This is a genomic window from Corynebacterium sp. HMSC06C06, assembly GCF_001807295.1.
Classification (GTDB): Bacteria; Actinomycetota; Actinomycetes; order Mycobacteriales; family Mycobacteriaceae; genus Corynebacterium; species Corynebacterium striatum.
This window is the reverse complement of sequence record NZ_KV788489.1, coordinates 1-57,162: the sequence shown is the minus strand read 5'-3', so window position 1 is coordinate 57,162 and position 57,162 is coordinate 1. Positions and strand designations below refer to the sequence as shown.

The 57,162-nt window shown below is 58.2% G+C and carries 53 protein-coding genes and 2 tRNA genes (1 of these 55 only partly in view); 18 read left to right on the top strand and 37 right to left on the bottom strand.

Annotated elements, in window-relative coordinates; genetic code table 11:
* From coaBC to pyrR, 10 genes are all read right to left on the bottom strand, one after another.
* Positions 1–1,190 carry the 5' portion of a bifunctional phosphopantothenoylcysteine decarboxylase/phosphopantothenate--cysteine ligase CoaBC gene (gene coaBC, locus HMPREF3153_RS05370; protein WP_070420312.1) on the bottom strand. 85 nt of this gene lie to the left of the window's left edge, so 1,190 of the gene's 1,275 nt are visible here — the first part of the coding sequence; the start codon lies at positions 1,188–1,190; the stop codon falls past the left edge of the window.
* 110 nt (positions 1,191–1,300) lie between these two features.
* Positions 1,301–1,603 carry a DNA-directed RNA polymerase subunit omega gene (gene rpoZ, locus HMPREF3153_RS05365; RefSeq protein ID WP_070420245.1) on the bottom strand — a complete coding sequence of 101 codons (303 nt, stop codon included), beginning with the start codon at positions 1,601–1,603 and terminating at the stop codon, positions 1,301–1,303.
* 40 nt (positions 1,604–1,643) lie between these two features.
* Positions 1,644–2,213, bottom strand: a complete 570-nt coding sequence (gene gmk / locus HMPREF3153_RS05360; RefSeq protein WP_005531650.1) for a guanylate kinase — start codon at positions 2,211–2,213, stop codon at positions 1,644–1,646.
* 8 nt (positions 2,214–2,221) lie between these two features.
* The gene (gene mihF / locus HMPREF3153_RS05355) at positions 2,222–2,542 is read right to left on the bottom strand and encodes an integration host factor, actinobacterial type (protein ID WP_005531652.1); all 321 of its coding nucleotides are present in this window, start codon (positions 2,540–2,542) and stop codon (positions 2,222–2,224) included.
* Between the two features lie 294 nt (positions 2,543–2,836).
* Entirely contained in the window at positions 2,837–3,676 is an 840-nt protein-coding gene (gene pyrF, locus HMPREF3153_RS05350; protein WP_070420244.1) for an orotidine-5'-phosphate decarboxylase, read from the bottom strand.
* Positions 3,660–7,001 (bottom strand): carbamoyl-phosphate synthase large subunit, encoded by a 3,342-nt coding sequence (gene carB / locus HMPREF3153_RS05345; RefSeq protein ID WP_070420243.1) that lies wholly within the window; start codon positions 6,999–7,001, stop codon positions 3,660–3,662. Before carB ends, pyrF begins: the two co-directional genes overlap by 17 nt.
* A gap of 25 nt (positions 7,002–7,026) precedes the next feature.
* Positions 7,027–8,196, bottom strand: a complete 1,170-nt coding sequence (gene carA, locus HMPREF3153_RS05340) for a glutamine-hydrolyzing carbamoyl-phosphate synthase small subunit (RefSeq protein ID WP_049062358.1) — start codon at positions 8,194–8,196, stop codon at positions 7,027–7,029.
* A gap of 44 nt (positions 8,197–8,240) precedes the next feature.
* Complete coding sequence (locus HMPREF3153_RS05335) at positions 8,241–9,590, bottom strand: dihydroorotase (RefSeq protein ID WP_049145867.1); 1,350 nt, start codon at positions 9,588–9,590, stop codon at positions 8,241–8,243.
* 16 nt (positions 9,591–9,606) lie between these two features.
* The gene (locus tag HMPREF3153_RS05330) at positions 9,607–10,560 is read right to left on the bottom strand and encodes an aspartate carbamoyltransferase catalytic subunit (RefSeq protein ID WP_049151711.1); all 954 of its coding nucleotides are present in this window, start codon (positions 10,558–10,560) and stop codon (positions 9,607–9,609) included.
* Entirely contained in the window at positions 10,561–11,139 is a 579-nt protein-coding gene (gene pyrR, locus HMPREF3153_RS05325) for a bifunctional pyr operon transcriptional regulator/uracil phosphoribosyltransferase PyrR (protein ID WP_046645928.1), read from the bottom strand.
* Positions 11,140–11,442: 303 nt separating this feature from the next.
* Between pyrR and HMPREF3153_RS05320 the strand changes: the two genes are divergently transcribed.
* The 5 genes from HMPREF3153_RS05320 to HMPREF3153_RS05300 all read left to right on the top strand — a co-directional run bounded on the left by HMPREF3153_RS05320 (position 11,443) and on the right by HMPREF3153_RS05300 (position 15,197).
* Positions 11,443–12,858 carry a TIGR01777 family oxidoreductase gene (locus HMPREF3153_RS05320; protein WP_070420242.1) on the top strand — a complete coding sequence of 472 codons (1,416 nt, stop codon included), beginning with the start codon at positions 11,443–11,445 and terminating at the stop codon, positions 12,856–12,858.
* Between the two features lie 83 nt (positions 12,859–12,941).
* Positions 12,942–13,445 (top strand): YbjN domain-containing protein, encoded by a 504-nt coding sequence (locus tag HMPREF3153_RS05315; RefSeq protein WP_005531666.1) that lies wholly within the window; start codon positions 12,942–12,944, stop codon positions 13,443–13,445.
* Positions 13,438–13,914: a YbjN domain-containing protein gene (locus HMPREF3153_RS05310; protein ID WP_070420241.1), complete on the top strand. Its 477-nt coding sequence runs from the start codon at positions 13,438–13,440 to the stop codon at positions 13,912–13,914. Before HMPREF3153_RS05315 ends, HMPREF3153_RS05310 begins: the two co-directional genes overlap by 8 nt.
* Positions 13,915–14,022: 108 nt before the next feature.
* Positions 14,023–14,691, top strand: a complete 669-nt coding sequence (locus HMPREF3153_RS05305; protein ID WP_246817170.1) for a hypothetical protein — start codon at positions 14,023–14,025, stop codon at positions 14,689–14,691.
* Positions 14,691–15,197, top strand: a complete 507-nt coding sequence (locus HMPREF3153_RS05300) for a hypothetical protein (RefSeq protein WP_052953175.1) — start codon at positions 14,691–14,693, stop codon at positions 15,195–15,197. Before HMPREF3153_RS05305 ends, HMPREF3153_RS05300 begins: the two co-directional genes overlap by 1 nt.
* 92 nt (positions 15,198–15,289) lie before the next feature.
* Here the strand turns inward: HMPREF3153_RS05300 and HMPREF3153_RS05295 are convergent, their stop codons facing one another.
* The 8 genes from HMPREF3153_RS05295 to HMPREF3153_RS05260 all read right to left on the bottom strand — a co-directional run bounded on the left by HMPREF3153_RS05295 (position 15,290) and on the right by HMPREF3153_RS05260 (position 22,548).
* Positions 15,290–16,030, bottom strand: a complete 741-nt coding sequence (locus HMPREF3153_RS05295) for a sulfite exporter TauE/SafE family protein (RefSeq protein WP_070420310.1) — start codon at positions 16,028–16,030, stop codon at positions 15,290–15,292.
* Positions 16,030–16,506: a pantetheine-phosphate adenylyltransferase gene (gene coaD / locus HMPREF3153_RS05290; RefSeq protein WP_070420240.1), complete on the bottom strand. Its 477-nt coding sequence runs from the start codon at positions 16,504–16,506 to the stop codon at positions 16,030–16,032. The genes HMPREF3153_RS05295 and coaD overlap by 1 nt, the downstream gene beginning before the upstream one ends.
* 3 nt (positions 16,507–16,509) lie before the next feature.
* The gene (gene rsmD / locus HMPREF3153_RS05285) at positions 16,510–17,112 is read right to left on the bottom strand and encodes a 16S rRNA (guanine(966)-N(2))-methyltransferase RsmD (protein ID WP_070420239.1); all 603 of its coding nucleotides are present in this window, start codon (positions 17,110–17,112) and stop codon (positions 16,510–16,512) included.
* Positions 17,109–17,324: an acyl-CoA carboxylase biotin carboxyl carrier protein subunit gene (locus tag HMPREF3153_RS05280; protein ID WP_070420238.1), complete on the bottom strand. Its 216-nt coding sequence runs from the start codon at positions 17,322–17,324 to the stop codon at positions 17,109–17,111. The genes rsmD and HMPREF3153_RS05280 overlap by 4 nt, the downstream gene beginning before the upstream one ends.
* 63 nt (positions 17,325–17,387) lie before the next feature.
* Entirely contained in the window at positions 17,388–19,502 is a 2,115-nt protein-coding gene (locus HMPREF3153_RS05275) for an ATP-dependent DNA helicase RecG (protein ID WP_070420237.1), read from the bottom strand.
* A 2-nt stretch (positions 19,503–19,504) separates the two neighbouring features.
* Positions 19,505–20,851 carry a DAK2 domain-containing protein gene (locus HMPREF3153_RS05270; RefSeq protein ID WP_070420236.1) on the bottom strand — a complete coding sequence of 449 codons (1,347 nt, stop codon included), beginning with the start codon at positions 20,849–20,851 and terminating at the stop codon, positions 19,505–19,507.
* Between the two features lie 10 nt (positions 20,852–20,861).
* A complete protein-coding gene (locus HMPREF3153_RS05265) occupies positions 20,862–21,527 on the bottom strand; it encodes a uracil-DNA glycosylase (protein WP_049145879.1) in 666 nt (221 codons plus the stop codon).
* Between the two features lie 49 nt (positions 21,528–21,576).
* Positions 21,577–22,548: a thiamine-phosphate kinase gene (locus HMPREF3153_RS05260; protein WP_070420235.1), complete on the bottom strand. Its 972-nt coding sequence runs from the start codon at positions 22,546–22,548 to the stop codon at positions 21,577–21,579.
* A gap of 44 nt (positions 22,549–22,592) precedes the next feature.
* On the opposite strand from HMPREF3153_RS05260, the gene HMPREF3153_RS05255 reads away from it, so the two are divergent.
* Positions 22,593–23,495 carry a DUF3515 domain-containing protein gene (locus HMPREF3153_RS05255; protein WP_070420234.1) on the top strand — a complete coding sequence of 301 codons (903 nt, stop codon included), beginning with the start codon at positions 22,593–22,595 and terminating at the stop codon, positions 23,493–23,495.
* Positions 23,496–23,514: 19 nt separating this feature from the next.
* On the opposite strand, the gene HMPREF3153_RS05250 is transcribed toward HMPREF3153_RS05255, so the two are convergent.
* Together HMPREF3153_RS05250 and HMPREF3153_RS05245 are read right to left on the bottom strand one after the other, a co-directional pair.
* Entirely contained in the window at positions 23,515–24,579 is a 1,065-nt protein-coding gene (locus HMPREF3153_RS05250; RefSeq protein ID WP_049063543.1) for a D-alanine--D-alanine ligase family protein, read from the bottom strand.
* Between the two features lie 23 nt (positions 24,580–24,602).
* Positions 24,603–25,601, bottom strand: coding sequence for an NAD(P)H-dependent glycerol-3-phosphate dehydrogenase (locus HMPREF3153_RS05245; protein ID WP_070420233.1), 999 nt, complete (start codon positions 25,599–25,601; stop codon positions 24,603–24,605).
* A gap of 208 nt (positions 25,602–25,809) precedes the next feature.
* On the opposite strand from HMPREF3153_RS05245, the gene HMPREF3153_RS05240 reads away from it, so the two are divergent.
* Positions 25,810–26,808, top strand: coding sequence for an NUDIX hydrolase (locus tag HMPREF3153_RS05240; RefSeq protein ID WP_070420232.1), 999 nt, complete (start codon positions 25,810–25,812; stop codon positions 26,806–26,808).
* Between the two features lie 126 nt (positions 26,809–26,934).
* On the opposite strand, the gene HMPREF3153_RS05235 is transcribed toward HMPREF3153_RS05240, so the two are convergent.
* The 3 genes from HMPREF3153_RS05235 to leuC all read right to left on the bottom strand — a co-directional run bounded on the left by HMPREF3153_RS05235 (position 26,935) and on the right by leuC (position 30,170).
* The gene (locus HMPREF3153_RS05235) at positions 26,935–27,942 is read right to left on the bottom strand and encodes a hypothetical protein (RefSeq protein ID WP_070420231.1); all 1,008 of its coding nucleotides are present in this window, start codon (positions 27,940–27,942) and stop codon (positions 26,935–26,937) included.
* A gap of 177 nt (positions 27,943–28,119) precedes the next feature.
* Positions 28,120–28,704: a 3-isopropylmalate dehydratase small subunit gene (gene leuD / locus HMPREF3153_RS05230; RefSeq protein WP_005531696.1), complete on the bottom strand. Its 585-nt coding sequence runs from the start codon at positions 28,702–28,704 to the stop codon at positions 28,120–28,122.
* Positions 28,705–28,751: 47 nt separating this feature from the next.
* Positions 28,752–30,170, bottom strand: coding sequence for a 3-isopropylmalate dehydratase large subunit (gene leuC, locus HMPREF3153_RS05225; protein ID WP_070420230.1), 1,419 nt, complete (start codon positions 30,168–30,170; stop codon positions 28,752–28,754).
* 50 nt (positions 30,171–30,220) lie between these two features.
* Between leuC and HMPREF3153_RS05220 the strand changes: the two genes are divergently transcribed.
* Positions 30,221–30,904 carry an IclR family transcriptional regulator gene (locus tag HMPREF3153_RS05220; protein ID WP_049063547.1) on the top strand — a complete coding sequence of 228 codons (684 nt, stop codon included), beginning with the start codon at positions 30,221–30,223 and terminating at the stop codon, positions 30,902–30,904.
* A gap of 61 nt (positions 30,905–30,965) precedes the next feature.
* On the opposite strand, the gene HMPREF3153_RS05215 is transcribed toward HMPREF3153_RS05220, so the two are convergent.
* A complete protein-coding gene (locus HMPREF3153_RS05215; protein WP_070420229.1) occupies positions 30,966–31,556 on the bottom strand; it encodes an HD domain-containing protein in 591 nt (196 codons plus the stop codon).
* A 41-nt stretch (positions 31,557–31,597) separates the two neighbouring features.
* A complete protein-coding gene (locus HMPREF3153_RS05210) occupies positions 31,598–32,404 on the bottom strand; it encodes a hypothetical protein (protein WP_223197353.1) in 807 nt (268 codons plus the stop codon).
* Between the two features lie 273 nt (positions 32,405–32,677).
* Here HMPREF3153_RS05210 and HMPREF3153_RS13015 point away from each other — a divergent pair, with 273 nt between their 5' ends.
* Positions 32,678–32,971 (top strand): hypothetical protein, encoded by a 294-nt coding sequence (locus tag HMPREF3153_RS13015; RefSeq protein WP_005531701.1) that lies wholly within the window; start codon positions 32,678–32,680, stop codon positions 32,969–32,971.
* A 105-nt stretch (positions 32,972–33,076) separates the two neighbouring features.
* A complete protein-coding gene (locus HMPREF3153_RS05200; protein WP_070420227.1) occupies positions 33,077–33,709 on the top strand; it encodes a hypothetical protein in 633 nt (210 codons plus the stop codon).
* 106 nt (positions 33,710–33,815) lie between these two features.
* Here the strand turns inward: HMPREF3153_RS05200 and HMPREF3153_RS05195 are convergent.
* From HMPREF3153_RS05195 to gltX, 3 genes are all read right to left on the bottom strand, one after another.
* Positions 33,816–33,888, bottom strand: a tRNA-Glu gene (locus HMPREF3153_RS05195).
* Positions 33,889–33,923: 35 nt separating this feature from the next.
* Positions 33,924–33,995, bottom strand: a tRNA-Gln gene (locus HMPREF3153_RS05190).
* 280 nt (positions 33,996–34,275) lie between these two features.
* A complete protein-coding gene (gene gltX, locus HMPREF3153_RS05185) occupies positions 34,276–35,784 on the bottom strand; it encodes a glutamate--tRNA ligase (protein WP_210385552.1) in 1,509 nt (502 codons plus the stop codon).
* Positions 35,785–36,002: 218 nt separating this feature from the next.
* Here gltX and HMPREF3153_RS05180 point away from each other — a divergent pair, with 218 nt between their 5' ends.
* From HMPREF3153_RS05180 to HMPREF3153_RS05150, 7 genes are read left to right on the top strand one after another with little or no spacing between them, the layout of a single operon-like run.
* On the top strand, positions 36,003–38,417 hold the full coding sequence (locus tag HMPREF3153_RS05180) for a choice-of-anchor M domain-containing protein (RefSeq protein ID WP_070420308.1): 2,415 nt from the start codon (positions 36,003–36,005) through the stop codon (positions 38,415–38,417).
* 56 nt (positions 38,418–38,473) lie between these two features.
* Positions 38,474–39,568 (top strand): choice-of-anchor M domain-containing protein, encoded by a 1,095-nt coding sequence (locus HMPREF3153_RS05175; protein ID WP_070420226.1) that lies wholly within the window; start codon positions 38,474–38,476, stop codon positions 39,566–39,568.
* A complete protein-coding gene (locus HMPREF3153_RS05170; RefSeq protein WP_083280956.1) occupies positions 39,568–41,088 on the top strand; it encodes an anchored repeat ABC transporter, substrate-binding protein in 1,521 nt (506 codons plus the stop codon). Before HMPREF3153_RS05175 ends, HMPREF3153_RS05170 begins: the two co-directional genes overlap by 1 nt.
* 57 nt (positions 41,089–41,145) lie before the next feature.
* Positions 41,146–42,078 (top strand): choice-of-anchor M domain-containing protein, encoded by a 933-nt coding sequence (locus HMPREF3153_RS05165; protein WP_246817169.1) that lies wholly within the window; start codon positions 41,146–41,148, stop codon positions 42,076–42,078.
* A complete protein-coding gene (locus HMPREF3153_RS05160; protein ID WP_070420224.1) occupies positions 42,065–42,796 on the top strand; it encodes an anchored repeat-type ABC transporter ATP-binding subunit in 732 nt (243 codons plus the stop codon). Before HMPREF3153_RS05165 ends, HMPREF3153_RS05160 begins: the two co-directional genes overlap by 14 nt.
* Positions 42,793–43,758, top strand: coding sequence for an anchored repeat-type ABC transporter permease subunit (locus HMPREF3153_RS05155; protein WP_049062896.1), 966 nt, complete (start codon positions 42,793–42,795; stop codon positions 43,756–43,758). The genes HMPREF3153_RS05160 and HMPREF3153_RS05155 overlap by 4 nt, the downstream gene beginning before the upstream one ends.
* Positions 43,755–45,161 (top strand): choice-of-anchor M domain-containing protein, encoded by a 1,407-nt coding sequence (locus tag HMPREF3153_RS05150; protein WP_049062898.1) that lies wholly within the window; start codon positions 43,755–43,757, stop codon positions 45,159–45,161. The genes HMPREF3153_RS05155 and HMPREF3153_RS05150 overlap by 4 nt, the downstream gene beginning before the upstream one ends.
* 47 nt (positions 45,162–45,208) lie before the next feature.
* Here HMPREF3153_RS05150 and HMPREF3153_RS05145 read toward each other — a convergent pair whose 3' ends face one another.
* Entirely contained in the window at positions 45,209–45,808 is a 600-nt protein-coding gene (locus HMPREF3153_RS05145) for a CE1 family esterase (RefSeq protein ID WP_080972053.1), read from the bottom strand.
* A 220-nt stretch (positions 45,809–46,028) separates the two neighbouring features.
* On the opposite strand from HMPREF3153_RS05145, the gene HMPREF3153_RS05140 reads away from it, so the two are divergent.
* On the top strand, positions 46,029–47,132 hold the full coding sequence (locus HMPREF3153_RS05140; RefSeq protein ID WP_049062899.1) for an isochorismate synthase: 1,104 nt from the start codon (positions 46,029–46,031) through the stop codon (positions 47,130–47,132).
* Positions 47,133–47,159: 27 nt separating this feature from the next.
* On the opposite strand, the gene HMPREF3153_RS05135 is transcribed toward HMPREF3153_RS05140, so the two are convergent.
* The 8 genes from HMPREF3153_RS05135 to HMPREF3153_RS05100 all read right to left on the bottom strand — a co-directional run bounded on the left by HMPREF3153_RS05135 (position 47,160) and on the right by HMPREF3153_RS05100 (position 56,741).
* The gene (locus tag HMPREF3153_RS05135) at positions 47,160–47,642 is read right to left on the bottom strand and encodes a class I SAM-dependent methyltransferase (protein WP_246817168.1); all 483 of its coding nucleotides are present in this window, start codon (positions 47,640–47,642) and stop codon (positions 47,160–47,162) included.
* 157 nt (positions 47,643–47,799) lie between these two features.
* Complete coding sequence (locus tag HMPREF3153_RS05130) at positions 47,800–48,609, bottom strand: fumarylacetoacetate hydrolase family protein (protein WP_172954267.1); 810 nt, start codon at positions 48,607–48,609, stop codon at positions 47,800–47,802.
* Positions 48,610–48,735: 126 nt separating this feature from the next.
* On the bottom strand, positions 48,736–49,380 hold the full coding sequence (locus HMPREF3153_RS05125; RefSeq protein WP_049062903.1) for a 3'-5' exonuclease: 645 nt from the start codon (positions 49,378–49,380) through the stop codon (positions 48,736–48,738).
* Complete coding sequence (locus HMPREF3153_RS05120; RefSeq protein ID WP_070420223.1) at positions 49,381–51,234, bottom strand: DUF294 nucleotidyltransferase-like domain-containing protein; 1,854 nt, start codon at positions 51,232–51,234, stop codon at positions 49,381–49,383.
* Positions 51,235–51,255: 21 nt separating this feature from the next.
* Positions 51,256–52,272 carry a 3-isopropylmalate dehydrogenase gene (locus HMPREF3153_RS05115; RefSeq protein ID WP_070420222.1) on the bottom strand — a complete coding sequence of 339 codons (1,017 nt, stop codon included), beginning with the start codon at positions 52,270–52,272 and terminating at the stop codon, positions 51,256–51,258.
* 119 nt (positions 52,273–52,391) lie between these two features.
* Positions 52,392–53,978, bottom strand: coding sequence for a phosphoglycerate dehydrogenase (gene serA, locus HMPREF3153_RS05110; protein WP_070420221.1), 1,587 nt, complete (start codon positions 53,976–53,978; stop codon positions 52,392–52,394).
* 65 nt (positions 53,979–54,043) lie between these two features.
* Positions 54,044–54,916: a hypothetical protein gene (locus HMPREF3153_RS05105; RefSeq protein WP_235429948.1), complete on the bottom strand. Its 873-nt coding sequence runs from the start codon at positions 54,914–54,916 to the stop codon at positions 54,044–54,046.
* A gap of 31 nt (positions 54,917–54,947) precedes the next feature.
* Complete coding sequence (locus tag HMPREF3153_RS05100; protein ID WP_070420220.1) at positions 54,948–56,741, bottom strand: GmrSD restriction endonuclease domain-containing protein; 1,794 nt, start codon at positions 56,739–56,741, stop codon at positions 54,948–54,950.
* Positions 56,742–57,162: the final 421 nt, after the last annotated feature.

Genomic DNA, 57,162 nt, shown 5'->3' with positions numbered 1-57,162 from the left:
TCCCGGCGTAGAATCCACCCTTCGCTGGTGGTCTGGCCGAAGACCTTGCCCTCGCCCACTTCGTTAGCCATGAGTACATCGCAACCCTTGCGTTCAAACTTCGCTTGCGCGAACTCCAAAGCCGTATGGGTGGAATCGCCAGTCTCGGCTGCAAAGCCGACGATGACGACGCCTTCTTTGAGCTCTCCTGCTGCACGCTGGGCCACCAGCCCCTTGAGGACATCGGGATTTTCCACGAGCTGGAGTGAGGAGAGGGCGTCGTCAGCCGTGCCCTTTTTCATCTTTGAGTCGGCGACAAGCGCTGGCCGGTAGTCAGCGACGGCTGCGGCCATGATGATGACGTCGGCGTCCTTCGATTCCTCAGCCATTGCAGCCTCTAGGTCTGCGGTAGAGACCACGTTTCGGATTTTGGCTCCGGATGGCACAGGAAGCTCAGCGGTATTTCCGGCCACGATGACTACCTCTGCCCCGCGCTGCGCTGCAATCTCGGCTAACGCAAAGCCTTGGCGCCCAGAAGAGCGGTTGCCGAGGTAGCGCACTGGGTCTAGGTTCTCCTGGGTGCCTCCCGCGGAGATGACGACCTTCTTGCTTGTCCAATCATGCGGGATACGGTAGCCGTCTAGCTCAGTGCGCACGAGCTCCGCGATCTGCGCAGGGTCAGGTAGACGGCCGGGGCCAGAATCCTTACCAGTAAGCCGTCCATGGGCAGGCTCCATGACTGTGATACCACGGCGACGCAGCGTAGCAACGTTTTCAACGGTGGCCGGATTGAGCCACATCTCGGTGTGCATGGCCGGTACTACGATGACCGGGCACGTGGCCACAAGCACGGTTGCTGTCAGCAGATCATCTGCGCGGCCTGCAGCGATTCGGGCGATGACATCTGCAGTAGCCGGCGCGATAACAACGGCATCAGCATGCTGGCCAATATTGACGTGCTGCACCTCATCGACGGCATCGAATACAGTTGTGGAGACGGGATTGCCGGAGAGCGCTTCGAAGGTTGCAGCGCCAACGAAGTTTAGCGCAGCGGGCGTTGGAACAACGCGGACTTCATCGCCGTGCTCTTTAAGGTCACGGACCAAGTGGCAAGCCTTGTAGGCAGCGATTCCGCCAGCCACGCCAACGACGATGCTACGCGGCTGCTTCGCCGGCTCCTGGCTGCTAGTAGGAGCCGCTAGATTCTCAATTGCGTCAGTCACCCGCCCGAGTCTACAGGGTGGTACTCCACGCACTTGAACATGCCGAAGGCCCCCAATCACATCGGGTGATGCGAGCGGGGGCCTTAACGGGAGAAAGCTTACTTGCCTTCCTCGTGGTCGAGGAGGCCAGCTTCAATCTCACGAAGAGCGATGGAAAGCGGCTTCTCGCCGACCTCAGGAGTTACCAGAGGTCCAACGAACTCGAAGACGCCCTCATCCTGCTCTTGGTAGTAGCTGTTGATCTGGCGCGCGCGCTTTGCGGCAAAGATCACCAGTGCGTACTTGGAGGAGACCTTGTCGAGGAGCTCATCGATCGGAGGGGCGGTAATGCCCGTTGGCGGATCGAATACTGGCTCTGGCTTCTGGGCCTCAGTATTAGCAGGGGTGGTCACGTTAGTCACATGCACCTTTACTTCACTTGGAAATGGTCAAAATCTAGTTCTATCCCTGCAGGATATCACTAATTGCTGCCACGGCGTCATCAAGATTTTCATTGACAACCACGTGGTCGAACTCGTCTTGAGCGGCAAGTTCCGCGTGTGCGGTTTCTAGCCTGCGGTCGATGACATCCTGTGGCTCCGTTCCACGACCGGTCAAGCGCTCAACGAGCACTTCCCAGGATGGTGGCGCCAAGAACACGGTTTTTGCCTCAGGCAAAGCCGCCTTGACGTTGCGAGCCCCTTCCAGATCTACCTCGACAAGCACGGGGCGACCAGCTGCCATTGCCTCTTGTACGGGACGGGCAGGAGTGCCGGAGCGCTGCAGGCCGCCGTGGATTTCTGCCCATTCGAGCATCTCCCCGGCGTCGATACGCTGTTGGAAGGTTTCAGGAGTAACGAAGAAATAGTCAACCCCGTCCTGCTCACCAGGTCGGGGTTGACGCGTCGTCATTGAGACGCTGAAGTACAGCTTGTCGACGTCATTGCGCAGGCGCGAAACTACAGTGGACTTACCCACCGCGGAAGGCCCAGCCAGAACGACTAGGCGACCGCGTGTAGTTGCGTCAGACATCGCGACTCTTATTCGCCGTAGCCGAAGCGCTCGAGCAGAGCACGGCGCTGGCGATCACCGAGGCCGCGGAGACGACGGGTCTGAGCAATCTCGAGATCTTCCATGATTTCCTTAGCCTTGACCTTGCCAACCTTCGGCAGAGCCTCGAGGAGCGCGGAGACCTTGGTCTTGCCGATGATCTCATCGGTCTCAGCCTTGTCCAGAACGTCCTTCAGGTTGGTCTCGCCGCGCTTCAGTGCAGCCTTGAGCTCAGCGCGAGCCTTGCGAGCCTCAGCAGCCTTTGCGAGAGCTTCCTTGCGCTGCTCATCAGTCAACTTTGGAAGGGCCACGGGTTTCCTCCGATTTCATTAGATTGATAATTTACGTCCAGTAAGTCTTACCAGATTCCGGTCGCAATAACGGGAGCGAATCCCTTGATGCCATGAGAACTCCCCAAGCTACAACCCATGAGTAGAGCTCGGTTTTGTCACCTGGCGCGAACCGACTTCTGGCAATCCTAGCACTGGTGTTTACGCGATGACATTACTTGGGTCCAGTTTGGATGGAATTCCCGCACGTCATCGCGGTGCGTTTTACAAACTACCAGGTAAATGGCGGGCCTGTTAATCGGCCACACCACTTCCCTAAAAAGCAGTCTCTGCCAGTGCTTCCTTTACGGCTTCCTGCAGGTCACGCACCTGAGGACCGCGCGAGAGCACAGAGCGGGAAACATTTGCAAAACCAAGTTCCGGCGCTGCGATGGTGATTGCTTTCACGTCCTGTGCCGTGGCCCCTTGTGCTCCAACGCCAGGAAGCAGAACTGGACCCGCAAGCTGGTCAAGGACCGGTGGATGCTTTAATGTTGCACCAACGACTACTCCGACATTGCCAGCACGGCCTTCTGCCGCGTAAGACGCATTAATCGCAGCACATTGATTGACCACTCCCTGTGCCACTGTCACACCGTCAGCGTCCTTGATGGACTGGGAACTCACCGCTTCAGGGTTGGAGGTCGCAGCGAGAACGAACACACCGCGTCCAGTCTCTTCCGCCAAGTCGAAGACTGGTTTAAGAGAGCCAACCCCCAAATACGGCGATACCGTGACCGCATCCGAAAGCAACGGTGAGGTCTCCCCTAACCAAGCATCAGCGTAGCCAGCCATGGTGGAACCGATATCACCGCGCTTTGCATCAGCAAGCGTCAGACATCCGGCCTCGCGTAGGCCCTGGAGTGTTTCTTCCAGTACTGCAAAGCCGGCGGAGCCGAAACGCTCAAAGAAGGCCACCTGCGGCTTAACCACGGCAACAGTGTCAGCAAATGCTTCCACACAGGTGCGAGCAAACGTCCGCAGACCGTCAACATCGTTGTTCAGGCCCCAGGCCTGCAGAAGGTGCGCGTGTGGGTCAATGCCTACGCACAGACGTCCGCGCTCAACCCCTGCAGCGACCAGCCGCTCACCAAAGGTCTTACTTGGTTGGACCATGCTCGAGCTCCTGGAGTGCACGGACCTCGAGGTCGCCAACACGAAGCGCCTCAATCCCCTGGACCGCTGCGGTTACGCCCTGCACAGTGGTGATAAGTGGCACGCCTACAGATACCGCAGCCGCGCGGATGTCGTAGCCATCGTGGCGTGCGGTACCAGAACCAGCTGGGGTATTGAGGATGAGGTCAATCTTGCCACTAAGAATTTGGTCCACGATGGATTCCTGGCCCTCTGCAGCCTCGGATACTTTGACTGCTACTTCACAGTCAATGCCGTTGCGGCGCAGCATCTGCGCAGTTCCCGAGGTAGCGATGATGTTGTATCCCATGTAGGCCAGACGCTGGATCGGGAAGATGAGGGTGCGCTTGTCGCGGTTAGCCACGGAAACAAACACGTTGCCCTCAGTTGGCAGCGGGCCGAAGGCTGCCATCTCGCCCTTGGCATAAGCAGCACCGAAGTTGCTGGCAAGGCCCATGACCTCACCGGTGGACTTCATCTCCGGCGAAAGCAGGGTGTCAAGCAACTTGCCGTCTTCGCGGCGGAAGCGGTTGAACGGCAGAACAGCTTCCTTAACGGCGATCGGGTGCTCAATTGGCAGCGAGCCACCATCGTAGTCAGTTGGAATCATGCCCTCAGCCTGCAGGCTGGCGATAGAATCGCCCAACATCACACGTGCGGCAGCCTTAGCTAGCAGGACGCCTGTTGCCTTAGAAACGAAAGGCACGGTACGCGATGCGCGCGGGTTAGCCTCGATGACGTAGAGGATGTCATCCTTTAGTGCGTACTGAACGTTCATCAAGCCCTTCACGCCGATACCGTGTGCAAGGGCGCGAGTGGACTGACGGACCTTTTCAATGTCCTCAGGGCCCAGGGTCATAGGAGGCAGTGCGCAGGAGGAGTCACCGGAGTGAATACCGGCTTCCTCGATGTGCTCCATAACGCCGCCCAGGTAGACATCCTCGCCGTCGCAGAGCGCATCGACGTCAATTTCGATTGCATTATCCAAGAAGCGGTCAACTAACACTGGGTGGTCGGCGGTGATTTCGGTGGCGCGCTCAATGTAATCGCGCAAGGAGGTCTCGTCGTACACGATCTCCATACCGCGGCCGCCCAAGACGTAGGACGGGCGGACCAAGACGGGGTATCCAATACTGAGGGCAACAGAACGTGCCTCTTCAAAGGAGGTGGCGGTACCAAAGTCTGGTGCTGGCAGCTTTGCTTCGGCAAGTACCTTGCCGAACTCGCCGCGGTCCTCGGCCAGGTCGATCGCTGCTGCGGAAGTACCAACGACTGGAACACCAGCTTGAGTCAGGCGCTCAGCAAGGCCCAGTGGAGTTTGTCCACCAAGCTGGACAATGACGCCAGCTACCGGGCCGGACTCGGATTCCGCGTGGAATACCTCCATCACGTCTTCAAAGGTTAACGGTTCAAAGTAAAGGCGGTCAGCAGTGTCGTAGTCCGTGGACACGGTCTCAGGGTTGCAGTTAACCATGACGGTCTCGTAGCCCTGTGCGGACAGCTCGAGCGCTGCGTGAACACAGGAGTAGTCAAATTCGATGCCCTGGCCAATTCGGTTCGGGCCGGAGCCCAGGATGATGACTTTTCCTTTGCTGTCGTCCGGCGCCAGCCGGACCTCGGACTCAGCGTCTGGGTCGAGCTCGTAAGAGCTGTAGTGGTACGGAGTCTGTGCCTCGAACTCACCTGCACAGGTGTCGACGGTCTTGTACACCGGGCGAATGCCCAGGGACCAACGCAGGGAACGAACGCCATCCTCGCCCGCGAACTCAGGACGAAGCGCGGCAATCTGGGCGTCGGAAAGCCCGAAGACCTTTGCCTCACGCAGAAGCTCAGCATCGAGAACCGGCGCATTAACGAGTTCTGCACGGAAATCAACGAGTGCCTTGAGCTCAGCAAGGAACCATGGGTCAATCTTGGAGTGCTCGTGGAGTTGCTCAACGGTAGCGCCCAAGCGGAAAGCTAGTTCGACGTCGTACATGCGGCCCTCAGTCGGGCGCTCGAGGTCCTTGAGGACTGCGTCCAGATCCTGAGCACAATCGCCTGCAAAGAACTCGTCAGGCTTGGTCCAGAACCCGTTAGGCTTGCTCTCGAGCGAACGCATCACCTTGTTGAGACCAGAGATGTAGTTGCGGCCGATGCCCATGGCCTCACCCACCGACTTCATGGTGGTGGTCAGGGTGTCATCTGCACCTGGGAACTTCTCGAAAGCAAAGCGAGGAGCCTTGACGATGACGTAGTCCAAGGTCGGTTCAAAGGCGGCCGGGGTAACACCCGTGATGTCGTTCTGGACCTCATCCAGCGTGTATCCAATGGCCAACTTTGCAGCCAACTTGGCGATGGGGAAGCCCGTTGCCTTGGAGGCAAGAGCGGAGGAACGAGACACACGCGGGTTCATCTCGATGACGATGATGCGGCCATCAACCGGGTTGACGGCGAACTGGATGTTGCAGCCGCCGGTGTCAACGCCGACCTCGCGAATAATCGCAATGCCGAGGTCACGCATCTTCTGGTACTCGCGGTCAGTCAGGGTCAGGGCTGGTGCCACGGTTACAGAGTCACCAGTGTGCACGCCCAATGCATCGACGTTTTCGATAGAAGCGATGACCACGACGTTATCGTCGCCGTCGCGCATCAGCTCGAGCTCAAATTCCTTCCAACCAAGGATGGATTCCTCAATGAGAACGTTGGCCTCGGGCGAAGCAGCCAGGCCGCCGCCTGCGATGCGGTCGAGATCTTCCTGGTTATAAGCCAGGCCAGAACCCAAACCACCCATGGTGAAGGAAGGACGCACGACTACCGGCAGGCCAAGCTCTGCAACGGTCTCGTGGACCTCGTCCATGTTGTGGCACACGCGGGAGCGCGCAGACTCGCCACCGATGGAGGCCACGATGTCCTTGAACTTCTGACGGTCCTCGCCGCGCTCGATAGCGTCAATGTCTGCACCAATGAGCTCGATACCGTACTTATCAAGAATGCCAGCGCGGTCGAGCTGCACGGCAGCGTTCAGCGCGGTTTGGCCGCCCAGGGTAGCCAGGACAGCATCAATCTTGTGGCCCTCTTCGAGCTCCTTGACGATGATCTTCTCAATGAAGACAGGGTCGATTGGCTCGACATAGGTGTGGTCGGCAAATTCCGGGTCGGTCATGATGGTGGCCGGGTTGGAGTTGACCAGGGTGACGCGCAGTCCTTCTTCTTTCAGGATGCGGCAGGCCTGGGTGCCCGAGTAGTCAAACTCACAAGCCTGACCAATGACGATCGGGCCGGAGCCGATAACCAGGACGTGGTTTACATCGTTGCGCTTTGGCATAAGTTTCTAATCCTCTTCCTGGTTCTTACTTGTTCGGGGTGTGCTCGGTCATCAGCTCAATGAACTGATTGAACAGCGGGTTGGCATCGTGAGGGCCGGCTGCCGATTCAGGGTGGTACTGCACGGAATAAGCCATACCGTCCTTGAGCGCCACGCCTTCAATGGTGTTGTCGTTAAGGCAGGTGTGGGTCACGATGCCGCGACCGAAATCGGTGTCGAATTCCTCGCCAGCCGGATTCTCTTTGCCGGATGGGCTGGCGATAGCAAAACCGTGGTTCTGAGAGGTGATATCAATCTTGCCGGTCAGGTGATTCCGGACCGGAACGTTGATGCCACGGTGGCCGAACTTCATCTTGAAGGTGTCTAGGCCCAGGGCACGACCCAGAATCTGGTTACCGAAGCAGATTCCGAAGAAAGGCACGCGGGCGTCCAGAACATCGCGCACAACGACGACCATCTTGTCAGCGGTTGCTGGGTCACCAGGGCCGTTGGAAACGAAGACCCCGTCCGGGTTGTACTGTTTGATCTCCTCGTAAGGGGTGTTCGCCGGCACGACGATGGTCTCAATTCCGCGCTTAGCAAAGTTGGCCGGAGTCGCTGTCTTGACGCCCATATCGTAGGCAACAACGGTGAACTTCTTCTCCCCCTCTGCCGGAACGGTATAAGGCTCGTTAGTCGAGACCTCTGCCGAAAGGTCAAGACCTTCCATCGACGGCTGTCCCTTGACCTCAGCAAGCAACTCCTCGACAGGGCGCTCGGCTGCCTCGCCGCTGAACACGCCGGCGGCAATGGAACCGTAGTTGCGCAGGTGGCGAACTAGGGTGCGGGTGTCGATGCCGCGGATGCCGATAATGCCCTGGTTTTCCATCTCTTCGGAAAGTGAGCGCTCGGCACGCCAGTTAGACACGCGCTGTGCAAGGTCGCGGATAACCAAGCCCGCGACCCAGATCTTGTTGCCGTGGGACTCGTTGTCCTCGTCATTCCAGCCAGTGTTACCGATCTGTGGTGCGGCTGCAACCACAATCTGGCGGTGGTAGGACGGGTCCGTCAAGGTCTCCTGGTAACCGGTCATGGCGGTGGTAAACACTGCCTCGCCGAGTGTGGTGCCGGTGGCGCCGAACCCGTATCCACGGAAGGTACGACCGTCAGCCAGCACGAGAATTGCCGGGATCCTTGCCGGTTTGTTGTCAGTCACAATGTGGCCTTTCTCTGGCTCAAAAGATTTCCTAGGTTGCAAGATTACTTGCCTTCAGCTTCGTCTGCGCCGAGTTCATAAGTTACGGTGCCGCGCAGAATGGTGTGGGTGACGCGGGCGCCAAACTCCTCACCTTCATAAGGATTGTTTTCAGACTTCGAGGCAAGCTGCGTGGAATCAGATACCCACGGGTGCTCCGGGTCAACAATGGTCAGGTTCGCAGGCTCGCCAACCTCAATCGGACGACCATGACCTGGTAGCTTGGTGATCTCAGCTGGGCGCTCAGACATCACGCGGGCGACGAAACGCCAATCAGCGAGCCCAGTGGCAACGAAGATTTTCGCAATGACCGCCAGTGAAGACTCTAGGCCCAACATGCCAGGCTTCGCGTTCTCGAACTCCACACACTTGTCCTCCGAGCCATGCGGCGCATGGTCGGTTGCAACGACGTCGATAAGCCCATCGAGCAGGGCTTGGCGCAAAGCAAGGGTGTCACGCTCCTCGCGCAGCGGCGGGTTCACTCGGAACACACCGTCATAGGTCACGAGCTTCTCGTCGGTGAGCAGCAGGTGGTGCGGGGTGACCTCTGCGGTCAGCGGGATGTCCTGGCTCTTAGCCCACTTCAAAAGCTCCACCGTGCCTTCGGTCGAGGCGTGACAGATGTGCATACGGTTGCCGTAGTCACGGGCGAGCAGGGCGTCGCGGGCCACGATGGACTCCTCAGCCACGCGCGGCCAGCCACGCAGACCCAGCTTCGCGGCGGTCTCGCCCTCGTGCGCCGAAGCACCCTGGGTCATACGGTGATCCTCCGCGTGCTGCGCCAACAAGACATCCAACCCCTTGGCGTATTCCAGCGCGCGGCGCATCAGCTGCGGATCCTGGACGCACTTACCGTCGTCGGAGAACATGCGGACCTTCGCGTCAGAGCGCGCCATCATGCCGAACTCAGTAAGAGTCTTGCCCTCGAGGCCCTTGGTGATGGAACCCACCGGGTGAACGTCGCACAAGCCCAGTGCCTGCGACTTAGCCCAGACGGACTCAGCGATGATCGGCTGGTCAGTAACCGGAGTGGTGTTAGCCATGGTGAACACCGCAGTGAATCCACCCTTGGCGGCTGCCTTGGAACCGGTCTCGATGGTCTCGGTGTCCTCACGGCCAGGCTCGCGCAGGTGGACGTGCATGTCCACGAGGCCCGGCAGCAAGACGTTGCCCTGACCGTCGATGCTCTCATCGAAGGAGGTGTTGGATTCCAAGTTTGCTCCGATGGCAGCAATTACGCCGTTCTCAATAAGGAGCTGCACTGGCTCGCCTTCACCGTAAGGGCGAACGTTGGTCAGCAACAGACTCTTTTCCGCGGGGGCGGAAAGACGGCCGGTTTCTGGATAGTTAGTCATAAGTTGCTCTCCCCTTTTAGATTCCGGCGTTCTCGCCATTAGTCAGAAGTGTGAACAGCACTGCCATGCGCACGTGGACACCGTTGTTTACCTGCTGCAGAACCGCAGTCTGGTCATAGTCAGCAACCGCGTAATTGATCTCCATGCCACGGAGCATAGGACCTGGGTGCATGACGATGGCGTCCTTCTTCATCGCTGCAGCACGCGTCTTGGACAGCCCGTAGAGGTTGGCGTATTCGCGATGCGACGGGAAGAAGCCACCGTTCATGCGCTCAGCCTGAACGCGCAGCATCATCACAACGTCGGCGTCGGCAATCTCAGAGTCAAAATCATAGGAGACGTTCACCGGCCAGGTATCTACTCCGAAAGGCAAGAGGGTCGGCGGTGCCACAAGGGTGACCTCCGCGCCAAGCGTGGTCAGCAAATCAACATTGGAGCGGACCACGCGGGAGTGCAGGCAGTCACCAACGATCTTGACCTTGAGACCTGAGAAGTTTCCGTCCTTTAGACCAAGACGTTGACGCATAGTCAAGGCGTCGAGAAGCGCCTGCGTTGGGTGCTGGTGCGCGCCATCGCCCGCGTTGATAACGGACGGGCCCTTGCCACCTGGTGCAACCCATTCGGAAAGCTGCTGAGCAGCTCCCGAAGATGGGTGGCGGATGATGATGGCGTCCGCGCCGATGGAGGAAAGAGTGAGGCCCGTGTCCTTGAGGGACTCACCCTTCTTCACTGACGACGTCGAGGCAGACAGGTTGATGACATCAGCAGACATCCACTTGCCCGCGGTCTCAAACGAGGAACGGGTGCGAGTGGAGTTTTCGTAGAACAGGGTAAAGACGGTGCGGCCGCGCAGCGTCGGCAGCTTTTTAACCTCGCGACCGTCGAGAGCCTCGTGGAACCGGTCGGCCTCGTCGAGAAGGCCAACGATCTCGTCCTTGGACAGATCTGAAATGGACAGTAAGTGCTTCATTTAAGCCTCCGCGGTGGTGCGGGTCAGGATGACGGCGTCGCGGTCGTCAATATCAGCGTTGAAGACGGTGACGTCTTCGTCGCGTGCCGTAGGGATGTTCTTGCCCACGTAATCAGCGCGGATCGGAACCTGACGGTGACCGCGATCAACGAGGACAGCGAGCTGGATGATGTCGGGGCGTCCCACGTCCGAGAGAGCATCAAGTGCCGCTCGAATCGTACGACCGGAGAACAAAACGTCATCAACCAAAATAACGGTTGCGCCGTTAATTCCTCCGTTAGGGATCTTGGTTGGCTGCAGGGCACGGTGCGGTTTGCTGTTGAGATCATCGCGGTAGAGCGTGATGTCCAACGAGCCCCATGGAACTTCCACCCCTGAAAATTCCTCAATTTTGGTTGCTAGGCGCATAGCCAATGGCACGCCACCAGAGGGAATGCCAAGGAGTACGACCCGAGGTGCGTCCTCAGAGTCGAGCGCCGTCTTTTCAATGATCTGGTGCGCGATGCGTGCGACAGTTCGCGCGACGTCATCAGAGCTCAACAGCTCATTTGACTCCGCGTTGGTGCCAGTTCCACTCATCGTGACCTCCTTCCCCGCCTCACGGTGCGGTCTTTAAAGGATGCCGGTAGATGTAATCGAGGGAAATCTGCCGCGGGATTGCGCAACAAACTCCACCTCAAATGGTTTTGGATGTCTATGCTTAAAAGACAGCAATCACTTTAGCACTTCGGTGCCTAACTTGTGTGCACTTGCGCACGGTGTAACCACACAGCAGCACTCCACGCTGCTAGCGTCGTGCATAGCTATCAAGAATTAGTTCGTTTGGTGCTGTGAAGGCGTCAATGAGGTAACCAAACGGGTGAGAAGGAAGGCACAGGCCTAGTGAGTTTTTCGGCACAGCACGTGGTACCCGCCCCACGTGAGCAAGTATGGCAATGGCACGCCCGCCGAGGAGCCCTAGCGCGTCTTACTCCTCCATTCGTTTTCATGACGCCGCTCCAACAAGCCGAGTCCTTGGCAGACGGTACATCGATTCTCGGCCTGCCAGGCGGACTTAAATGGATCGCGCGGCATGACCTTTCACGCTTCCAAACCGGAGTAAGTTTCACCGACGTCTGCCTGACCGCGCCAATGCGCTCCCTGGCTACATGGCGCCATGATCACCTTTTCAAAGACGAAAACCAGGAAGGCGCCGAGGTCCCGTACACGCGGATCACGGATAACGTCGATACCCGCATTCCAGCCCACGCGATGAACTCCCTGTTCGCTTACCGCCAGCAGCAGCTCATCAAGGATTTTGAATTCCTGACACAGCTCAAGGAGCTGGGACCGCATGCGCTACCCCCTGCAGTCGCTGAGCAACAAGCCGTCCGTCCGCTCGTCTTCGCTATTACCGGTTCCCGTGGCGGGGTGGGCCGTGCGTTGACTGCCCAGCTCACCACCGCTGGGCACCAGGTCATCCAACTTGTACGCGCCAACCCGAAGCCGGGCCAGCGTTTGTGGCGGCCACATCTGCCTTCGCCTGAGCTCTTAGAAGGCGTAGATGTACTCATTCATCTCGCTGGCGAGCCGATCTTTGGGCGATTCAACAGCGCCCACAAGGCAGAGATTCGGGACTCCCGCGTGGGACCGACACGCCTCCTGGCGCAGGTTGCAGCTCATACCCCAGGATTGAGCACCATGGTGTGCGCGTCTGCTATTGGTTTTTATGGATCTGACCGTGGCGATGAAGAACTGACCGAAGCCGCACCGCGCGGCGAGGGATTCCTCGCCGATGTCGTAGAGGCCTGGGAAGATGCTTGTGCTCCTGCCCGGAACGCGGGAAAGCGGGTAGTAAATGTGCGCACCGGCATCGCTCTCTCTGGCAACACCGGCCTGCTCCCGATTCTGCGCGCCCTTTTCTCCACAGGACTCGGTGGCACTTTCGGAAAAGGCGAATTTTGGTATAGCTGGATTGCACTAGATGATCTCACCGACATCTATTTCCGCGCCGCGGTAGATTCCCAACTTAGCGGCGCTATCAACGCAGTCTCCCCCACCCCAATCCTTAACAAGGAGTTTGTGGGCGCATTGGGCGAGGAACTCAAACGGCCTGCTGTAGTGCCGATCCCTACGATCGGGCCGGCACTGCTTTTGGGCAAAGAAGGCGCGCGTGAGTTGGCCTTGGCCAACCAAAGGGTACTTCCCACAAAGCTTCAGCAGGTGCGTCATTCCTTCCGCTATGAAAGTGTCGATGCGGCCCTTGCACACGAGCTGGGCGGCGAAGAGCTGTGGGGGTCTAAGTCGCAGCGCGGGTGAGTAAACACATCACCTATCACTCCGGTACCCTTGGGTGAGTCGTCCAATTTGTTCACTAAGTACCAACGTGAGGATTGTAATCAGTGACTGATCAGCCCAACGGTCAACCCACCATCGTTCCAGACACCCCAATTGAGGCAGTGACTCTTGAGCGGGTGGCTGAAATCTTCGATTCAGAGAATCTGGAGTACCGCATCGAAGAGCAGCCCGTATCTGAGGACCAGACGGTCCAGCTGCTGCGTACTGGTTTCTCGAATACCGCCATCGCATTGCAACTGCGCGGAAATACGCTCACTGCTGATTCTGTGTGGCGCGGTACTGTTCCTGCTTCTGAGGGGCCAAACCTCCTGATGCTGATCAACCAGTGGAATCAGACTCACTTTGCACCCACTTTCCGTTTCTTCGAAGGCCCGGAAAACACCCTGGCTGTTTCCGGCGTTCGAGAACTCGACATCACGCACGGCGCGTCGCGTAACCAGCTTGGTGCCTTCGTGATGTCCACTTTGGACGCCATCTTGCAGTCCTTCGCGTGGATGGAAGAACAGTACCCGCAGCTCGTAACCTGGGAGGAGCACCAGAATGACTAATCAAGCCGCCGCTCAGCCGCAGGTCGATCTAGACCGCGTTATTGAAGCCATGAAGACCTTCGACATTGAACTAACTGCAGTCGAAGGCCGCGATGACGCGGCTACCGCTAACCTAAACGGCCTACCATGCCTTTTTGCAGTCCTAGACTCAGTGACCATCGTCCGCTGCGATGTTCCTACCGATGCTTCTTATGCAAAGGCCGACGCCGGTCTTTTCTTGGCTGCTAATCAAATCAACTCCGTCGCGTTAGGTGCACGCGCAGTCATCACCGAGCACGAAGGACTCCTCGTAGTCCGGACCGAGCGGGATATTGCTTGCGCCGCCGGAATGTCCGATGAGCAACTCGCTGCTTCTTTGAAAGTAGCTGTTGACGGCGTTATTGGCGCCCAGGACACCATGGTGGCTTCCGCAGAAGAGATGGCGAAGTTGGGGTCCGAGACAGCGGCGAAGGCCGGCGAGGATTCCTAGCCTCTACAACGCAGCTTAAGCGCCCCAAGCCTAAGTTCTCACCGTTTTCCGAGGGAGGCCAATGCGCCTCCCTCCTTTTATCCTCCATTGATAAAGAAGGCATCTTTCGTGGCTATCACGTCCACTTCCAACCAATCTCCCGCATCCCCAGACCTGCATCAAATTAAGCCGGTCAATATCCACCGTCTCGCAGAGCTCTTTGAATTGCTTGAAGCAGACTATGTCTTGGTAGACAAGGTCATCGAGTCCGGCAGCGACGGCGACCTTGATGACACCGCCGAGAAGCACGCTGAAAAGAACACTGAAAAGAACACTGAAAGCAGCACAGGCCGCTCGCTTGGCGGCGCCCTTGTACTGCAAACCGGTCTTCCCCACATCACGATCCATTTTGATCTCGTGGACGATGTACTTAGTGCCTTTGCGGTGTGGGAAGGCAGAATCCCAGCCCGCGCTGAGGAGAAAGTGGGAGCATTCGTCTCCGACTTCAACTGGAACATGGCCGCCCCGACGCTAAGCTATGACTTCCGGGTCAAAGGCAACGGCGCGCCCACAGATAAGGAACCCACGGAAGAGATTGCCATCTGCGCCAACCGCGCCATGGGCGTAGGCGAAGGGCTCACTCGTAACCAGCTCGGCAGCTTCGTGCTGAGCGCCTTGGACAGCTTCGGCTCCGCTTTCGAAACTGTGGCTCAGGAATTTCCACAGTCTGTGAAGTGGCAAGAGAAAGAAGATGCGCACCAGTCCCCTGCTGCACGCAAGAAAGGCCAAGGCCGCTAATGACGCACAATAACGTTGACCCATTTCAACTCTTCGGTGAGATGTCTTTTCCTGCTGTGACCGTTCAGCGCACCGCCAAACAGTTGGGCACCCCTGAACTCAACATGGACCCATCTGAGAATCCTGACTTTCCGGATGCACTTAGCGGCAAGCTCAACAATCTTGACTGGGTGATTTCGGTTGCGGAGGATCTGGTCAAGCTGGAGTGCATCTTGCCTACCACGCTGTCCTACGAGGATGTCGCCCAAGTCCTGCAAGTGATCACGAACGAACATAACGCATCAGCTTTTGATGGCCGCGCGCTGCTCGGTCAAACCGAAGAAGGCATGATTGAGCTGCGTGGAGACGCCAGCTTTGTCACCGCCGCCGGCATGAATGATGACCAGCTCTTTCACGCGCTGAATCTCGCCATCATCGCAGCTCAGGATGCCCTCTTTAGTTCCCTGGACCGCTTCAACGCCTTCGCGCTGGCCGTCAAAGAGGCCGATGAGCAAGAGGGCAACTAGCCCACTGGCTCTGTCGCCTATTCGGCGTCGAGAATGCGCGGCCTTTCGGCCTCTGGGTCGAAGCCGTGATCGAAGGGGCCACGGAGTCGATCTCAAAGACTCAGCAAGCCGCGCACCAACGCACTGAACGCGCCCAATGACGCCACGCTCAAAGACAACATGCGCGCCTTTTCGCGCGGGACGTGGCGAGCGATGCGCTTGCCCACCGTAATACCGATGAACATGCCCACCACGCCAGCTGGCCAAATGAGCCACGTGACATCGGAGAATCCCCCGGCACCAACAAGCAACTTCGTCGTCACAGAGAATAGCCCGCCGACGAAGAAGCACGGCTGCAACGTCGCGGCGTAGACGGCTTGCGGCCAGCGAGCAGCCTGCGCATAAACCGTGATCACTGGACCAGCCACACCCGCTAGTGTGTTGGTAAAGCCGCCGATAACGCCGGCAGACAGTGCTGGGCCAATTCCGTTCATCTCCGGCACGAATTTCTTGCCAAAAGTCACTACGCCCAGTGCCACGAGCAAAGCCGTACCGACCAAGACGAGCAGCACCGCCGAGTCAATGTTTGCGACCAGCAATGCCGCTGGTATTGCGCCCAGCACCATTACCGGTGCGATGCTCAGGAACTTCTTCCAGTCTACGTTCGCGCGCATCGAATACGTGGTGAGCAGCGCATTGACCACCGCCAAAACGTTGATCACCATGATGCCTTGGACTGGTCCCAACAGCAGGGTTAGGATCGGGCCACCAATAAGACCCAGACCCATGCCTGAGACGCGCTGGAGGCACGACCCAAGCGCTACCGTCGCCAGGATCGCTAATGGAATCCACATCATTGTGCGTACTTCTCGACCACGGCTCGTCCTACGTGTTCAGGGAACATACCCGTCACGTTACCGCCAAACTTCGCCACCTGTTTACACAACGAGGAGCTGATGTAACCGTACTTCTCGTCGGTTAGCAGAAAAATCGTATCGATTCCTGAAAGCCGGCGGTTCATCTGCGCCATCGGCAGCTCGTACTCGTAGTCGAGCGAGGAACGCAGGCCCTTAACCAGGGTGTCGATACCATGCTCAGTGGTGTAGTCCACCAGCAGCCCTGACCACCAGTCGACCTTGATGTGGGAATCGAAGGTCTTGCGGATAAAACCCACGCGTTCCTCAACGCTAAACAGGCCTGAAGGCTTGTCCGGGTTGGCGGTCACCAGAACCGTCACCTCATCGAACAGCGCAGCCGCACGGTTGATGATGTCTACGTGGCCCAAGGTGATCGGGTCAAATGAACCCGGGCATACCGCTTTAGTGGTCAACTTCTATTCCTCTTCCTCGGAGGCATGGCCGTTCGGCTCCGTCTCTAGTGCTCGATGGTAAATAGCCATGTCAAAGCGGGCGATGCCAAACGTACGCTTTTTCAGTTTCTGTCCGGTCGGCTCGAAGCCCTTCGGCCAGACGGTTTCGGGGCTATCAACGTGACGCTCGATGACCACTATCGCGGCGTCGTCAAGCACTGGCTCAATCGCCGCAAGCAAGCCATCGACGTCGTCAAAAGCGTACGGAGGATCCGCGAGCACCATGTCGAAGTAATTGCGCGGAGCAGATGCCAGGTACGTCGAGGCTTTCATCTCGCGGACACTCACCCGTGGGTGCTTGACGACGCCCATGTTGTGCTGGATGACCTTTACGGCCGCCGGACTCGATTCAACGAGCACGACCTCCTCTGCCCCACGGCTCGCGGCTTCCAAGCCCAGTGCACCCGAGCCTGCAAACAAATCCAGAACGCGACTATCGGCAAAACCCCACCGCACGTTGAGCGAAGAAAACAGTCCTTCGCGTGCACGGTCGGAGGTCGGTCGAGTACCGGACTCGGGCACCTTTATGCTGCGCCCACGCGCCTCGCCTGCAATGATTCTGGTCATCGTTCCTCCCCAATACTTGCGAGAACATCACCGCCATAAACACTGGCATAGTCTTCCTGGGACAATTCGGCGACGATACCTGGACCCGGCACCACAACAGGCGCTTCGAGCTTGGTCGCCTCCACCGTCGCTATCACTTGTCCTGCCGCGACGTGCTCGCCCACGCGTACGTGGTAGCGCACGGTGCCGGCGAAGGGGGCGCAAATAATCATGGCTTCTAGGTTAGCGCCTAAAGCGGGGCATCATTCAACCGGCTGCACTATCCGCCGGGAAAACTAATTCTTCTCCAAATATTCCTGCTCACTTTGGCTCAGATTTTTAGTGAGCTCATGCGCCAGTTGCGGATTGCGCTGCACTAAAGCGAAAGCATCGTCATGTGTGCGCTCGACGATGTCCCTATCCTGAGCCAAGTCCAATAGCTTAAGGGAACGTTGCGTGCCCGACTGCACTGTGCCCAAGATGTCACCCTCGTGGCGTTGCCTTAAGTCCAACTCAGCGAGCTCGAAGCCGGAGGTGGTGTCCGCGATCTGCATGATGCGTTTAAAGGTCGGAGTGTTTTCCGCAGCCGTGGTGTGAAATAAACAAATGGAGGCGTTGCCTCCACGACCCACACGTCCGCGCAGCTGGTGGAGCTGAGATACTCCAAAGTTCTCTGACTCGCGGATGAGCATCACCGTGGCATTGGGTACGTCCACACCCACCTCAATCACAGTCGTGGAGACCAGCACATCAGTCTCGCCTCGGCTAAAGCGATTCATGACTTCTTCTTTGTCGGCCATCCTGCCGTGCAGCATGTCCACGGTTAGCCCCTGCAGCGGTCCACTTTCCAGTTGTTCTGCTACCTCGAGAACCCCACCCTCGCCTTCGATACGGGGGCACACGATATAGGCCTGATGGCCGGCCGCAACCTCCTCGCGGATGCGAGCCAAGGCGCGCTGCACCCAGGCGGGGGCCCATTCGGGAACCACATTCGATTGAATAGGTTTGCGCCCACCCGGCAGCTCCTTGAGCGTAGAGACCGCAAGATCGCCGAACACGGTCATGGCAATCGTGCGCGGAATCGGTGTCGCCGTCATCACCAATAGGTGTGGGCTAATTCCCTCCCTGGTTTTATTGCGCAGGCTGTCGCGCTGCTCGACTCCGAAGCGGTGTTGCTCGTCGACCACCACAAGGCCTAAGTCAAAGAACTCGACGGTGTCCTGGATTATCGCGTGTGTGCCGATAACGATGTCGGCCTCACCCGAGACAATGTCCAATAACGCTTGGCGCTTTTGTGCTGTACGCATAGAACCGGTCAACAAGGTAACGGTTACTCCAGCAGGGACGCTGGCGCTAATCGACGCCGCGTGTTGCGACGCGAGGACCTCCGTCGGGGCAAGAAGTGCTGCCTGTTTGCCGGCATCGACGGCTTGGAGCATCGCGCAGGTTGCAACCATGGTCTTGCCCGAGCCGACCTCGCCTTGTAGCAGGCGCATCATTGGCAGCGTGCCGGAGAGATCCGCGTCGATCTCGCCGATGACCTGGCGTTGGCCTGCTGTGAGCTCGAAAGGCAGGTTAGCCAGCAACTCGTCACGATATCCCTCCAGAATGGCGGGCATGGCCACCGCAGTGCGCGCCTGGCTATCGCGCTGCCGCAGTGCCATAACAATACCGATGGACAGCGCCTCGTTGTACTTCAGCCGCTGGATAGCGCGTTCAGGGCCAGCGGCCGTGGGCTGATGAATCTCGCGCACAGCCTGATCCAGGCTCACCATCATGCGATAGTCCAATGGTTCAGGAATCGGCGGCGTATTTGCCAAGACCATGTGAATGGCGCCCATGATGTACCACGAGGTGACCTTACCGCTGGCCGGATACACAGGGATCCACTCCTGCTCGAGCAGCTGCTCGAGTTGGCCAAACTGCGAAAGGTTGCGCAGAGAGCCCGTGGCCTTGAGCTTGGGGCCACTTGCTGAATCGTCGACGTCGTAAAGCGCATCGCTCTGCCCGCCGGCATCGATGATGACAAAGTCAGGATGCTGAAGCTGTGGCTGACCGCGGAAGAACTTGAGCTTGCCACTGAGCATCAAGCGCATGCCCTGGCGCAAAACTCGCGTCAGGTAATGGGCGTTGAAAAAGGTGGCGGTGATGCCGTTATCCATCGACAATGTCAGCAGGAAAGCCTTGCCCGTGTTGCGCTGCTGGAGGCGCAATACTTGGCCGGTGACGGTGACGTAGTCGCCCTCATTGGCGCCGCCTAGGCCTACTTCCTTGTTGTGGCGGATGTAGTCGCGCGGATAATGGCTAAGCAGCTGCCCGCAGGTGGTGTACCCAAAGGCCTTTTTGATTTTGGCGGCATCCTTCGCAGGCAAGACATCCTTTAATAGCCGATCATCTTGCCAGCCCAACATGCCTACTCCACCCCAATTTCAGTAGTGATTCCGCCTACGTGAATCGCAACGACTTCTACGTCGAGCTCATCGCTCAACTCAGCGTCGCTGAGCTCAACACCAGACAGGATAGTCACTTGTTCCCCGCCCCCGGCGAGCATCTCCCGGCTCTTGGCGATGATTGCCTCCACTGACTCTTCGTCGGGGCTATCTACCCGCATGGAACGCGCGGCGTCGCGCATGACTGACACCATGGAGTCGGTATCCGGGTTATCTGGCTCGTAGACCGAAATCGCAGCGAGTCCGGCCACCAGGGAGGCGGTGGGCACAACGCGGGCATCGCCGGCGTCACCACCGTAGCCGTTGGGCAGATAGATGTCCTGCGCCGCCGAGGTCTCCACGATCTCATCAGGGCGCACAATCCGGGCACCAACGGTCTCGAATAGCGCGGCTACAGGACCAGCTGGTGCAACGGCGAAGATGGTGCGCGTTTCCGCTTCAGCTTCCGCTTGTGCTTGTGCTTCAGGAAGAACCTCGAGGCGCAGGCTGCTTACTGCTCCAGCTGCGAAAGCCATCTCGATGACAGGGCCCGCCTCGCGGGTGTGAATGTGAACGGTGCCAGCGTCTTCGGTTGCGCGCGCTACGACCAAGCTGTTGCCGTGCGGCGCCAAGATCTGCTCGAGCGCAACCAAATCACCTTCGAAGAAGAAGACCACCTCGAGCTCAGCCTCTACCTCTTCAATAGCCTCAGCATCGCGAACGGTACCGCCCTCGATCTCGGCCAAGAGTGTCTCGAGCAGGATGACGAATCCAGTTCCTCCTGCATCGACCACTCCAGCCTCGCGGAGGACCGTCAGCTGGGTGGGCGTTTTCTCTAGCGCTTCGCGCGCAGCGGTGATGGTATCAACCAAGATTTCATGGAGCTGAGCACCAGGGCGCTGGGCGGATTCCTCCGCTGCAGCTGCTGCTGCACGAAGCACCGAGATGACCGTTCCTTCGACTGGGCGCGCAATCGCTCTCTCAACGAGTCGAACTGCCAGGCTCAACGCCTCTGCCAGTGTTTGGCCATCCACTCGGGAGTCCACGGTTGAGTCGGCAACGCCACGGAGCACCTGCGAGAGCACCATGCCGGAGTTGCCGCGTGCACCACGCACCGAGCCGATAGCCAAAGCCTCGGCTACGTCGCCGCCCTTTTCCACCTCTGCGAGGGCGGCCTCCATGGTGTGCGCCATGTTTGAGCCGGTATCGGAGTCCGGGACCGGAAACACGTTAAGCGCATTGATCTCAGCTCTTCGATGGGAAAGCTCGCCGACGGTGCGGATCGCCCAATTGTGGAGACCGCGGGCATCTAACGAACTCGGGAAAGACATGCCGATTAGTTTACAAGTGCCAGTCGACACTCCGCGCGCCTTGGTCACTTAAATACGCATTGGTGCGGGAAAAGGGCCTAGAGCCAAAGAATCCTCGACGCGCAGAAAGCGGCGACGGGTGCGGCGACTCGATTCTCGGAACGTCGGGTAAAAATGCGCCGCACGCCTGGGCATCCTTACCCCATAAGATCGCCACCATTGGCTGTTTATTCAGGGCTTTAATCGCAGCCTCCGTGATGTGCTGCCACCCCAAATTCCGGTGCGAACCAGCATCACCTGGCGCAACGGTGAGAACGCGGTTGAGCATCAGAACCCCTTGCTCCTGCCACGCGCTCAGGTCCCCATCGGCCTTAGGCGCGATGCCCAGATCGGCCTCCAACTCGGCATAAATGTTACGCAGCGAACGAGGCGCGGGAACACCGGGAGCCGTTGAGAATGCCCTCCCCATCGCATGCCCTGGCGTGGGGTAAGGGTCCTGCCCCACGATGAGAACCTTCACCTGCGGCAGCGGCAGGCTAAAAGCAGCAAACACGTAAGGAGGCGCAGGCAAGAACTCCTGGCCAGCCAATGCTTCTTCAATGCCTGGCAGGTAGCGCTCAAGCGCAAGTTCTAAGACTGGCAACCATGACTCATCGATGACCGAAGTATCGAAGAGCTGACTGTGTAATGCTTTCATGTCCTATCTCCTCTCTTCACGCGTGACCGTCTCTTCACGCGTGACCGTGCTAGAGACTTTGCCATCCTGAGGCATAACGAGGCTTATTCCCGTCGATGGTGAGCCCGGTACCGCGGTTGACCGTGCCGATAACGCGGAAACCCGAAGGAGCATCCTTCTGCGTCGTGGCCACAAGAGTGTGGTCTTCCCCACCGGTCAGGACCCATTCCCACGGGTCTATACCGAGTACCGCCCCGGCCGTCACCAACAAAGAGTCCGGCGCAATAGCGTGGGAGTTCAGGTCAATGTGGACGTTCGACTGCTTCGCCATCGTGCCAATATCGGGCACCAAGCCATCCGAGTTATCAGTCATGGCGGTTGCACCAGTCGCCCGCGCAATGACGCCGCGGCCCGGCTTGAGCCAAGGATTGCAGTGGGCGTCGATAAGCGGCCACAGCTCCTCGTGTTCGGGCGGTAAATCTCTGCCGAACTCCTGGAGCAAAGCAAGCCCCGCAGCCGAATAGCCAATCTTGCCGTGGCTGACCACCTTTTGACCCGGCCGCGCTCCTGACAAGACCAAGGGCTCTTGGCTGCCACCCAAGGAACCGATTGCAGTCACCGTAATGACCAGTTCCTTGGAGCGCGTAAGGTCGCCGCCCACCAGCTCAGCGTTATAAAAAGCACAGCGCAGCCCGATTCCCTCGGCCATCCCTCGCACGAAGTTGACTGGAGTATCCGCAGGCGCTGCGATAGCTAGTAGGGCTGCCGTGGGGCGCGCACCCATTGCTTCAACATCCGCAAAGTTGCGCAGAATGGCCTTTTGACCAATCTCGTTGGGAGTTGACCAATCGCGCCGGAAATGCCGCCCTTCGACCATCATGTCGGTCGATGCCACGGTCCGGGAATTCGGTGTGGCGGGATACATCACTGCTGCGTCGTCGCCATTGAGCGCACTCGGCGCCGCTGCGATGATCTCACCAATGACATAGTGTTCCCCTGCTTGCCCGAGAGTGTGAGACAAATGCACGATTGCCTTTCTCATGGGGTTTGAGTTTGTACTTCTACGACGCGTTAGGATAAACGCTTATGAGCAACCAATTTAACAGCACCGCCGTTCTCATCTCACTTGGCCTCTCCATAGCGATGGTGTTCGCGGTTATCTTTGGTGCCAAGTTCTACTTTGAGAACACAGCCAAAGCGCCAATTGCGCTTTCCCCTATTCAATCAGAAGACGCAGACTCTCCCGAGTGCCAGGCAGTTGTTGCAGCTGCCCCTGAAGAGTTGATGGGCCAGCCCCGGGCTGAAATCGCCGAGCCAGTCCCACCAGGGGCCGTCGCATGGGCAAAACTATCTTCTGAATCGGTAAGCCTGCGCTGCGGAGCAAGTCTGCCCTATCAATACACCACCTACTCCCAAACCGAGGATGTTGATGGAGATCAATGGCTGCAGGTAAAAGACATGACCCCAGGATCGAACCTCACCACGTGGTACAACACTGAACGCACTCCGGTTGTTGCAGTAACCACGTTTAATGACGAACGTCCAGAAGGTCTTGAAGAAGCACTCGCAAAGCTTCCTAAAGCCAAGCAAAAGCCTCGTCAGGCTCCGCTTTCCCAGCTCAAATCCGGGCCCGCTGACATGTGCAAAGCCCTAGAAAAAGCGCTTCCAGCGGAGGCAGCCGATGAGTACACCCGCCGCACCGATATCAAAGAAAAGAACACCTACGTCTGGAGCGCTAAAGGCCGCGAGGACATTGTGGTGCGGTGTGGCGTAGCACCCCCCGAGAACTATGCTGCTGGCGCACAGCTGCAGCAGGTCAATAACGTCCCCTGGTTTGAGGACACCACCTTGGCTGAGGGCACCACTGGCGGCACTCGATTCGCACTCGGCCGTGCGAATGACTTAGCGCTGTTCGCACCGCAGGATGCCGCTAACTCCGCTCTGGTGCGGCTTAGCGACGCCCTCGTTAAAGCCACCCCAAGCCAGTAGCTGGAGGCTGGGCGCCGCGTTATGCGCGTGCCATCGCGCCTTCGATGAGGGCGTCGAGAAGCGCGGCGTAGTCCACGCCTGTTGCTGCAAGAACCTGCGGGTACATGGAGATCGGCGTGAATCCCGGAAACGTGTTGATCTCGTTAATGTAGAAAGCATCCTTAGTGACGAAGAAGTCAACGCGGCTGAGCCCCTCGCAGCCGAGCGCGCGGAAGGCTGAGACCGCAGTTTCGCGCAAGGTCTGGATCAGATCCGGGTCAAGAGGCGCCGGAATTTGTGCGCTAACTCCTTCATCAATGTACTTAGCATCAAAGTCGTAGAAGCCTTCCTCTGCTTCTTCAATGCCGTTGAGCTGGGCAGGCACAGAGGCGATCACCGAACCATCCGCATATTCGAGCACACCGATTTCCACCTCAGCGCCCACGATTTCCGGCTCTACCAACACTTTGTTGTCGCTTTCGAATGCCACCTCGACGGCGCGCGAGAACTCTGCCCAATCGGTGACCTTGGAAACACCGATCGACGATCCGCCGCGTGCCGGCTTTACGAACACAGGCAGCCCCAGCTGCGCCTTCTCATCAGCGCTCAGCTCGGTGCGGCCTTTGAGAATCACCTCGGGCGCAACTGGCAGTCCCTCGGCAGTGAGCAGCTTCTTGGTGAACTCTTTATCCATGCCAGCGGAGGAGGCAAGGACCCCGGCGCCAACGTAAGGGATGTCGGAAAGCTCGAATAGACCCTGGACGGTTCCATCCTCGCCATAAGGACCATGCAGCACGGGGATAATAACGTCGACTTCCGCGAAGTGGCTGTGCTGGGTCACGTTGTGGAAACGGCCTTTGGTTTCAGGATTGAGGGAGAGCGCCAACTCATCACCCATAGTGACCTCTGGCAACACGCCGTCAACAATCTCGAGGCCTTCCATGGTGCCTGGCGTCCATTGGCCATCCTTGGTGATGCCAATCGGCACCACCGTGTACTTGGCGGGATCCAGATGCTTCATAATCGCTCCTGCAGAAATGCAGGAAACTGAATGCTCGGAACTACGGCCGCCATAAACTACGGCTACACGGATCTTTTCGCTCATGGAGTCAAACTTTACCCCGCCGGCTACTCCGATTTTTTAGTACGCCCCATCAACGCAACAATCATGTCTTCCACGCTCACTCCGCGGTGGCACACGCCGAACACCGCCTGAGTAATTGGCATCTCCACCCCAACCTGTTGGGCGAGGCGGAAGATAGAATCCGAGGAGATGACGCCCTCTGCGACTTGCCCATTTGTGGCAGCCTTGGCTTCCTCCAGCGTTCCGCCTTGGCCTAGGCGGTAACCGAAGGTGCGGTTGCGAGACAACGTCGAGCTGCAGGTTGCCACCAGGTCGCCCATGCCCGCGAGGCCGGAAAAGGTGAAAGGATCCGCACCAAGCGCCACACCAAGCCGGGTGATCTCTGCCAATCCACGGGTGATAATGGTGGCAAGCGTGTTGTTGCCTAAGCCTCGTCCAGAGGCCATACCGCAGGCCAGGGCGATGACGTTCTTGCAAGCGCCACCGATTTCCGCGCCAATGACGTCCGTATTGGTATACGGACGTAGGTACGGGGCCGCCGCTGCATGCTGCACCAGCTTTGCGCGTTCCTCATCGGTGCACGCGATAACTGTGGCCGCCGGTTGTTCCTCAGCGATCTCCTTGGCCAAGTTTGGACCCGAGAGCACAGCAATACGCGACGCCTCTACTCCGGTTGCGTCTGCAATGACCTCGCTCATGCGCTTGAGCGTCGCAGACTCCACACCCTTGGAGATCGACACCAGAGTGGAGTCAGCTGGCAGGAGCGGAGTCCACTTCTCTAGGTTGGAGCGCAGCGTCTGAGATGGCACGCCAAAGATCACGATGTCTGCGTTAGCCAGTGCCTCTGTAGCATCCGACGTCGCGTAAAGGCTTTCTGGCAGCGCCAAGCCCGGCAGATAATCGGCGTTGACGTGGGTCTGGTTGATTGCTTGCGCCAGTGCTGGGCGCCGAGCCCACAGACGAACCTCATTGCCTGCGTCAGCAAACACCTTTGCCAAGGTCGTACCCCAAGAACCGGCACCCATCACCGCAACGTTATGCATTGCCCTACCTCTAATCCCAGACTTATTCATGGACTATTTTCTGCACCCAGACTAACGCACGGGAAGCCTGGACTAAGACTGCTTCGGCGCTCGCTACTTCCACATAGGGGTGGACAGACTTCGCCGCGGCGCGTGCGGATGCAAAGCTCGCCCAGAAAGTGGAAAATAGAAGCGTTAATCTGCGCGCCATAATCTTTAAAGGAGCACAATGCCGAAGGCAAAGAACATGCACGAGACCGACAAGGACGTAAAGTCTGAGGTATTCATCTCCGGCCGACACCAGGAAATTCCCACCAACCCAGCCAAGGAATTCAAGCGCACCACCTTGGCAGCTGGCGCTGTGCTGTGGCGCGGAAACCCTCATGACCCAGAGGTAGCCATTATTCACCGCCCCCGTTATGACGACTGGTCCCTGCCCAAGGGCAAAGTCGATCCGGGCGAATCGCTTCCTACTACCGCCGCGCGCGAACTCCGTGAGGAAACCGGTTACGACGTCAAGCTAGGCAAGCTCATCGGCAAGGTGACATACCCAGTGCAGGGGCGCACCAAGGTGGTCTACTACTGGCTCGCCAAGGTACTCAGCGGTGACTTCACAGACAACAGCGAAACCGATGAACTGCGCTGGATGCCCATCGATGAGGCCAGCGAGCTATTGACCTACGACGTTGATACCGATGTGCTGGAAACGGCGAAGAAACACCTCCTCTTGGCCCCCACCACACGCGTGCTCTACGTCCGCCATGCCCACGCGCATGCGCGCCGCAACTGGGCTGGCGACGACAACCTGCGTCCGGTGGACAAGAAGGGGCGTCGCCAAGCAGAAATGCTCGTTCCCATGCTGGCGCCATTCCATCCCACCGCCATTTATTCGGCAGCACCGCAGCGCTGCCAACAAACCGCAGCACCCTTGGCGGATGAACTTGGCTTGGACATTGCAGTAAACAAGGACTTCGGTGACGAAGTGTGGCTAAGCAATCCCACTGCCGCGAAGGCCGCATTCCAGCGCGTTGTCTCACGCGGCGGCATCCCCGTCATTGTCAGCCAGGGCGAAACTATCCCGGGCATCCTCAAGGACCTCGATCCAAAGTTCCTTAAGGTAGATTTTGAAGACCTCAAGTTTAAGAAGGGCTCGGTGTGGGTCCTTTCCTTCAACGAAGGCGAGCTCACCGGCGCTGACTACCTCGCCAGCTCCCTTCCTGTGCGTTAAAAGCAGTAGGGACGACCGTAGAAAAATCCCCAGGCCTGTCGCTGCTTCTCGTGTGCGGCGAAAGGACTGGGGATTAGCTATTTTAGAACAGACTGCAAAGCAGCTTGTGCGCCTTTTGGGCTTAACTTAGGTCCAACGCACAGCGGGCTTACCCGCTGCGTAGCGGTAGAACAGCAGCAGCACCATCGATTGCACGCCGTAGGCAAAACCAAAACCTACGGCCGGAATGTAGAACAAGATGCCGACGAGCAATCCGCAGATCACGATGCACAAAAGGCTCTGGCCAATGTTGTTTTTGGTCAATTCATAAGATGCGCGGAAAGTCTCCCCTATGCTCATCTGTGGGTTATCTGCCTTGATATAGGGCACAAAGTAGAGCAAGAACGCTGCAATAATGCCGGGGATAACAAACAAAAGGGAAGCAGCACTAACCACTAGAGCAGCGACCAGTGAATGTCCTGCAACGGCGAATGCATTCTTGGACTTGAAGAAGTCTCCGAAGGTGGCTCGTTGCCCATCAGCTTCCTTGGACGCGGCACACTGGATATTGCCGATCATCCAACAGCTGTAGACCAAGCCAATCACGACTCCCACGACTATTGACAGCACTGCGGCCGCGCCCATTCCCGTTCTGGCGCTATCGTAAGAGCTGTCGCCATAATAGTCATAGCTACTGCTCGTTGACGCCGATCCTGCTGCGAGTGCGCCACCAATAAGCATAGGGACGAACATGACTACGACGAGAATAATGAAGTGAACGGTAATCGCGCCGGTCCACGGAGCCCAATTGCGGAAGAAGCCCTTGAAACCTTGTCCGATAACGTCCATAGCATCGAGCTCGCGTGGCGCGTTCTGATAGGACCCGTTTCCATAGCCCGCATAACCTGCCTGCGACTGCATGTATTGTCCCTGTTGCGGCTGCATAGGCTGCTGCGAATAAGCCCCGTAGGGCTGCTGATTGCTGCCACTAAAAGGCTGCTGGCCGGGGGCGCCGGTATTGCCCTGCGAGAAGGGATTTGCCGGGCCGTTGGGCCCACCGTAAGAGCCACCACCGTAGGCGTCGCCGCCCTGCTGACCATAGTTTGAACCTTGACCGGCACCAAAGTCATTATTATTGCCAAAATTATTACTCATGTAGGCAACAATATTATCGCTGGTAATTCGCTAACAGCCATGCGCGGCACCCGTTACCAATTGTTCACGCAACGGGGGCAAAACATAAGCAGTCCCACTCACCTTCATCTCCGCATGTGTCTGCGGATTAGGGCAAATAGGGCATTTCTAAACGCTGATACGAGCGCTAAAAATGCCTTAAGATACAGCGGGCTTAAAGGCAGCACGCTGTGCCTCGAATGTCTCGATGGCGTCTTCGCTGCGCAGGGTCAACCCAATGTCATCGAGGCCCTCCATGAGGCGCCAACGGGTGTAGTCATCGATATCAAAAGAGTAAGAGTTGCCGCCGACTGTGACGGTGCGAGCCTCCAGATCCACCGTTACTTCGGTTTCGCCTTGCTCAAGCTGTTTCCAGATAAGCTCGATATCCTCTTGTTCCATAAGTCCAGTTAGCAAACCGGCTTTGCCAGAATTGCCGCGGAAAATATCGGCGAAGCGCGACGAGAATACCGCCTTGAAACCGAACTCGCTCAACGCCCACACCGCATGCTCGCGGGAGGAACCAGTACCAAAGTCGCGGCCGGCGAAGAGCACCGAACCATGGTTGAACGGCTCCTGGTTGAGGACGAAGTTCTCGTCGGAACGCCAGTTAGAAAACAGGCCGTCGGCAAAGCCTGTGCGCTTGACCGACTTCAAGTAGCGCGCCGGGATGATTTGGTCAGTATCGACGTTGGATGCGCGAAGTGGGACACCAACACCGGTATGGGTTACGAACTTTTCCATTGTCGTAGTCTCCTAGTTATCTGCAGATATGGCTATGGGTCGGTGAGTTAAAGGTCAGCCGGGGACGCGAGGTGACCGGTCACGGCAGTTGCTGCGGCAACCGCCGGCGAGACCAAGTGTGTGCGCCCGCCTGAGCCTTGGCGGCCCTCAAAGTTGCGGTTCGAGGTAGATGCCGAGCGCTCCCCAGGCTTGAGCTGATCCGGGTTCATACCCAGGCACATCGAGCAACCTGCGGTGCGCCACTCAGCGCCGAAGTCAGTGAAAATCTTGTCCAGGCCTTCTTCTTCTGCCTGTGCCTTGACTACAGCAGAGGAAGGAACCACCATCATGCGGGTGCTCGGCGCGATGGTACGGCCCTTCAACACCTCCGCAGCGGCACGCAGATCCTCGATACGCGCGTTGGTACACGAGCCCAGGAACACGGTGTCGATCTTGATGTCACGCAGTGGGGTGCCTGGCTGCAGGTCCATGTAGGCGAGAGCCTTCACAGTAGCGGCCTTCAAGTTCTCATCCCCAAAAGACTCGGGGTCCGGCACGCTCTCGCCCAGCGGGAGGCCTTGGCCTGGGTTGGTGCCCCAGGTGACGAACGGGGTCAGTGCAGAACCGTCAATCTCGATCACGGTGTCGAACTGCGCGCCCTCGTCGGTTGGCAGAGTCTTCCAGTACTCGACCGCTGCATCCCAGTCCTCACCCTTCGGCGCGAATTCACGGCCCTTGACGTACTCAAAGGTGGTCTCATCCGGCGCGACCATGCCAGCACGTGCACCAGCCTCGATGGACATATTGCAAATGGTCATGCGGGCTTCCATAGACATCTTGCGGATAGCCTCGCCGCGGTACTCGATAATGTGGCCCTGGCCGCCACCGGTACCGATCTTCGCGATGATCGCCAGAATCAGATCCTTGGCAGAAACGCCCTCTGCCAGCTCGCCGCTAACTTCGATTGCCATGGTCTTAAAGGGCTTCAGCGACAAGGTCTGGGTAGCCATAACGTGCTCAACCTCGGAGGTACCAATGCCCATAGCGATGGAGCCAAAAGCACCGTGGGTCGAAGTATGAGAGTCGCCACACACGATGGTCATGCCAGGTTGGGTGATACCCAGCTGGGGTCCCACGGTGTGGACAATGCCCTGCTGCGCATCACCCATGGAGTGAAGACGAACCCCGAACTCTTCACAGTTTTGACGCAGCGTAGAGACCTGGGTGCGGGAAATCTCGTCTTTAATCTCCAAGAGGTTGCCGGTCTTGATACCTATGGTCGGGACATTGTGGTCCTCGGTGGCAAGGTGCAACTCCGGATGGCGCATCTTACGTCTAGCGAGGCGCAGGCCATCGAAGGCCTGTGGGCTGGTAACTTCATGGAGGAGCTGGAAGTCAATATAAATCAGATCAGGAGCGCCATTCTCGCCCTTCTGCACGACGTGGTCGCGCCAAACTTTCTCAGCTAGGGTCAGTTTCTCAGTCATTTCAATCACTCCACTTGAAATCTCATTAATTGGAACGTAGATTTCACTGTATGGGAGAGTATAGCGCAGTATCCGGAATTAAGGTACTTGACCGCGCCGTCGCCATCATGATGGCCGCAGCCAACCGTCCGTCCACCCTCAACGAACTATGTGAGACCACCGGTCTACCTCGGGCAACAGCCCATCGCCTCGCAACCGCACTAGAGGTGCACAGAATCCTGACCCGCACACCCGACGGCAAGTGGGGCGCGGGCCCTGCACTTCCCGGCAACCGGGATCACATCATCGAAGCAGCCGGTCCGATCATGGAACGCCTGCTCGCTGAGACTGGTGAATCCGTCCAGCTTTATCAGCTCTCGGGCAATTCTCGCACTTGCGTTGCCACTCGCGAGCCCGAGTCCGGCTTGCACAACGTGGTGCCGGTAGGCCGCCAGCTACCGCTTACTTCCGGTTCAGCCGCCCGCATTTTCGCGGCATTCGACAACATCGACACCACTGGGGCCACCTTTAGCGATGAAGACGTCGCTCTGGCCCGCGAGAATGGCTATTCCGAGTCGATCGAAGAACGCGAGGCGGGTCTTGCCTCGATCTCCGCCCCAGTATTCGACTCAGCCGGCAACCTCGTGGCGGTTATTTCGGTCTCAGGCTCCGCCGAGCGCTTCCGCCCCTCCCCGGCACAGAAGTACGCTCCGCTGCTTGCCGACGCCGCGACACAGCTCACCGCACGCCTCTAAACGGCTCCGCGCATTATGAGTTCAGCTCAACACTGAGTTCAGCTCACTACTGAGTTCTAAGCTACAGAGCCCGCAGCTTTTCTAGCTTCTGCCGGTACTCACCGAGCAGCGGCAGTTGCGGGCATCGCTGTTCTACAACGGAAAAGACGGCCCCATACCACCACTGTTGGTCTGATTTACCGCTATTGAACCGCGCCCACAGCTTATCGCCATAAGCATCATGGTCGGCAAGGATAGAACTGAGGTTGTGAAGCTTATCGCAGGCGCTGACGATGACCGACGCCTCGGAGGCACCCCTCAGGTGAGCCAAGTATGCGTCTGCACGCTCGCGCCACGATTCCAAGGAGTCATCCTTAGTTACTCCCCGGACGATATTCAGTACGTGCGGGCCGAAGTCCTGTTCCATCTGCTGGGCCGAATAGCGCTCAGGGACATCCTCCAACGTGTCGTGGAGCAAACAAGCAATGAGGACGTCTTCACGGATATCGTCCGCCAGCCCCTGCGCTGCAGCGAGGTGCATCACGCCAAATAGATGCGAAACGTATGGGGTATCGCTCCCCTTGCGATAGTGTCCGTCGTGTGCCCGCGCAGCGACGTCTAGCGCACGCAAAATACGCGGCGTGAGAACTTCAGACCCAGTGTTTTGCCACATGGTTTCGCCCCTCTCAAGCCACAGTCACTAGTCACTAGTGACTAGATGATAATGCCGTAGTTGTTTGCAATGCCACGGATGGCATCGAATCCAAAGCCTTCACTGCTCGTGGTGGCAAGGCCTTCCACCTGGTCGCCTACCTTGCGTAACTCGACGCCAGGAACCTCGACGATATTGCGTGGAGTGGCAATATCAGGACGGCGGGCGACAAAGCCCTTATGCGGAAGTGCGGCGAGCTCGTTCGCGTAAGGCATGCGCGCGTAGTTGCTAAAGAAGGCCGTTTGTCCATTACGTGAGACAACGGTGCCACCTTGGTAGATTCCGACAACGCCTGGTTGTCCCGGGACGTACACGCCCGAGCCACTGTCACCATTTACCTTCGGGATGTTGTTGGCATAGTTCATGCCATCGAAGTCACGCGGACCATTAATAGCCTGTGCACAGTCGTTGCCGCTCAGACGCCCATTAATGCAAACATCAGTACCTGGTGCAGGAACCGGGCGAATACCGTCACCCGTCTTTGGGTTGCCCCCACTATACGTTCCAGCCGCAAATTGGATATACGCCAAGTCATGTTCTGCAGCGCCCGATGGCTTAAACCAACGCAACGTTCCTACGTGCTGGCCAAACTGGTTATAAACCTGCTGCCCCGACAGGCCGCAGTGCGCAGCCGTCCAGGCACGGTCACCCTCAACATAGCCTACGGTGCAGCTGGCCCCCTCAGCCGTCATCACAACCTGCCCCTGCGTCACAGATACACCCGGCGCAGCTTGCGCAATGGCCTGGCCTCCCGCTACTGCAATGAAGGCCGCAGCAGCTGCGACCAGGCCGTTCTTTAAGCCTCGCATCTTCTCCCCTTTCACTTCAGTTACTTCCATAACATAGCGCTTTCACCAATTTTTTCCTATACCTACACGCGCTACCTCTTGCACCCCCTTCCCGGCTCACCCATTCGAAGCCAGGGAAAGACCAGGAAAAGGCTCAGAGTTTCACCGACAAGGAGTGAAATTGAAAATATTTTGAAAAAGTTAGCGCGGTTTATTGAAATTGGAATGAAAATGTTGTTAAATGAAAACGTACTGAAAACGCGGGCAAACCGCACCAACCTGAAGGAGCTTTCCATAAGCACCCACACCATCCACGAAGAGCACACCCACGTCCACGGCGCAGGCTGCGGCCACGTTGCTTTCCCTCACAAGGATCACACCGACTACCTCCACGAGGGCCACATCCACCGTGAGCACGAGGGCCACTGGGACGAGTGCGAGACCACCGAGCACCATGAGCACGCTGACCACGATCACCAACATGGCGAGGGCTGCGGCCACGTTGCCATCCCTCACGGCGATCATGTTGACTACCTGCACGATGGCCACCGCCACGCTGCACACGAGGGCCACTGGGACGACCACTAATCGGTAGCAAGCTATAAACGCTACCTCAACCGTCACCTCTTTCTTAGAGGTGACGGTTTTCATCTTTTCGGACATACGCCACACGATCCGCGTTAGGCTTAGGGCATGTTTGCTTCACGACGCCTTCCGCTAACGCTGGCCACCATCGCACTCGCCGGCGGCTTTGCTGCGGCCTGCAGCCCCGCCCCGAGCGATCAACCCTCCCCGGCTGAGCCAAGCTTCAACAACAGCTTTGAAGAGTTAAAGGCCCTTCAGCAAACCAACGGCGCTTCTGTCCCCGACGCCCCGCAGCCCACGCTGGACCCTAACGCACCACAAACCGTGGCACAGCAGGCAACCCCACAAGACGGTGGCCAAGAAGCCCCCACTAACCACGTCACCGACCAAGACGCACGCCAGAAGCTCATCGACTCCCTCGGCGTACAGGCAGGAAACGCTCCAGGAACGAAGGTGACGGTTAACGACGCCCCATCCGAGCTGTGCATGATGGGTGACGGTTACCACATCAACTTCCTCATGGCGGGCCCCAACACCAGCTGTGACTTTGCCAAGGAAACCACCAGTGCTCTTATCAATGCCGCCCCAAGCCCTGCAGAGGACCTCCGCGGGTATATCCCCGGCTCCTTAAACGTTGCTAGCCCAGTAACCGGCAAGACTTATCAGATGAGCTGCACCGTGTCCGAAAACTCGCTGATCACTTGCAAGGGCGGCAACAACGCCACGATTTTCATCGTCTAGGGCATTGAGTCAAAAGCGCCAGCGATCGGTACGCACGATTTTTAAACCATAAGCAAAAATCTCGAAACACTAACCACCTGGAAAGTGTTTCGAGATTTTCTATTTGTACCCCGTACGGGATTTGAACCCGTGTTACCGGCGTGAGAGGCCGGCGTCCTAGGCCGCTAGACGAACGGGGCATAGAACTGTGACTTCTGCTTAGCAGTCATCACTGCTGGCCTACCAGGACTCGAACCTAGAATGACGGTACCAGAAACCGTAGTGTTGCCAATTACACCATAGGCCATTATCGCTTTGAGCTCTCAACTACCTTGGAGTCAAACCCCGCGGTGTTGCTCGCTGCAACGGTTTATTACTATAGCCACCGTTTCGGTTTTCACACAAATCGCGATGTCATTGCGGGTTTTGGGGCTAATAAGGTGGCTTTGAAAGCGTTCTAATTACATCGATGCGCTTTGCCCGGTGGCGGCCATTTACAGGCGCCCACAAAGACAGCAGCCCCACTCCCAACGCATTGCGGGAATGGGGCCACGAGAAGTGCCTAGCTAGTAGCTACATCTTTGCCACTACTGCTTCGCGGGCGCCTGGAACGGCGTAACAGCCAGAGCGGCACGCAAGCGATTGAGGGTGGACTCCTTGCCCAGCAGCTCCATGGACTCAAACAGTGGCGGAGAGACCTGCTGGCCGGAGATAGCTACGCGCAAAGCTCCGTAGGCCTTGCGCGGCTTCAGCTCAAGCTCCTCGATGAGGGCCTTGGACAGTACAGACTCAATGGCGTCCGTCTTCCACTCTTCCAGTTCCTCCAAGCGAGCAATAGAGACCTCCAGCGGCTGCACCGCATCTTCCCTGAGGTTCTTCTTTGCGGACTTCTCGTCGAGCTCCAGCTCGGAATCCGGAGTAACCAGAAAGCTCATGAGACCATAGGCGTCGCCCAGCATCTTGATGCGGGTCTGAACGAGGTCTGCCACGAAGGCAAACTTCTGATCGTCATAGTCAGCCGGGAAATCGGTGTACTCGGTCAGGTAATCACGCAGACGCTGCGCGAAGACCTCGGGTTCCAGCAACCGAATGTGATCGGCGTTAATAGCCTCCAGCTTCTTCTGATCGAAACGAGCCGGGTTACCCAGAACGTCTTCCACATCGAAGTTCGCAACGAGCTCGTCCACGGAGAAAATGTCCTGATCCGCAGACAGAGACCAGCCCAGCAGGGACAGGTAGTTGAGCATGCCCTCCGGGATAATGCCGGCGTCGCGGTGATTAAAGAGGTTGGACTGCGGGTCACGCTTGGACAGCTTCTTATTGCCCTCACCCATAACGAATGGCAGGTGGCCAAACTCAGGGGTCTGCTTAGCGATGCCGAGTTCCTTCAGAGCCTCGTAGAGCGCCAACTGACGCGGAGTGGAGGAAAGAAGGTCCTCGCCGCGCAGAACATGCGTGATGCCCATGAGCGCGTCATCGACCGGGTTAACCAGAGTGTAAAGCGGCGCGCCGTTGGAACGTGCAACAACATAGTCCGGCTGGGTCTCAGACTTGAAGGTCAACTCGCCACGAACGAGATCCTTCCAGGTCCAATCCTGCTCCGGCATGCGCAGGCGCCACACCGGCTTGCGGCCTTCAGCCTCGAATGCAGCGATCTGCTCATCGGTGAGATCGCGGTCGTAGTTGTCATAGCCCAGCTTCGGGTCGCGGCCAGCCGCCTTGTGGCGCTCCTCCACTTCCTCAGCAGTTGAATAAGCCGGGTAGACGTAGCCACCCTCCTTCAGCTTCTCCAGAACATCGGCATAGATGTCCATGCGCTGAGACTGGCGGTAAGGCTCGTGCGGGCCGCCCGTAACAACGCCCTCATCCCAGTCCATGCCCAGCCACTTCAGCGAATCGATAATCGCCTGGTAGGACTCTTCGGAGTCACGTGCAGCGTCGGTGTCTTCGATGCGGAAGACGAGCTTGCCACCGGTATGGCGGGCGTAAGCCCAGTTAAACAGGGCTGTACGGACCATGCCCACGTGCGGGGTGCCGGTGGGCGATGGGCAGAAACGTACGCGTACGTCAGAAATAGTTTCAGTCATGCCGACCATGGTAGTGCAGGCGCTTTAGCGCCGTACCACCGGCCAAGCATGCATCACCCCGCGCTACCCTCCCCAGCGACGGGTTGAACCCAAATTGGGGTAACCGAAAGTCAAATTCATTAAGTTTTCCCAGCGACTAATGCGGGAGCGAGTTTCTATTCCCTGAAATGATTTTCATTTTCTATAGTGTAGAACTCACACCAGAACTGAAGAAAGGTCTCCACGCTGTGGCTCGTAACCGCACTCGCTATCTAGCTCTTCTCACTACCCTCTCGCTTCTCACACCTGGAGTAGCACTCGCGGGTCCTGACGACGGAAAAGCAATCGCAACCCAAAGTCACGTCGATTCCCCAAAGACATTTTGGGAAGGCGACAACTTCGTCCTAAAGTCTGAGCACAACTCAACCACTACGCCGCTGCCAGATACCGTCGCGTGGATCGGAAAAGGCTGGGGCCGCGATGGCGGAAACCAGTACCAATTCACTCTTCCTGCAGATAACTCGTTCGACTTCATCGGAAAGCCCGGCGAAACCTACTACGCTGCTCCTCACAACCCTACTGGCTCCCACGATCCGATTTGGCTCGGCTTCGGCGCCGATGCAGGCTTGCCTGTGAAAAACTTCCGCGACGAGTACGCGTCCCTAGACATCGTGTCTGTCGATGGTCCGGGCGACTTCGAGCTCTTCAACTATCACAACTCACCAGCCGGCCTTCGCCGGATGCTCGGCACAACACCGAGCTCTGCGCATTCTGCTGAGCTCACCGCTGGTACGCACACGCACAACTACACAATGTTCACGAAGCCTGGGCGTTACGAGGTCACCTACCGCACCACCGCGCGCAAGAAGGACGGCACGCTCATTGCCTCGGAGCCGACCACCACTTCCCTACAGGTAGGAGGCATGAAGCCTGCCGATAGCCAGACTCGTTCCTTGCAGGAGCGCTACGAAGCCGCGACTAAGGGCGATGCCTCTGCGGCAGGCTACAAGCTCAGCATTGCGCCGAAGTCCAATCCTGAAAAGGACGGCGACAAGAACCTGTCCACCATTAGCTTCAATGCAGAAAACAAGGCTTCGGGCACGTTAACGCTGCTTATCGACGGCTATTTCCTCACCGATCTGCCCGTAAGCGATGGCGTGGCGCAGTGGGATGAGTTCCTCGGCCCACTGGACTCTGAGATTCAGGCGGTCTTTACTCCTGAGGGCGACGCACCGCGCTGGATCTCCAAAACGCTCGCCTACACGCCGCAGAGTCAAGTATCGACGGATTCCGCCGAGTCCGCTGACAAGTGGAACGAATCGCACAAGCCGCGCAATTTCGCACCGATGGAAGAAACCGTTCCGTCGACACCTGCATTCCATACGCGAATCGAGCCTGTCGACCATTCTGTATCCAAGCTTGTGGTCGATACCGAGGACAAGAGCTTCTCCGGCTTTATCAACGGCGGTCTTTACGAACGCGGTTCTAACTTCGCCACCTTGGATTTTGACGCTGCGATCAACAATGGGCACGCCGAGTTCCTCTTTGAGGACGAGGGACTCTACAACGGGGCTAAAGTGAAGGTCACCGTCGCACCTCATCCAACAATTAAGACGGGATCCGGCTCAGTCGTCTTGACAGACAAATACGAGTCCGGCAAGACCTACGAAGCCGACGGAAAGCTCGGCGTAGCCGAGGCTCCATCCGATGAAAATTCAGCCAATCCGACGACCTCTCCAGCAACCGAAGAGACCTCTGTCCCGGCAACGGAAGGGAAGAACGCCGAGGACACGGTGTGCTCTGCGAAACTCTCCCTGGACCACGGTCACGTCGACATCATGGGTGTTCGCGAGGGCGATGCGTTTGAGACCAAGCTCAAGGATGAGACAAACATCGGTGCTTCAGGGCTGACCTACCGCAAGCTTGACGACGTCGTCTTTGCGGTGCACAACAATGCAATGATCTCCCGCCCTGAGAACTATGGCGACCCAAGCTTCGATTTCATGGGCCCGGTCGGTGAAAAGACTTTCTTGCTTCCGCAGACTCAAAAACGCGACGTTATCTGGCCTGGCTATAACACCGAGAAACTCAATTACAAGGACTACAAGGGCGGCGTCGTTCAGCTGAACATCAAGCCGGTTTCCATGCCTGAAGGGGCGTCGTTCGGTATGTGGCTCACCGGTAATCTCGGTGGCCCAGGCGAGATTCTCGTGGACTCCACTAAGGACGACTTCACGATCGACACCACGTTTCCAACGCACACCCATACTAACTGGGCTTTCTCCAAGCCAGGTACCTATGAGTTCGAGGTGACCTACACCGCTGAGACGACAGACGGTAAGAAGCTTGCTTCCCAGCCACAGCATCTCACCATGGCAATGGGTGACAAAGCTATTGCTGACTGTGCCGCGGATAAGCCAGAGCCAAAGCCTGCACCAAGCTCCACGTCTAAGGCCCCTGCTCCTAAACCAGCACCGTCTTCGACGTCGGCTGCACCTAAACCAAAGCCAAAGCCACAGCCGCAGGGGGAGGGTTCCTCCTTTAATCCGTTGTCGCTCGTGCTTCCAGTGGTCCTGGCAACTATTTTCCAGGCGTTCTTCAATTTCTACCGCGATCACCGCGCCGAAATTGACCGGTGGATGCGTGGTCTTACCGGACGCTAATCCGAGGACTCCCCTCGCCTCCCCAACTCACCCAAACTCATTCAGGACCCATCTTAATGAACTCACTCGTACGCCTGTTAGAAACGCCTGTCATCCATACCCGCCAGCTGTGGCGGAGGTTTAGCCTGCTCTTGGTATGTTTGCTAGCGGTGTGCATCGCACCGTGGCCTAAGGCGCATGCACAGGAAGTATTCGATTCCGGGCACGTCGACGCGTTCTTCGTGTCTGCGCCCGATGGTCAGCTTTCTTTGTCTATGAAAGAAGACATCACGGGCGCTGCCGTGGAGCGACCAGGCAATGACGTGATTTTGAAAGTCAATGAGAACGCGTGGTCCGACGTCACTGAGAGCATCGACGGAATCGGCGAATCCACCTACTACCTGCCCCAGACGCAGCGACAAGACATCCTTTGGCCCGGGTGGGACACCCAGCCCGCCCAAAAGGCCGGCTACACCGACGTTGATCTCAAGTTCCGTGAAGTCAGCGGACCAGGTTCCGTCTATGTTTTCGAAACCGCTGGCTTTGGCGAGCTCAACGCCGTGACCAACTCCGGCTCACTGGAGTTGACCAGCGGCGATGTCATCAATCAGCCATACCCAGCGCACCGTCACGTCAACTGGGCGTTTAGCCAACCAGGAATCTATACCATGACGGTGCAGGCAGCCTCCAACGGAGACACCAGTAACACCGTCACCTACACCTGGGACGTGGGCGATGGACAGGCAGCGTCCTCGGATGAAGAGGCGTCCGAGGACGGGGACTACTCCGGTTCGGAAGAATCCTCCGACTCCGCCGCCTCCGGAGTATCCCGCAGCGGTGGCTCGTCCGCCGCGGGCCTTGCCGGTGCTGGAAGCGGCGCAGCTGCAGGTTCGCGCAACGGCTCCTCCCGAGGATCGTCCAACGGAACCACGGGTGACGGACGAAAAGCCAAGGCTGAACAGAAGAAATCCCGCAACAAGCACCGCTCCAAAAAAGCCGCGGCCCACGCTGGGGAAGGTGATCCGGATACCGACGTCGAGTTGCAATCAGTAGCAGGTGCTTACAGGGAACCCAGGAGCTACTTGCCTTGGGGCATCGCAATCCTCGGCGGTGGAATGTTGGTACTTGGCTTGGGCGTTGCTCGTCTCGCATTGGCTAAGGCGCGCGACTAATGCAATACCCAATCCCTAGCCTTGGGCTGCGCAGATGCATGGTGCTGGGGGCGTTGTTAAGCGCACTCGCTCTCAGCGCCTGTACCAGTGCAGGCCAAGCGGAACTACATCCAGGCGCGACGCCCAACCCCGCGGCCTTGAACGTAGTAGCCACTACGCCAATCCTCGCCGACGTTGTTCGCAACGTCGCAGGACCTGACGTCAACGTCACCACGCTCATTCCTGCAGGCAAAGACCCGCACACCTTTGAGCCCTCCCTGCGTACCATCCGCGACGCAGCGAACGCCGACGTCACCTTCGCCAACGGTTATCTCCTCGAACCCCAAGCGCTGATGGACACCCTCCGCGAGACGTCGTCGGCTCCCGTCGTTGAAGTCTCCGATCAAGCCTCAACCCGTGGTGCAAAGCTGGTCCCACTCGTAGAAAACGTCGCCCTCGACGCCATCTGGCTGGGCCTGCGCATCCAGGATGCCCCAGCAAACTCTCACGCCGTTGAGCTGAGCATGGTTTCTGCAGAGGGGCCCGGTGATGTGTCCGCATACGTGGTCACTACCTTTGGCACCCCAGAGGTTCTTTTCAACAGCGCTGATGGTATCTCCGCCCGCGAGGACACCGCGCGGCTGCCGGCCAACGCTCATACCCACGTCTCCTGGGGCTTTTCCAAGCCGGGCATCTACCACCTTGGGTTCCGCGCGGACTCCAAGGAGGGCGATACCGAGCCGACCGAAAGCACCGAGATCACCGTGGCTGTGGGCGTTAACCCACCTGACGGGATGCAGGCACTTAGTGAAGGCCACGTGGACATCACCGCGAACATGGCGGGCAGCACCATTGACCTCCAAGACAATGGAAAGCACTTCGATCCAGCGACTACTGCCCTAACGCTTCCCTCTTCAACGCTGCAGGAGATTCCCCCGAACCCAAGCTATCGTTTCCTCGGCCGGCCGGGTTCGGAAACCTATCTCCTTCCCCAGGCGGTCTTGGGCAAGCACATCCACGGCGAGGTGGACCCGCACCTGTGGCACGACGTGGACAACGTCATTGCCGAGGCCGAGGTGATCGCGGACCAACTTGCCCTCGTCGATCCCACCCATGGCGCGGACTATCGCAAGCGAGCACAATCCTATTCAGACTCGTTACGTCAGACCGATGAATACGTCGCAGCGCAGTTAAACGCCATTCCGCAAAGCCGCCGGCATCTGGTCACGCCGCACCACGGCTACGCCTACCTCGAACAGGGCTATGGAATGCAGGTGGCTGGTTTCGTGACACCAAACCCGGCAATCGAACCCTCACCCCGCGACGTCATCGCGCTGCGCCGCACGCTGGAAAACCTCCAGCTGCCCGCAGTCTTTGTCGAGCCCACTCAGCAATCAAGCACCGCCACGCTCACTGAAGCCGCAGCTCAACTAGGGGTGGCAGTCTGCCCCATTTATGGCGACACCCTCGACGAACGCGTCCCCACCTACATCGACTTCATGCGTTTCAACGCTGATTCGCTTCGCCGATGTCTGGCCTAACCCAATTCACGCCCCCTCACTCGCACACAACGACACACACCGCAGAAGGAAACACTCATGCATAGATTTTTACTTTCACCCGATACTCCACATGGTTCCCTCCTCACCCGTCTCCCCGTGGTCTTCCTAGGGTTGGCCACCGCCTTGACAGTGCTGGTGACCTCGGTGGTTCCGGTTCCGAGTGCGTGGGCAGGCGATCTGGCCCAGGTGGTCTCGGGGGACGAGGAGATCGCGCAGCCTGGCACCGAAGCTGTCATCGACCATGGGCACGTCGATGTGGGCGCGCAATTTATCGACGGTAAGGCGCAGTTCTTGGCGCGTGACGATTCCGCCGCCACCCCAGTGTGGCGAGACTTGAACGACGTTGTGTTCAAGGTCGGCGATGACGCACAGCTGGCGCTGCCTGACGACGCCCAGTTCGACTTCGTTGGCGGCACCCCTGGCCAAAATGTTTGGGTTGTTCCACAGACAGAGCAAGCCGGGGTGCCGTGGGTAGGTTGGAATACTCAGTCGCCCTCGCTTGTCGACGCCGTCGATCGTGGCGTCACCTTGGAGTTCCTCGGGCATTCCGGCCCCGGTGAGTTCTCCTTGTTCCTGCAAAACGGCGGCTTTGAGGCACCCCAAGTCCTCTGGTCCACTGCTAAGCAACAGCAGGAAGGCTTTTGGGTCGATCTCAACACCCACACCCATGCGAACTGGACCTTTACCGAACCCGGTGTGCATCAAGTAGGAGTCCGCTTCTCCGGCAAAACCAAGGACGGTAGTGACTTCAGCACAGACGGCGTCCTCACCTTTGCGGTGAGCAATGACACCGACGTGGCGGAGGCCCAAAACACCGAGTGGGATCCGGCCGCGGTAAATGAGAAGGCCGATTCTGGATTGGCGTGGTGGATATGGGCCCTCGTGGGGCTAGGCGCCCTGGTCCTCGTAGGGTCCGTGGCGATGCTCGTCGCCTCTTCACGCAGGAAGGCAGATAATGGAAACCTCTAAGGTGATTAGCGCGGAGCACGTATTTGTCACGCTCAGCGGTCGAAACGTAATCGAAAATGCATCTCTGCGGGTTGACCGCGGCGAGTTCATCGGCCTATTGGGCCCTAATGGTGCTGGCAAGACAACTTTTATGCGCTCGATCCTGGGCCTCATTCCGTATCGAGGCAACATCGATCGCACAGCTGCCGTGGGCTATGTTCCGCAGCGCCACGACGTGGAGTGGGACTTCCCTATAAACGTCTATCGTGCCGTCCTGGGCGGACGCACAGGACTTATCGGTTGGTGCCGACGCCCCAAGCGCGTGGATCATGAGGCCGCTCGCCGGGCGTTGGAGTTGACCAACCTCGAGGAATTGTCGCGTCGACCCATTGCACAGCTTTCCGGTGGGCAGCGCCAACGAGTACTTATCGCCAGAGCCCTTGCCACTGAACCGGAAGTCCTGCTGCTCGACGAGCCTTTCACCGGGCTGGATGCGCCCAACACAGAGGAGTTGCTTTTCCTTTTTGACCAGCTGTGCCACCAAGGGACGAGCATCGTCATGTCCACCCACAACCTCGCTGAAGCCGCCCACTCCTGCCATCGCCTAGTCCTGTTCAACCGGGGTGTGGTGGCAGATGGACCAGCAGAGCTCGTGCTTGGCGACGCCGCCTCGTGGGTCGCTACGTTCGGTGTTCAGGCAGACTCTCCCTTGCTGTCCGCGATTGGAGTCGCCGCATGATTGAGGTGACATTAATTGACTTCTTTAGAGACCTGGCGAATCCGCACTTGGACTTTCTCGCGCGTGCGGTCGGGATTTCCATATTGGCTGCCATTGTCTGCGGTGTGGTGGGTTGCTACGTGGTGCTACGCGGAATGGCCTTCATAGGTGACGCCGTCTCCCACGCCGTGTTCCCGGGGCTGGCGGTCGCCTTCGCCTTGCAGGGTTCTGTGCTTTTGGGCGGCGCCGTCGCAGGGACTGTCGTGGCGCTGCTCATTGCGGGCTTCTCACAGCGTCGTAACCTACGGGAAGACTCAGTCATCGGAATCTTCTTTGCCGCGTCTTTCGCGCTCGGTATGGTCATCATCTCGCGTGTTGAGGGCTACACGGCTTCCTTAACCAGTTTCCTCTTCGGAACACTGACGGGCGTGTCCCGCATTGATTTGTACACCGCTGCGGCAGTAACCGTCTGCGTGGTGGGCGTCATCGTGTTGCTCGGACCGCAGCTGACAGCCGCGTGTCTAGACAAAGAGACCGCCCGCGCGATGGGACTTCCAGTCTTCGCTCTGGACTTGGTTCTCTACCTGTGCGTTACCGCCGCGGTTGTCATCTCAGTGGGGACCATCGGCAACATCTTGGTGCTGGCCCTTCTCATCACGCCGGCTGCGACAGCCCGGCTGCTTACCAACTCGCTTGGCGCCATGATGTGCGCCTCTAGTCTCATCGGCGCCGCGGCGAGCTTCGCCGGTATCTACCTCGCATGGGCCATCGACCTGCCCGCGGGCGCGACCATCGTCCTAGTACTGACGGCCTTGTTCCTTCTGGCCTGGCTTGTCTCCCCACTACTCCAACGCAGGCCGTCACGCCAGCCGAGAGTGAATTCAACTAAGGACGCAGCCTCTCCAGGTTCTTCAACCCCATCCATTTCCGCCCCTGTAGCTAGCGAAACCCAGAACCAAACCGACAAGGAGCCTTCAGCATGAACTTCGTAAAACGACCACTCCGTTCCAAGCTTTCTCGTACTCGTCTCCCGCGCACAGCGCTTGCCTTGGGCGCAGCCGCTCTGTTGGGCACCGCAGCTCCCGTTCTCATGCCGACGTATGCCAACACCGCCGTGGCTCATGCTGAAGAATCATGCAGCCTTGCTAACGCTTACCGAATTACAAAGGGTCACCAGGATCTAGCGGTACGCGACGACAATGATGGCCCTTTGCGCTTTACCGTCGACGATGACAGCAGTGGTAGCCACGTAGAGCGCGAAGAGGGCGAGTTCGTCGTTATGGTAGACGACGCAATGACGCGCTCCCTCGACGATCTCGGGTTCCCAGGTATCTCTGGCAATGCGTGGCTCCTGCCGCAAAAACAGGAATACTCCCGCCCCTGGTTCGGTTTCTCGCTTCTCCACTTGTCCACGATGACGGACTCCGATACGGCACAGCTGACAATGGAGCTCAACAGCGCGCCGGCCGGTGGGCGTATCGTCGCATGGGAAGACGAGCTTACCGGTCACCAGCTGCGGCTCGACAGCGAAGACCCCGGCATGGCGTGGGACTATTACCGTTCACACACTCACGTCAATCTTGGCTTTACCGAGCCTGGCGCATACGCGGTTACGTTTACTTTCACCATGTCCGATGGCTCCGAGCACTCCATGAAGGTGCCATTCCTGGTGGGTAGCAATACCTCGGACTCGGAACTGTGCAATCTGGGCTTTGACGCTGGGGGGTCCACTGCTAAGCCAAGAAACAAGGCCCAGCAGTTGGCCAAGGACATAAATGATACTGGCAAAGCCATCGCCGGCCTCGACAAAACCCTAGCTGGAACGCTCAAGGAAGCAGAGAAGCTAGTAGGCAGCCCTAGTTCCGCAAAGCCCACTGCAACCAAGAACGCTAAGAAAGACAAGACAGGTTCCACGACGGCGAAGAAGACCTCGAAAGAGCCGACAAAGGACTCGTCCGACGGACAAAAATCTGGTGGCTCAGCTCAACGCGGTAAGACTGCACCCGCTATGCGTTCAGGCGGGACCACGAGCGACCACAGCCCAAAGAACTCCGGCGCAGGCAATTCCGGGAAAGGCACGGCCCAGAAAACAGCGGACAAACAGAGCGATAAGAAGACACAAGACGCCAAGGGCCATGGCCTTAGAAATCCAGCTAAAAGCCATAATCTTGCCGCAGGTGACGAGCAAGGATATGTGGAAACAGATGCGCAAGAGATGAGCTACGAGATGCCTTTGTTTAACTTTTGGGCAGGATTCCTCGCAGGAATGGGGGTATTTGCTTTGCTCCTCGGCACCGGCCTTTTCGTGTGGGTGCAGTTCTTCCGAAACCGCAACCGACAAAACGATGTACCCGCCCAGCAGTTTCCGAGTAACACGCTGAGCTAGGAACTAATGCCTAGTGGCTGGGCTCCTCACCGGTCCTAGCCACGAGGCTACTTACGCTTGTCGGACAGGAAATTCCATACCTCGTTGGAGGTGTCCGGCTCATGCCACCAGGTATGGTCGCCCTTGACCTTAAGCAGCTCGACGGTCTTCAGGCAGCTGTTAAAGCGGAGTCGCTCTGCCAGAGGACCGTTCTGCTCGGCTTGGAAGGTCACATCACATCGGTTGCGATTAAGGTAACCACCGACCACATCGCGAACGGGAAGATACCCGGCCTCATGGTGAGTTCCGCCTTCATACTGCATCATGTGGTCATTGACACCATGCATGATGAGGGTGTGCATGGGCGCATCAACACAGTTGACCTCTACCGGGTTGTAGAAAGCACCGGAAACAGTGGCAATAGCTGCAAATGTTTCCTGTGCGTGGCAGCCCAATACCGAGGTAAAGCCACCACCATTGGACATACCCATTGCGTATACGCGCGAGTGGTCTACGCGGTAATCAGCATCGACCGCGTCCAAGATCCGCTGGATGAAACGGATGTCCTCGCCATCGCGGGTCTTGGCATAGGGAGCCGCTTCCCAAGCACGCTCAAAGCCTTCTGGATAGACAATGATTGCCTCGTTAGCAGCGCCAGTACTACCCATTCGGGATTGGCTGAACTGGGCCGCTCACGACGAGGACAGCAGCTCCTACAGCCATCGCCGAACGAGCTACCTTCTTCGTCCAATTTCCCAGGTCTAACACCGACAACTCCTTAATCAAGGGCAAAATTTACCCTTGCCACAATAGTCACATTCTTCACACAGGCATCTTTGAACGCGCGGAATTCTGTGAATTTTCAGCAAAGAAGTAAGCTAGATACCCATGCATGCGAACAGACCCTCCACGGCCCCCGACTTTTTGCTCTCCCGCGCCACAGGATCTGTCCGCACCCAAGGAGCGAAAAAGACCTTCACTGACACTGATGCCGCAATTAACGCCCTTCGAACTGGCAACGCAGAAATGATTGTCGGCGCCCTTCCCTTCAACCCTGACGAAGCTGTTGCCCTAACCGAACCCGCTTCCATCATTCGCGAAGACGGACCGCTGGAACCACACGCGTACTACCGCCAGGGCACCCTCAATGCGCGCGTTACCGGTTTCGACCCAGAGCCTGAGGAACATCTGCGTCGAGTAGATGCTGCAATCGCCACAATTCAATCCTCAAAGCTTGACAAGGTAGTTTTGGCTCGTGGGGTAGACATCGAATTTGCCGCACCGGTCGACCCCCGATTCGTCGCAGCACGTCTTATCGATCTCTCCGCTAACCGTGACGGCTTCATCGCGGATCTCTCTCCAGCAGGACGTCCCGGCGCAATGTTGGTCGGCTCTTCCCCTGAGGTTCTGGTCAAGAAGCAGGGCTCTACCGTAACCGCTTTCCCACTAGCAGGCTCTGCCCCACGCCAAGCAGACCGCGCCCGCGACCACCTCGCCGGACAGGACCTACTACACTCCACAAAAGATCTCCACGAGCACATGTTCGTCGTTGATCATCTACGCCGCGTGCTCACTCCGCTCTGCGATACCCTGCGCGCGCCAACCACCCCGGAGCTCATCAGCACCAATGAAATGTGGCACCTAGGCACACCAATCGCAGGAACTCTTAAGGACCCAGAGCTCACTGCACTCGAGCTCGCCCTCCTGGTGCACCCCACACCAGCAATTTGTGGCACTCCAACTGAGGCTGCTCAAGCGCTCATTGAAACTGCGGAATCCGACCGCGGCTTCTATGCCGGCGCCGTTGGCTGGTGCGACTCCTCTGGCGACGGCGAGTACATGGTCGCCATTCGCTGCGCCGAAGTCGCAGGCGACGGCCTCTCCGCGCGAGCTTGGGCCGGTGGCGGAATCGTTGAATCCTCTAACTCTCAAGAAGAGCTCGCCGAGACGAGCGCAAAGCTACGCACCATCCTCAAGGCTTTGGGCCTCTAGCTTTCGGAACGTCGAACCCCTAGCCCTTTAGCCAGCAGCTTCAGTTGGGCGCTTGGCCACCAAAACCACGTCGTGGGAATGGTGGGCACCTGCGCCGCCCTCGACGCGGCGTTCCCGCTTATCCAGCTTGACCACCTCAAGCTCCTTGAGGTTCTCCGCAAGCCACGCGGGCATAGCAACGGCATCTGATTCAAGATCGTGGTGAACAAAGACCAAAACATCACTCGTCAAGGCCTCAAGCTTGGCCACACCCTCCTCGGTCGCCGGGATGCCGCCATAGTGCACCGCCACCAAATTAAAAGGTTCGTGCTCAAACTCGTTATAGTCTGCCACCTCTGCATGCAGCCCACGATCCAAGCAACGCTGCACAACAGTCGGCGCAAAGTCTATGCCAAGCACCTCCCACCCGCGGTCAGTTAACCACTGGAGGTCCGCGCCTTCGCCACAGCCGACGTCAAGCGCGGTACCGGGCCGTAGGTCAGCTACTTCGTCAACCAACGTTGCGTTCACATTGCCAGACCATATCTGTTGGCTCTGTGCGTAGCGTTCCTCAAACTCTTCCCGGGTGGGCAGATGCCCTGGGCCATGAGTTGACCCATGCCTCTCATTATCGTGCTCATGATGGTGCATACTGTCCACGTGGGGCATGGGTCTACCTTTCGCCAAATTAAGCGCGTTCGATCGGGTTGATCAGCGAGCCTAGACCCGGAATCTCAATCTCGATGGTGTCGCCCGGAACCATCGGCGCTGTACCAGCCGGAGAACCGGTAGTTACTACGTCGCCAGGCAGCAGCGTATAAGCCGCGGAGATCTCCTCCAGGATGCCGCCCATCTTAACGATCATCTGGTCAGTGTTGGAGTCCTGCTTCTGCTCACGCTTGCCATCATGGGTCAGGTAGGCGTTGATCTTCTGATCATCCAGGTTCAGTGAATCCAGGTCGGTCTCAATCCATGGACCCAGTGGGCAGAAGGTATCAATGCCCTTTGCACGCGCCCACTGGCCGTCCTTGAACTGCAGGTCGCGGGAGGAAACGTCATTGCAAATGACGTAACCCAAAACGTGGTCTTTCCAGTTCTCAGCCTTGATATTCTTAGAAACCTTAGAGATAACAACGGCCAGTTCGCCCTCGAACTCTACGTTGGTGGCAAAGTCTGGAATCTTGATCGGCACGTTCGGCCCGACGACCGCGGTCGATGGCTTGATAAAGATTGTCGGCGGAAGGTGCTCAGCGGACTCCTTGAAGACCTCAGCCACGTGGTCCGCGTAGTTGCGGCCCAGGGCAACAACCTTGGTGGGCAAAGTCGGGGCGAGCAACCGCACGTCGCTCACCTTCCATTCGCGTCCGGTAGGTTCTGGGGTGGTAAATGGAGTGCCGGAGATTTCCTTAGCCACAAGCTCCTCGAGCGGGGCGTCCTCCGGCCCGTCGATGATGGCAAAGCAGATTCCTTCTGGGTGAGCAATTCGTCCTAAACGCATAACGGCCATGCTACCAATATGGGATCTTCACACGTTAGCTAAGGTCATATTTGAATTCTGCGAATTCCTCCAAGACCTCTCCTGCACCCAGCGTGGACCCGTGACCTGAAGCTGAAATCGCATAACCTATCGCCGATCCGACGCCGCCACCACTTGTTTCAACGTCATCCCCGCAAGGTCGTGGCGCAGGGCAAGGAAGAGCTCGGCGCATGCCTGGGCGTCGCTAAGCGCATTGTGATTGCCGTAATTGGGCAGGCCGTAACGCTGCCGAACGCGCGCAAGGCGGAGATCCTCCCCACGCGGGTACGTGGCCATGCGTTCCATGTGGCGCCGTTCCAACGCAAAGGTATCCACCACATCAAGGCGCGGCGCAGCTCCGTAAATTCGCTTGCAGGCGGCCTTAAGAAAACCCACTTCAAGCGCTGCGAAGTGCGCCAGCAACGCCCGCCCCTGCAAGGCTTCGCGCAGTCTCGATATACCTTCTTTTTCTGCAACGCCCGCATCCACCACGTCCTGGGTCAACATGTGGATGTGCACGGACTGTTCAATCTGGCCAGCAGTAGCTCCCTTAATCAGCACGTAATCGGCGCCGCCGAGATCGATAACACCGCCGTTAATGGGTACCCAGCCAATCGAAACAATCGCGCCTTCTCTTGGATCCAGCGACGTGGTTTCCATGTCGACAGCCAACAGCGGAAGGTCCTCTAAGCGCGTGCGCGGATCAGGGCGCTGCCAATCGAGGCGCTGCACGAAGCGATCAAAGAGTCCCATCTAGATGTTCCTCACGGGATACTTCGTGGCCAGGGCATTCTGCATGCTCTTGATCGCGCGGAATGCGTCACGCAGGCGCTCGCGCTCGAGGCGGCCCAGCTGTTTCGGATCGATGTGATAGTCCGGCGCAACGCCATCGCGCAGCTGCCGTGCCTGATGCGCGAGAGTAAGTGAACGCAGGTAGTCGAAGGCGTCGAGAAGCTCCTGGGCTCCCATCTTGCTTAGTGAGTCCCCCGCAGCCTCCCGCAGACGCTTGCGGGTATCGACCTCCTCGCTGCCGATGGCCAAAGCAAAAAGGCGCGCCATCTGCACGATTCCCGCGGTACCGCCCTTCTTGATGTCTAGGGTATTGGCGTATTCGCCGTCCCTTTCCACCACCAGTCCGCGGAAGAAGGTCAGCGGTGGTTCACGGCGGGCAGCCAAACTCGCCAGGTGCGCATGCATGCGGCGAGCCCCCTTGCCCATGGTCACGGCCGCAGAATGGACGCGCTCGCCCAGTTCCCGGCTGCCGTAGAGGACGCGGAAGTCGAAGAAGATCTGCGCATTGAGCAGCGCGTCCGGCTGCGGTGCGGTAATCCATTCGTGGAAGGTCTTCTCCCACTGCGTCACCGTCATGCGCCACTGTGGCGTCATCGCCATCATCTCTCCCGGGCACAGCACCTGGCCGGCCTTGTCCAATCCGGTGCACACGAACAAAGATAGTCGCGCAAAGTACTCCCCATGGAGAGCTTCGTCATAATCGTCCGCCAACACCAGTGCATTGTCCTGGTCGGAGGCAAGCGCCATCTCGCGCCGGCCCTGGGAACCCACCGCCACGAAGGCGTAGTCGACTGGTGGGGCGCCCAGCTCGCGCTCGGCAAGCACACACAAACGCCGCGCGATTGCGTCTGCCGCGATGGTGATGAGGCTCGCTGCTTCCGAAGGCGTGGAGCCGCGCTCGACGTAGCGTGCTGCGAGCGCGGTGGCCTCGTTGAAGGAACCAGCAAGCTCCTCGGCAGAGTTCTTGCGGGAAAGATCCGCAGTCAGATAGAGCGGGTCGTTCTGCAACAAACGCGTGATGTCGGATTGGGTAACGATGCCGCGCAACTGTCCTTTGGCCACGACGGGCAAGTGATGGATTCCTCGTTCTGCCATGTGCAGCAGCGCTTCCATGGCTGGCGCGCTAGCGTTCACGGTGACCGGGGTACGCGTCATAATCTCCGCGATCGCCTCCTGCGGGTCACGGCCTACTGCAAGCACCCGCGAGCGCAGGTCCCTATCGGTCACAATTCCGGTCAGTTCCCCACCGTCAACCACGAGCAGGGAGGACACGCCATGCTCAAACATGAGTTGGGCAGCTGCGCCTATCGACGTCGTGGAATCGGCCTGCAACGGGTCCGTGCGGGTGATCTCTTCAATAGGTGTGCGCAGGGCGTCGCCCGTGGTGGCGTCGGAAAGCTCGCGCGCAGCGGCACGGATCTGCCGAGACTGCGCCGAGAAGAAGCGCGCGATGTCCGGGTTGCGTTCGGCGAGCTGAGTAAAAGCTTCTTGTGGCAGGCGAAAGACCAAGCTGTCTTCCACAGCGATCATCTCGTAACGAGATTCCGGCTGCCCCATTAACGTGGAATAGCCAAAGGTCAGCCCGGGATCGCGACGATCCAAAAGCACGCCATCTTCACCGAGGACATCGATTGCCCCGGTACGGATGACATGTAGGAAGAAGTTTTCTTCGCCAAGACGGACGATGACATCACCGCGGCGAAAATACGCAATGCTTAGGTGCGCGGGCAGCGCGTCGAGCTCCTCCTCCGGAAGGCGGGAGAAGGGCTCGTGCTGGGCGAGGAAACTGCGAACCTCGTCTAATTCAACGCTCATGCACCCACAGCGTAGCGACTTTTAGGCCAGTGCGGCGGCGATTCGGTCACCAATTTCGGTGGTGCCGAGCTGCTCGCTACCACGAGCGGAGACGTCGGCAGCAACGGCTTCCTCGATGCGCAGCGCATTGGTTTCGTCGCCAATGTGACGCAGCAGCATCGCTGCAGACAAAATGGCGGCGGTTGGATCAGCAATGCCCTTTCCCGCAATGTCCGGCGCCGAGCCGTGGACCGGCTCAAACATCGAAGGGTTGGTGCCGGAAGCATCGATGTTGCCAGACGCGGCCAGGCCGATACCGCCGGTCACAGCGCCAGCCAGGTCGGTGAGGATGTCGCCGAAAAGGTTGTCGGTGACGATGACGTCGTAGCGGCCAGGATCAGTAACCATGTAAATCGTGGCGGCGTCGATGTGGTTGTAGTCCACGGTGACCTCAGGGTATTCCTTAGCCACCTCTTCTACGGTGCGCTGCCACAAGCCACCGGCATTGACCAAGACGTTGGTCTTGTGAACCAAGGTCACATGCTTGCGGCGGCCCATTGCGCGTTCGAAGGCATCGCGAACAACGCGCTCAACACCGAAGCGGGTGTTCTGGGAGACCTCGGAGGCCACCTCGTGCGAAGTGCCCTCACGCAGGGTGCCGCCGTTGCCGCAGTACAGGCCCTCTGTGCCCTCGCGGACGACGACGAAGTCGATCTCTCCTGGGTTCGCCAGCGGCGAGGTAGCCGTTGGGTACAGCTTGGAGGGGCGCAGGTTCACGTGGTGGTCCAGGGCGAAACGCATCTTCAGCAACAGCCCACGCTCCAGGATTCCCGGGGGAACCTGACCTGGCGCGCCGATAGCGCCCAGCAGGATTGCGTCGTGCCCGCGAATAGAGGCAAGGTCGGCATCGGTGAGGAGCTCGCCATTGCGCAGGTAGCGACGCGCACCCAAGTCATACTCGGTGGTCTCGATGTCGTCCCGTACCGCGTTGAGCACCTTGAGGGCCTCTGCAGTAACTTCTGGGCCGATTCCGTCTCCGCCAATAACCGCCAGTTTCATTTTGCGGGATTCCCTTCTCACAATATGGATACACGGTCACATTAGCAGACCCCCATGCATTCCGCATGCAGCGGGAACACATGGGGGTCAGATTGACGGATTAAGCAGAAAGCGTCAGGCTAGGCGTCCAGATCCAGCTGGACACACTCTGCACCGAGGGCAACCTTGATGTCCTCAACCAACTCTTCTGCAACCTCGCGCTCGACGCGCAGAATAAGCACGGCGTCGGCTGGCGTCTTGCCCTGCGTAAGAGCTGCAGCGACGATGTTGATGCCGGCAGCGCCGAGCTTCGTACCCACGGTACCCAGGGCGCCTGGGGCGTCATCGTAGCTAAAGAACAGGTTGCGGCCGGTGGCGCGCATGTCGACGCCGCGTTCATTGATGCGAATGAACTTCTCAACGCCGTCGATACCCGTGATAGCGCCAGTGAGCTGCGACGTCGCGCCGTCCGCACCAATGACGGTGACAACAAGGGAGGAACGCTGACCCTTGGACTCGGTGTGTGTGCGAACCTCAACATTGACGCCACGGGATTCTGCGATCTGCATAGCGTTGACGAAGGTGACTGCTTCGGAGACCACGCCGCTGAACAAACCGCGGACAGCGGAGAGTCCCAGCGCAGAAACATCCTCGTTGGAAAGCTCACCACGGGCCTCGACCTCGATAGCCACGGGCGCCTGCCCCAGCAGCTTGCCAGCGGTAAGGCCCAACTTACGAGCTAGGTCGAGCCAGCCCGCAACTTCTTCGCCCACACGACCACCCGAGACATTCACGGCATCTGCCACGAACTCTCCAGACAGCGCCTTGAGAACCGAGTCTGCGACGTCGGTACCAGCACGATCCTGGGCCTCGACGGTCGAAGCTCCCAAGTGCGGGGAAACCGTCACCTGCGGTAGCTCGAACAATGGGGAATCTGTGCACGGCTCGCTGGCATAAACATCGAAGCCAGCACCGCGGTGGTGACCCGCCTTAATGGAATCCGCCAACGCCTGCTCGTCGACGAGTCCGCCACGCGCAGCATTAATGATGATCTGGCCTTTCTTGGCCTTGGCAAGCAGCTCGGCGTCGAACATGCCGGCGGTTTCCTCAGTCTTCGGCAGGTGAATCGTCACAAAGTCAGCACGGGCCATCAGTTCTTCAAGCTCGACAAGCTCCACGCCCAGTGCTGCCGCACGAGCCGGGTTTGCATAAGGGTCGTGCGCGATGATGGTGGTCTCAAATGCTTTCAAACGCTGAGCGAATAGCTGACCGATGTGGCCAAAGCCAACGATACCGATGGTCTTGCCATATACCTCGACACCCTTGAAGGAAGAACGCTTCCATTCCCCCTGACGCAGCGACTGGTCAGCCGCTGGAATCTGGCGTGCTGTGGCAAGCAACAAAGCAATTGCCTGCTCACAGGCGCTGTGAATGTTACTGGTTGGGGCGTTAACGACCATAACGCCGCGCGCGGTAGCTGCGGGGATATCGACGTTATCAAGACCCACACCTGCACGGCCAACAATCTTGAGGTTGGTGGCCGCGGCGAGCACCTCGGCGTCGACTGTAGTGGCGGAGCGCACCAGCAATGCATCAGCTTCTGGCACCGCCGCAAGCAACTCAGCACGGTTGGGACCGTCGACCCACCGAACTTCTACTGAGTCGCCCAAAGCGGCGACGGTGGACTGAGCAAGCTTATCGGCGATAAGAACAACCGGCTTCGACATGACTTCCTTAACTTGGTTGGGAGGGCGAACGTATACCTAACGCATACGTTGCATGGAAGTGTAGTTTATTCCGTCCATCCGCGGGAAATTTTTGCGCTAAATTCTTTCGCTGAACCGAATTCGGGGCCAAGTGCAACTACCGGCCCTTCTTCTAACCCAGCTACCATCGCAGCCCCTACCTTCGTGGCACTGGGGTCAGGGTCGGGCATGATTAAAACGGTTCCACCGTATGCATTGGCATTCACAACATTTGCAATGGGACTCTGGGAGGTCGCAACGATATTCGGTGACATCTGGCCATCCCTACGGGCCGAACCAGGGATTGCAGGCATCTTCTTATGCGAGATTTGCTGTGGCAGCGGCTCCCAAGCCGCCTTCAATTCAATCTTTTCATTCGAGTCTAAGGCGGCAACTTCCTCCACCATACGGTTGGGATCGACAATCACTTTGGAGGTAAACCCAAACGCAGTGTACTCGCCGAGCGCCTTGGTATTGCCGGGGTCACGGACCACTTGGTGTTGCCTCTCCTCGCCAGGGTAAAAGGCATCCGCAAACGGCACCTTGCCCACGGTCACGATAAGGTTGGCGCCGACGTCTTCGGCCAAGCGGTATATATCATTGCGCACCGAATCGTCATAAACCACCATCGGCGCTCGTTGGGAGACTGCAATTGAAGCAGCACGCAACTTAGCTGCGTCCGAGTTCTCAGCCACAAAGAGCGTATGGGACTGTTTGAAGAACAGACGTGCCGACTCAAATCCCCACGGGTCTTGGACAACGGTGGTCTTCCCCACAAAGGCAGGATCGATCAGTCGGTTGGTGTTTTCAGCCGCCGCCCGCGCCAGATCGATGTCTTCATTTGCAAGCTCCGCCAGCTCAGGGGTGACGAGTTTTTGACCGCGACCAATGTCAGAGCAGCCGCCGATGGTGGGAACCATTACGGCGGCTAACGACAGCGCGAGGAACTGCCTAACGCGCAAAGGCCTGCGGGCCCTCCTCGCCGCCAGAGAGGTTTGCTTCGTCGACATCGCGGATAACCTGCTTGTCCAATGCATACTCGACAATTCCTACGAACCGCTCACGGCGGTCAATAAAGAATTCCTGGGCACGGGTAGAACGGAAAAGATCGATGTCGAGCTCATGGGAGGACAATACCTCATCGAACTCAGCATCCTCCATGATGGACTTAGACTGCACACGCGGCAGGTAACGCTCAGGCGCGTAGCCATCGAGCACGACTTCCGTGCGCTTACCCATTGGGGTGCGGTTGAGTACCGAGTTTGCCAGCACCTCGCTCACGCCATGACGCTTGCACCAGTTGAGTGGGAAGACCGGGAAGAACCCCGGCTTCAGCTCCTCGAAGGTATTGCGATTGAATTCGGTTCCCGTACGCCAATCGCGAGCACCGCGGGCCATCAACAGCGCGTAGAGGCCATGCCAGACGCCATCGGATTCGTCGATGGAAAGCAGACGAGACTCGCGGAACGTTGCGTCTTGGACGGTCTTCGGCACTACCTCGGACTCCCCTGCCACCCATGCGGTGACCTCGTCGACGTCACGCGCTGCACGCAGCTTAACCGCGGAAGAGCCATAAAGCTCACCAAACACGCCACTCCAGAACCACTGATTGAGGCGATCCCACGACTCCTTCTTAGAGAGCACACCGTGGCGCTCGGCCAGACGAGCAAGGATGACGGCGAGCGGAATGATCTGCTCATTGTAAGGAACCTGTTCTAAGCTCAGGATGCAGCGCTCCGCAAGGTACTCCGCAACCTCTCGGAACGTGATGCGCAGCGTTGCCGACGCCGCCTTGTACTCCGCGAGCGAAAGCTGCAGGATGTCCTCGCGCTGCCCACCCGCCTTGCCTTTCTCACCGGAAACATAAAGGGATACCGCAGAAAGAAACTCGTTGCGTCCAATACCGTCGAGTGCTGGAGAGCGGCGCAGATCAGCCTCTACCGCTGCCCAGTCCTGCGCCAAGTGGAAATCAGGATCCTCTGATGCAAAGACGGCGGTCAGGAGGTCGAAGACGTCCATCTGCAAGCCAGCGGAATTGGCCTGCGCGAAGATGGAACCCACGCCAGCGCGAGCGGTCTCACGAGACAGACGGATCATCGGTACGTCGTAACCAGACAGGGGGCGCAAAATGCGGTTGTTGAACGCCGATACGACGTCGCGGTTCACGCCATCGTGTGCCGCAGCCAGCTCAAAGAGCATGCTAGTGCCCTCTTCGCTGAGAAGCGCCGAAACCGGGATGCAGCAGGCATCAAGCGCGGTTTCGCGGTCCACAATTGTGCCCTCAATATTTGGGGCAAAGTGCGAACGCAGCTCGCCATGCTGGTTCACAGCAAACACTGCTTCGTCGGGCATAATCTCCTCCGAGATTGCCTTGTGCAGATCAACGTAGAAAGTACGGGTGATCTTCTTCGAACGGAAGTCAGTGGTGTCGACCGAGCCATTGCCGCGGAAGCAATGGTACAGCGTGGTCAAGCGCTGCTGGCCGTCCAGCAGTAGCAAGCCAGGATTAACGCCAGTATCCGGCGCGCCGGCGAGAGGACGCGGCCTAAAACGCATCGTTTCATTTCGTGTATCCAGCGCCATCAGAGCACCCACTGGGTAGCCGCGCAGCACGGTAACAATGAGGGAACGAATGCGGTCCTCATCCCAGGAGTAGGCACGTTGGAAATCCGGAAGTTGAATATCGCCGCGGTCGATGCGTGCGAAGAGGTCATTAAGATCGTAGCTTGGCGTGGTAAAACCCATGGTTCCGACTGTACCCCTGCTCCCAGCATCTTGCCCGTCCAGAAATATATCTCACATATTCCGACAAAATCGGACTCTAAAACCACAAATGCGCCGCCTAATTAAGCAGTAACATCGAGCGGGTTCTTAACCCAGCTCATCAATAATCGCCAGATTCGCGACCAGCGGCATCGGGATAGTCACAGGTCAGAAACATGCCACCTCGCCACCCTTGCCACCTTTAGCACGGTTGCCAGCCCGTTTGTGGGATCTTTGCGTGATCGAGCCTGCAATCCGACGCACAACAGGACAGATTAAATATCAGGGTCGAAAAGTTTCCGATTTTCGACTTACCCATAGCGTCCTAGCGCGCTATAATAAAGGTACTCCTTAAGAGAGGAGGTGAAGGGACCTGACCCCTTTTTGGTGGACACCTGATATC

Excerpts from the sequence above, each read along its gene's own strand:
- pyrF (WP_070420244.1), bottom strand. The coding sequence starts at position 3,676 with ATGGTCCAACCAAGTAAGACCTTTGGTGAGCGGCTGGTCGCTGCAGGG.
- HMPREF3153_RS05275 (WP_070420237.1), bottom strand. The coding sequence starts at position 19,502 with ATGTTGGGCTGGCAAGATGATCGGCTATTAAAGGATGTCTTGCCTGCG.
- HMPREF3153_RS05245 (WP_070420233.1), bottom strand. The coding sequence starts at position 25,601 with ATGCATAACGTTGCGGTGATGGGTGCCGGTTCTTGGGGTACGACCTTG.
- HMPREF3153_RS05125 (WP_049062903.1), bottom strand. The coding sequence starts at position 49,380 with ATGGGACTCTTTGATCGCTTCGTGCAGCGCCTCGATTGGCAGCGCCCT.
- leuD (WP_005531696.1), bottom strand. The coding sequence starts at position 28,704 with ATGGAAAAGTTCGTAACCCATACCGGTGTTGGTGTCCCACTTCGCGCA.
- HMPREF3153_RS05260 (WP_070420235.1), bottom strand. The coding sequence starts at position 22,548 with ATGAGAAAGGCAATCGTGCATTTGTCTCACACTCTCGGGCAAGCAGGG.
- gltX (WP_210385552.1), bottom strand. The coding sequence starts at position 35,784 with ATGGTCGGCATGACTGAAACTATTTCTGACGTACGCGTACGTTTCTGC.
- serA (WP_070420221.1), bottom strand. The coding sequence starts at position 53,978 with ATGTCGAAGCCGGTTGTTCTTATCGCCGATAAGCTTGCTCAGTCCACC.
- HMPREF3153_RS05150 (WP_049062898.1), top strand. The coding sequence starts at position 43,755 with ATGAACTTCGTAAAACGACCACTCCGTTCCAAGCTTTCTCGTACTCGT.
- HMPREF3153_RS05115 (WP_070420222.1), bottom strand. The coding sequence starts at position 52,272 with ATGAAACTGGCGGTTATTGGCGGAGACGGAATCGGCCCAGAAGTTACT.
- HMPREF3153_RS05200 (WP_070420227.1), top strand. The coding sequence starts at position 33,077 with ATGTTTGCTTCACGACGCCTTCCGCTAACGCTGGCCACCATCGCACTC.
- HMPREF3153_RS05215 (WP_070420229.1), bottom strand. The coding sequence starts at position 31,556 with ATGTGGCAAAACACTGGGTCTGAAGTTCTCACGCCGCGTATTTTGCGT.
- HMPREF3153_RS05100 (WP_070420220.1), bottom strand. The coding sequence starts at position 56,741 with ATGGGTTTTACCACGCCAAGCTACGATCTTAATGACCTCTTCGCACGC.
- HMPREF3153_RS05330 (WP_049151711.1), bottom strand. The coding sequence starts at position 10,560 with ATGAAGCACTTACTGTCCATTTCAGATCTGTCCAAGGACGAGATCGTT.
- HMPREF3153_RS05240 (WP_070420232.1), top strand. The coding sequence starts at position 25,810 with ATGCCGAAGGCAAAGAACATGCACGAGACCGACAAGGACGTAAAGTCT.
- HMPREF3153_RS05335 (WP_049145867.1), bottom strand. The coding sequence starts at position 9,590 with ATGACTAACTATCCAGAAACCGGCCGTCTTTCCGCCCCCGCGGAAAAG.
- HMPREF3153_RS05120 (WP_070420223.1), bottom strand. The coding sequence starts at position 51,234 with ATGAGCGTTGAATTAGACGAGGTTCGCAGTTTCCTCGCCCAGCACGAG.
- HMPREF3153_RS05145 (WP_080972053.1), bottom strand. The coding sequence starts at position 45,808 with ATGGGTAGTACTGGCGCTGCTAACGAGGCAATCATTGTCTATCCAGAA.
- HMPREF3153_RS05220 (WP_049063547.1), top strand. The coding sequence starts at position 30,221 with ATGGGAGAGTATAGCGCAGTATCCGGAATTAAGGTACTTGACCGCGCC.
- HMPREF3153_RS05160 (WP_070420224.1), top strand. The coding sequence starts at position 42,065 with ATGGAAACCTCTAAGGTGATTAGCGCGGAGCACGTATTTGTCACGCTC.
- HMPREF3153_RS05270 (WP_070420236.1), bottom strand. The coding sequence starts at position 20,851 with ATGTCTTTCCCGAGTTCGTTAGATGCCCGCGGTCTCCACAATTGGGCG.
- HMPREF3153_RS05175 (WP_070420226.1), top strand. The coding sequence starts at position 38,474 with ATGAACTCACTCGTACGCCTGTTAGAAACGCCTGTCATCCATACCCGC.
- HMPREF3153_RS05140 (WP_049062899.1), top strand. The coding sequence starts at position 46,029 with ATGCATGCGAACAGACCCTCCACGGCCCCCGACTTTTTGCTCTCCCGC.
- HMPREF3153_RS05300 (WP_052953175.1), top strand. The coding sequence starts at position 14,691 with ATGACGCACAATAACGTTGACCCATTTCAACTCTTCGGTGAGATGTCT.
- HMPREF3153_RS05170 (WP_083280956.1), top strand. The coding sequence starts at position 39,568 with ATGCAATACCCAATCCCTAGCCTTGGGCTGCGCAGATGCATGGTGCTG.
- carB (WP_070420243.1), bottom strand. The coding sequence starts at position 7,001 with ATGCCAAAGCGCAACGATGTAAACCACGTCCTGGTTATCGGCTCCGGC.
- HMPREF3153_RS05255 (WP_070420234.1), top strand. The coding sequence starts at position 22,593 with ATGAGCAACCAATTTAACAGCACCGCCGTTCTCATCTCACTTGGCCTC.
- HMPREF3153_RS05280 (WP_070420238.1), bottom strand. The coding sequence starts at position 17,324 with ATGATTATTTGCGCCCCCTTCGCCGGCACCGTGCGCTACCACGTACGC.
- HMPREF3153_RS05295 (WP_070420310.1), bottom strand. The coding sequence starts at position 16,030 with ATGTGGATTCCATTAGCGATCCTGGCGACGGTAGCGCTTGGGTCGTGC.
- rsmD (WP_070420239.1), bottom strand. The coding sequence starts at position 17,112 with ATGACCAGAATCATTGCAGGCGAGGCGCGTGGGCGCAGCATAAAGGTG.
- HMPREF3153_RS05265 (WP_049145879.1), bottom strand. The coding sequence starts at position 21,527 with ATGAAAGCATTACACAGTCAGCTCTTCGATACTTCGGTCATCGATGAG.
- pyrR (WP_046645928.1), bottom strand. The coding sequence starts at position 11,139 with ATGAGTGGAACTGGCACCAACGCGGAGTCAAATGAGCTGTTGAGCTCT.
- HMPREF3153_RS05155 (WP_049062896.1), top strand. The coding sequence starts at position 42,793 with ATGATTGAGGTGACATTAATTGACTTCTTTAGAGACCTGGCGAATCCG.
- HMPREF3153_RS05105 (WP_235429948.1), bottom strand. The coding sequence starts at position 54,916 with ATGGTTCCCACCATCGGCGGCTGCTCTGACATTGGTCGCGGTCAAAAA.
- HMPREF3153_RS05235 (WP_070420231.1), bottom strand. The coding sequence starts at position 27,942 with ATGAGTAATAATTTTGGCAATAATAATGACTTTGGTGCCGGTCAAGGT.
- HMPREF3153_RS05250 (WP_049063543.1), bottom strand. The coding sequence starts at position 24,579 with ATGAGCGAAAAGATCCGTGTAGCCGTAGTTTATGGCGGCCGTAGTTCC.
- HMPREF3153_RS05165 (WP_246817169.1), top strand. The coding sequence starts at position 41,146 with ATGCATAGATTTTTACTTTCACCCGATACTCCACATGGTTCCCTCCTC.
- HMPREF3153_RS05310 (WP_070420241.1), top strand. The coding sequence starts at position 13,438 with ATGACTAATCAAGCCGCCGCTCAGCCGCAGGTCGATCTAGACCGCGTT.
- HMPREF3153_RS05130 (WP_172954267.1), bottom strand. The coding sequence starts at position 48,609 with ATGCGTTTAGGACGAATTGCTCACCCAGAAGGAATCTGCTTTGCCATC.
- HMPREF3153_RS05210 (WP_223197353.1), bottom strand. The coding sequence starts at position 32,404 with ATGCGAGGCTTAAAGAACGGCCTGGTCGCAGCTGCTGCGGCCTTCATT.
- gmk (WP_005531650.1), bottom strand. The coding sequence starts at position 2,213 with ATGTCTGACGCAACTACACGCGGTCGCCTAGTCGTTCTGGCTGGGCCT.
- leuC (WP_070420230.1), bottom strand. The coding sequence starts at position 30,170 with ATGACTGAGAAACTGACCCTAGCTGAGAAAGTTTGGCGCGACCACGTC.